General features: G+C 63.6%; 53 protein-coding genes and 1 other RNA gene (2 of these 54 running past the window's edge). 35 read left to right on the top strand and 19 right to left on the bottom strand.

The features are described from left to right. The 6 genes from IHE39_RS22045 to IHE39_RS22020 all read right to left on the bottom strand — a co-directional run. Positions 1–885: the 5' portion of an ArnT family glycosyltransferase gene (locus IHE39_RS22045; RefSeq protein ID WP_192567961.1), read on the bottom strand. The gene continues 804 nt to the left of window position 1, outside the view; the window shows 885 of its 1,689 coding nt (coding positions 1–885); the start codon lies at positions 883–885; the stop codon falls past the left edge of the window. A gap of 8 nt (positions 886–893) precedes the next feature. Beyond that, positions 894–1,223 (bottom strand): lipid-A-disaccharide synthase N-terminal domain-containing protein, encoded by a 330-nt coding sequence (locus IHE39_RS22040; RefSeq protein ID WP_184767097.1) that lies wholly within the window; start codon positions 1,221–1,223, stop codon positions 894–896. Continuing rightward, a complete protein-coding gene (locus tag IHE39_RS22035) occupies positions 1,220–1,936 on the bottom strand; it encodes a glycosyltransferase family 2 protein (RefSeq protein ID WP_192567960.1) in 717 nt (238 codons plus the stop codon). The genes IHE39_RS22040 and IHE39_RS22035 overlap by 4 nt, the downstream gene beginning before the upstream one ends. A 307-nt stretch (positions 1,937–2,243) precedes the next feature. Beyond that, the gene (locus tag IHE39_RS22030) at positions 2,244–3,896 is read right to left on the bottom strand and encodes a thiamine pyrophosphate-binding protein (protein ID WP_192567959.1); all 1,653 of its coding nucleotides are present in this window, start codon (positions 3,894–3,896) and stop codon (positions 2,244–2,246) included. Beyond that, the gene (locus IHE39_RS22025; RefSeq protein ID WP_192567958.1) at positions 3,893–5,068 is read right to left on the bottom strand and encodes a CaiB/BaiF CoA transferase family protein; all 1,176 of its coding nucleotides are present in this window, start codon (positions 5,066–5,068) and stop codon (positions 3,893–3,895) included. Before IHE39_RS22025 ends, IHE39_RS22030 begins: the two co-directional genes overlap by 4 nt. Positions 5,069–5,164: 96 nt before the next feature. Beyond that, entirely contained in the window at positions 5,165–6,097 is a 933-nt protein-coding gene (locus tag IHE39_RS22020) for an alpha/beta fold hydrolase (protein WP_192567957.1), read from the bottom strand. 211 nt (positions 6,098–6,308) lie between these two features. Here IHE39_RS22020 and IHE39_RS22015 point away from each other — a divergent pair, with 211 nt between their 5' ends. Beyond that, the gene (locus IHE39_RS22015) at positions 6,309–7,235 is read left to right on the top strand and encodes an ABC transporter ATP-binding protein (RefSeq protein WP_192567956.1); all 927 of its coding nucleotides are present in this window, start codon (positions 6,309–6,311) and stop codon (positions 7,233–7,235) included. Continuing rightward, positions 7,232–7,993 (top strand): ABC transporter permease, encoded by a 762-nt coding sequence (locus IHE39_RS22010; RefSeq protein WP_115731392.1) that lies wholly within the window; start codon positions 7,232–7,234, stop codon positions 7,991–7,993. The genes IHE39_RS22015 and IHE39_RS22010 overlap by 4 nt, the downstream gene beginning before the upstream one ends. 71 nt (positions 7,994–8,064) lie before the next feature. Here the strand turns inward: IHE39_RS22010 and IHE39_RS22005 are convergent, their stop codons facing one another. After that, positions 8,065–8,982, bottom strand: coding sequence for a cation diffusion facilitator family transporter (locus IHE39_RS22005; protein WP_192567955.1), 918 nt, complete (start codon positions 8,980–8,982; stop codon positions 8,065–8,067). Between the two features lie 62 nt (positions 8,983–9,044). Next, positions 9,045–10,334, bottom strand: coding sequence for a tlde1 domain-containing protein (locus tag IHE39_RS22000; RefSeq protein WP_246485597.1), 1,290 nt, complete (start codon positions 10,332–10,334; stop codon positions 9,045–9,047). A gap of 345 nt (positions 10,335–10,679) precedes the next feature. On the opposite strand from IHE39_RS22000, the gene ettA reads away from it, so the two are divergent. From ettA to IHE39_RS21980, 4 genes are all read left to right on the top strand, one after another. Then, positions 10,680–12,329 carry an energy-dependent translational throttle protein EttA gene (gene ettA / locus IHE39_RS21995; protein ID WP_184767105.1) on the top strand — a complete coding sequence of 550 codons (1,650 nt, stop codon included), beginning with the start codon at positions 10,680–10,682 and terminating at the stop codon, positions 12,327–12,329. A gap of 106 nt (positions 12,330–12,435) precedes the next feature. Beyond that, a complete protein-coding gene (tam, locus tag IHE39_RS21990; RefSeq protein ID WP_192567953.1) occupies positions 12,436–13,203 on the top strand; it encodes a trans-aconitate 2-methyltransferase in 768 nt (255 codons plus the stop codon). 203 nt (positions 13,204–13,406) lie between these two features. After that, positions 13,407–14,528 carry a beta-ketoacyl-ACP synthase III gene (locus IHE39_RS21985; protein WP_192567952.1) on the top strand — a complete coding sequence of 374 codons (1,122 nt, stop codon included), beginning with the start codon at positions 13,407–13,409 and terminating at the stop codon, positions 14,526–14,528. 110 nt (positions 14,529–14,638) lie between these two features. Next, entirely contained in the window at positions 14,639–15,256 is a 618-nt protein-coding gene (locus tag IHE39_RS21980; protein ID WP_184767108.1) for an MOSC domain-containing protein, read from the top strand. A gap of 17 nt (positions 15,257–15,273) precedes the next feature. Here IHE39_RS21980 and IHE39_RS21975 read toward each other — a convergent pair whose 3' ends face one another. The 4 genes from IHE39_RS21975 to tsaA all read right to left on the bottom strand — a co-directional run bounded on the left by IHE39_RS21975 (position 15,274) and on the right by tsaA (position 17,686). Continuing rightward, the gene (locus IHE39_RS21975) at positions 15,274–16,221 is read right to left on the bottom strand and encodes an aminotransferase class IV (RefSeq protein WP_192567951.1); all 948 of its coding nucleotides are present in this window, start codon (positions 16,219–16,221) and stop codon (positions 15,274–15,276) included. A gap of 162 nt (positions 16,222–16,383) precedes the next feature. Next, positions 16,384–16,869 carry an Lrp/AsnC family transcriptional regulator gene (locus IHE39_RS21970; protein ID WP_246485596.1) on the bottom strand — a complete coding sequence of 162 codons (486 nt, stop codon included), beginning with the start codon at positions 16,867–16,869 and terminating at the stop codon, positions 16,384–16,386. Further along, positions 16,866–17,180, bottom strand: a complete 315-nt coding sequence (locus IHE39_RS21965; protein ID WP_192567950.1) for a DUF2293 domain-containing protein — start codon at positions 17,178–17,180, stop codon at positions 16,866–16,868. The genes IHE39_RS21970 and IHE39_RS21965 overlap by 4 nt, the downstream gene beginning before the upstream one ends. A 2-nt stretch (positions 17,181–17,182) precedes the next feature. After that, complete coding sequence (tsaA, locus tag IHE39_RS21960; protein ID WP_192567983.1) at positions 17,183–17,686, bottom strand: tRNA (N6-threonylcarbamoyladenosine(37)-N6)-methyltransferase TrmO; 504 nt, start codon at positions 17,684–17,686, stop codon at positions 17,183–17,185. A gap of 119 nt (positions 17,687–17,805) precedes the next feature. On the opposite strand from tsaA, the gene IHE39_RS21955 reads away from it, so the two are divergent. Further along, a complete protein-coding gene (locus IHE39_RS21955) occupies positions 17,806–18,813 on the top strand; it encodes an ArsR/SmtB family transcription factor (RefSeq protein ID WP_192567949.1) in 1,008 nt (335 codons plus the stop codon). Beyond that, positions 18,813–19,727 carry a methylenetetrahydrofolate reductase [NAD(P)H] gene (gene metF / locus IHE39_RS21950; RefSeq protein ID WP_184767113.1) on the top strand — a complete coding sequence of 305 codons (915 nt, stop codon included), beginning with the start codon at positions 18,813–18,815 and terminating at the stop codon, positions 19,725–19,727. Before IHE39_RS21955 ends, metF begins: the two co-directional genes overlap by 1 nt. Positions 19,728–20,206: 479 nt before the next feature. Here the strand turns inward: metF and IHE39_RS21945 are convergent, their stop codons facing one another. Further along, entirely contained in the window at positions 20,207–21,103 is an 897-nt protein-coding gene (locus IHE39_RS21945; RefSeq protein WP_184767114.1) for a DMT family transporter, read from the bottom strand. Between the two features lie 162 nt (positions 21,104–21,265). Between IHE39_RS21945 and IHE39_RS21940 the strand changes: the two genes are divergently transcribed. Then, positions 21,266–22,489 carry an alanine racemase gene (locus IHE39_RS21940; RefSeq protein WP_192567948.1) on the top strand — a complete coding sequence of 408 codons (1,224 nt, stop codon included), beginning with the start codon at positions 21,266–21,268 and terminating at the stop codon, positions 22,487–22,489. Positions 22,490–22,601: 112 nt separating this feature from the next. After that, positions 22,602–23,471, top strand: coding sequence for an NAD-dependent epimerase/dehydratase family protein (locus tag IHE39_RS21935; RefSeq protein WP_192567947.1), 870 nt, complete (start codon positions 22,602–22,604; stop codon positions 23,469–23,471). Positions 23,472–23,528: 57 nt separating this feature from the next. Here IHE39_RS21935 and IHE39_RS21930 read toward each other — a convergent pair whose 3' ends face one another. Both IHE39_RS21930 and IHE39_RS21925 read right to left on the bottom strand, forming a co-directional pair. Next, the gene (locus IHE39_RS21930) at positions 23,529–24,749 is read right to left on the bottom strand and encodes a lytic murein transglycosylase (RefSeq protein WP_192567946.1); all 1,221 of its coding nucleotides are present in this window, start codon (positions 24,747–24,749) and stop codon (positions 23,529–23,531) included. A gap of 166 nt (positions 24,750–24,915) precedes the next feature. Then, on the bottom strand, positions 24,916–25,719 hold the full coding sequence (locus tag IHE39_RS21925; protein WP_184767118.1) for a glycoside hydrolase family 25 protein: 804 nt from the start codon (positions 25,717–25,719) through the stop codon (positions 24,916–24,918). A gap of 233 nt (positions 25,720–25,952) precedes the next feature. Here IHE39_RS21925 and IHE39_RS21920 point away from each other — a divergent pair, with 233 nt between their 5' ends. Together IHE39_RS21920 and IHE39_RS31280 are read left to right on the top strand one after the other, a co-directional pair. After that, a complete protein-coding gene (locus IHE39_RS21920) occupies positions 25,953–27,341 on the top strand; it encodes a serine hydrolase domain-containing protein (RefSeq protein WP_192567945.1) in 1,389 nt (462 codons plus the stop codon). 35 nt (positions 27,342–27,376) lie between these two features. Further along, a complete protein-coding gene (locus IHE39_RS31280) occupies positions 27,377–27,640 on the top strand; it encodes a hypothetical protein (protein ID WP_491844518.1) in 264 nt (87 codons plus the stop codon). Between the two features lie 16 nt (positions 27,641–27,656). Here IHE39_RS31280 and IHE39_RS21915 read toward each other — a convergent pair whose 3' ends face one another. Together IHE39_RS21915 and IHE39_RS21910 are read right to left on the bottom strand one after the other, a co-directional pair. Then, entirely contained in the window at positions 27,657–28,319 is a 663-nt protein-coding gene (locus IHE39_RS21915; protein ID WP_192567944.1) for a class I SAM-dependent methyltransferase, read from the bottom strand. Then, positions 28,319–29,563 carry a BtaA family protein gene (locus IHE39_RS21910; protein ID WP_192567943.1) on the bottom strand — a complete coding sequence of 415 codons (1,245 nt, stop codon included), beginning with the start codon at positions 29,561–29,563 and terminating at the stop codon, positions 28,319–28,321. The genes IHE39_RS21915 and IHE39_RS21910 overlap by 1 nt, the downstream gene beginning before the upstream one ends. A gap of 197 nt (positions 29,564–29,760) precedes the next feature. On the opposite strand from IHE39_RS21910, the gene IHE39_RS21905 reads away from it, so the two are divergent. Then, on the top strand, positions 29,761–30,048 hold the full coding sequence (locus IHE39_RS21905; protein ID WP_192567985.1) for a hypothetical protein: 288 nt from the start codon (positions 29,761–29,763) through the stop codon (positions 30,046–30,048). A 57-nt stretch (positions 30,049–30,105) separates the two neighbouring features. Here IHE39_RS21905 and IHE39_RS21900 read toward each other — a convergent pair whose 3' ends face one another. Further along, entirely contained in the window at positions 30,106–31,029 is a 924-nt protein-coding gene (locus IHE39_RS21900) for a DMT family transporter (protein WP_343070120.1), read from the bottom strand. 127 nt (positions 31,030–31,156) lie between these two features. Between IHE39_RS21900 and IHE39_RS21895 the strand changes: the two genes are divergently transcribed. The 4 genes from IHE39_RS21895 (at position 31,157) to rnpB (ending at position 34,079) form a co-directional block, all read left to right on the top strand. Continuing rightward, the gene (locus tag IHE39_RS21895) at positions 31,157–31,876 is read left to right on the top strand and encodes a J domain-containing protein (protein WP_192567942.1); all 720 of its coding nucleotides are present in this window, start codon (positions 31,157–31,159) and stop codon (positions 31,874–31,876) included. Beyond that, on the top strand, positions 31,873–32,637 hold the full coding sequence (locus tag IHE39_RS21890) for a peptidoglycan recognition protein family protein (protein WP_192567941.1): 765 nt from the start codon (positions 31,873–31,875) through the stop codon (positions 32,635–32,637). The genes IHE39_RS21895 and IHE39_RS21890 overlap by 4 nt, the downstream gene beginning before the upstream one ends. Before the next feature lie 152 nt (positions 32,638–32,789). Then, a complete protein-coding gene (locus IHE39_RS21885; protein ID WP_246485595.1) occupies positions 32,790–33,500 on the top strand; it encodes a lytic transglycosylase domain-containing protein in 711 nt (236 codons plus the stop codon). Positions 33,501–33,682: 182 nt separating this feature from the next. Then, positions 33,683–34,079: RNase P RNA component class A (gene rnpB / locus IHE39_RS21880), an RNA gene on the top strand. 117 nt (positions 34,080–34,196) lie between these two features. Here the strand turns inward: rnpB and IHE39_RS21875 are convergent. After that, a complete protein-coding gene (locus tag IHE39_RS21875; RefSeq protein WP_184767129.1) occupies positions 34,197–35,312 on the bottom strand; it encodes a cystathionine gamma-lyase in 1,116 nt (371 codons plus the stop codon). Between the two features lie 402 nt (positions 35,313–35,714). On the opposite strand from IHE39_RS21875, the gene mraZ reads away from it, so the two are divergent. From mraZ to IHE39_RS21785, 18 genes are all read left to right on the top strand, one after another. Then, positions 35,715–36,173 carry a division/cell wall cluster transcriptional repressor MraZ gene (gene mraZ, locus IHE39_RS21870; protein ID WP_055969736.1) on the top strand — a complete coding sequence of 153 codons (459 nt, stop codon included), beginning with the start codon at positions 35,715–35,717 and terminating at the stop codon, positions 36,171–36,173. Then, positions 36,170–37,186, top strand: a complete 1,017-nt coding sequence (gene rsmH, locus IHE39_RS21865) for a 16S rRNA (cytosine(1402)-N(4))-methyltransferase RsmH (RefSeq protein ID WP_192567940.1) — start codon at positions 36,170–36,172, stop codon at positions 37,184–37,186. The genes mraZ and rsmH overlap by 4 nt, the downstream gene beginning before the upstream one ends. A 3-nt stretch (positions 37,187–37,189) precedes the next feature. Next, positions 37,190–37,564, top strand: coding sequence for a cell division protein FtsL (gene ftsL / locus IHE39_RS21860; protein WP_184767131.1), 375 nt, complete (start codon positions 37,190–37,192; stop codon positions 37,562–37,564). Then, on the top strand, positions 37,561–39,279 hold the full coding sequence (locus tag IHE39_RS21855) for a peptidoglycan D,D-transpeptidase FtsI family protein (RefSeq protein WP_192567939.1): 1,719 nt from the start codon (positions 37,561–37,563) through the stop codon (positions 39,277–39,279). The genes ftsL and IHE39_RS21855 overlap by 4 nt, the downstream gene beginning before the upstream one ends. 52 nt (positions 39,280–39,331) lie before the next feature. Beyond that, positions 39,332–40,786 (top strand): UDP-N-acetylmuramoyl-L-alanyl-D-glutamate--2,6-diaminopimelate ligase, encoded by a 1,455-nt coding sequence (locus tag IHE39_RS21850; RefSeq protein ID WP_192567938.1) that lies wholly within the window; start codon positions 39,332–39,334, stop codon positions 40,784–40,786. Beyond that, positions 40,783–42,216 (top strand): UDP-N-acetylmuramoylalanyl-D-glutamyl-2,6-diaminopimelate--D-alanyl-D-alanine ligase, encoded by a 1,434-nt coding sequence (locus tag IHE39_RS21845; protein WP_184767134.1) that lies wholly within the window; start codon positions 40,783–40,785, stop codon positions 42,214–42,216. The genes IHE39_RS21850 and IHE39_RS21845 overlap by 4 nt, the downstream gene beginning before the upstream one ends. A gap of 24 nt (positions 42,217–42,240) precedes the next feature. Next, entirely contained in the window at positions 42,241–43,323 is a 1,083-nt protein-coding gene (gene mraY / locus IHE39_RS21840) for a phospho-N-acetylmuramoyl-pentapeptide-transferase (RefSeq protein WP_184767135.1), read from the top strand. A gap of 7 nt (positions 43,324–43,330) precedes the next feature. Next, complete coding sequence (gene murD / locus IHE39_RS21835; protein ID WP_192567937.1) at positions 43,331–44,731, top strand: UDP-N-acetylmuramoyl-L-alanine--D-glutamate ligase; 1,401 nt, start codon at positions 43,331–43,333, stop codon at positions 44,729–44,731. After that, entirely contained in the window at positions 44,731–45,885 is a 1,155-nt protein-coding gene (gene ftsW, locus IHE39_RS21830; RefSeq protein ID WP_184767137.1) for a putative lipid II flippase FtsW, read from the top strand. The genes murD and ftsW overlap by 1 nt, the downstream gene beginning before the upstream one ends. A 1-nt stretch (position 45,886) precedes the next feature. Next, complete coding sequence (murG, locus tag IHE39_RS21825) at positions 45,887–47,014, top strand: undecaprenyldiphospho-muramoylpentapeptide beta-N-acetylglucosaminyltransferase (RefSeq protein WP_192567936.1); 1,128 nt, start codon at positions 45,887–45,889, stop codon at positions 47,012–47,014. Continuing rightward, positions 47,011–48,417, top strand: a complete 1,407-nt coding sequence (gene murC / locus IHE39_RS21820) for a UDP-N-acetylmuramate--L-alanine ligase (RefSeq protein WP_184767139.1) — start codon at positions 47,011–47,013, stop codon at positions 48,415–48,417. Before murG ends, murC begins: the two co-directional genes overlap by 4 nt. Then, positions 48,414–49,379, top strand: coding sequence for a UDP-N-acetylmuramate dehydrogenase (murB, locus tag IHE39_RS21815; RefSeq protein ID WP_184767140.1), 966 nt, complete (start codon positions 48,414–48,416; stop codon positions 49,377–49,379). Before murC ends, murB begins: the two co-directional genes overlap by 4 nt. Positions 49,380–49,727: 348 nt before the next feature. Beyond that, entirely contained in the window at positions 49,728–50,654 is a 927-nt protein-coding gene (locus IHE39_RS21810) for a D-alanine--D-alanine ligase (protein WP_184767141.1), read from the top strand. Then, on the top strand, positions 50,642–51,583 hold the full coding sequence (locus IHE39_RS21805; RefSeq protein ID WP_312880708.1) for a cell division protein FtsQ/DivIB: 942 nt from the start codon (positions 50,642–50,644) through the stop codon (positions 51,581–51,583). Before IHE39_RS21810 ends, IHE39_RS21805 begins: the two co-directional genes overlap by 13 nt. Next, the gene (gene ftsA, locus IHE39_RS21800) at positions 51,580–52,890 is read left to right on the top strand and encodes a cell division protein FtsA (RefSeq protein WP_192567935.1); all 1,311 of its coding nucleotides are present in this window, start codon (positions 51,580–51,582) and stop codon (positions 52,888–52,890) included. The genes IHE39_RS21805 and ftsA overlap by 4 nt, the downstream gene beginning before the upstream one ends. Before the next feature lie 70 nt (positions 52,891–52,960). Then, positions 52,961–54,652 (top strand): cell division protein FtsZ, encoded by a 1,692-nt coding sequence (gene ftsZ, locus IHE39_RS21795; protein ID WP_184767143.1) that lies wholly within the window; start codon positions 52,961–52,963, stop codon positions 54,650–54,652. A 276-nt stretch (positions 54,653–54,928) separates the two neighbouring features. Further along, positions 54,929–55,864, top strand: coding sequence for a UDP-3-O-acyl-N-acetylglucosamine deacetylase (gene lpxC / locus IHE39_RS21790; RefSeq protein ID WP_184767144.1), 936 nt, complete (start codon positions 54,929–54,931; stop codon positions 55,862–55,864). Positions 55,865–56,047: 183 nt separating this feature from the next. After that, positions 56,048–56,665, top strand: the 5' portion of a protein-coding gene (locus IHE39_RS21785; RefSeq protein WP_184767145.1) for an outer membrane protein assembly factor BamD. The gene runs 252 nt beyond the window's last position; 618 of the gene's 870 nt are visible here — the first part of the coding sequence; its start codon is at positions 56,048–56,050; the stop codon falls past the right edge of the window.

The following is a 56,665-nucleotide window of genomic DNA, read 5'->3' as shown; positions in this document are numbered from 1 at the left end:
CGCGACAAGCGCGAAGGGCCACATGAACAGCGAATAGGTCAGGAAATAATAACCGGGCGGGAAGCCGTGCGACTCCTGACCGGAGCCAACCTTGCTCAACAGGTCCTTGCCGACCGATTCCTGCCAGAATGCGCTGCCGGTCTTGAGCGTGATCAGGATCAGCCAGGGGGCGGCGACCAGAAGCGTGAGCAGGATGCCTGGGAGGGGCTTCAGCTTGCGCAGCCACGAGCGGTCGCGGTCGAAGATGGCGATGGCCGCAATGGTCAGCACGCTCATGAAGGGGATGACCGGTCCCTTGATCAGGATCGACAGGCCCTGGGCTACCCAGAACCACCAATGGGCACGACCCTGCTGCCTGCCGGCCTTGTGGCCGAGATAGATGGTGGCAAGCGCGGCCTGGGCAAGCAGTGCGGTGGCGAGCAAGGTCGCGTCGGTCTTGGCGATGCGGGCTTCGACGCCGAGCATCAGGATGCCCATCATGCCGAGGCCTGATATGACGCCAGCGGTTCGGCCGAACATGCGGTCGCCGACGAAGGCAAGCGCCAGCACCGAGAAGGTGCCGGCGAGCACCGAGATCAGCCGGTAGACCCAGATCGGGGCATCACTATCCTGGCCGCTCAGCAGCACTGCGGTCGACTGCAGCCAGTAGATGCCGGCGGGCTTCTTGTAGCGCGGCACGTCCTGGAAACGGATGTCGACATAGTCGCCGCTCTCGACCATCTGCTTGGTTGCCTGAACGAAGCGCGACTCGTCGCGATCGGTCGGCGGCAGGGTGGAAGTGCCCGGCGCGAAGGCAAACAGCGCGAGCAGCGCCAGCAGAAGATAAGTCAGCGGCGACAACGTCTTGCGGGACGTTGCGGAGGTTTTGATTCCGGAAGTCGACATGCCCGTGATCAGTCCGTCTTGGACATGGCCAGACGCCGCTCATTGGCGATCAGCCAGAGATTGCGGATGTAGATGAACAGGCCGAGCCCCTGGCCGGCGATGAACACCGGGTCCTGGCGCTTGATGGCGTAGATCAAAAGCAGGGCGCCGCCGCCGAGCGAGAAGAACCAGAAGGCGATCGGCACGACCGAGCGCTTGGCACGCTCGGAGGCGAGCCACTGCACGACGAAGCGCATGGTGAAGAAGCCCTGGGCAACGAAGCCGAGCAGGATCCAGCCGTCGAACTGGGCGATGAAGACGTCGTGCAGCCAGGTGCCGAGGTCCGAGATCAGGTTCATTGGCCAAGCTCCGTGACTGATGGCACGACCTTGCGGCGGCGGCGCAGCCACCACACGCCGAAGAGATCGAGAATGCCGCGCAGGCCGCGATCGAGAATGCCGTAGTTGGATTTGCCGTGGATGCGCGAGCGGTCGACGACGTCGACATGGACGACGCCACGGCCTTCGCGCAGGGCGAGTGCCGGCAAATAGCGATGCCAGCCGTCGAAGAATGGCAGCTGGCGGAACAGCTCGGTGTGCAAGGCCTTGAGGCCGCAGCCCGAGTCGCGGGTGCCGTCGTGCAGAATCATCTCGCGCAGGCCGTTGGCAAAGCGCGAGGACAACTGCTTGAGCTTGGTGTCGGTGCGCTTGAGGCGCTGGCCGGCGGCGATGCCGACGGCGGGGCCGGCAGCAACGAGTGCGTCGGCGAGCTTGGGCAGGTAGGCCGGATCGTTCTGGCCATCGCCGTCCATGGTCACGACGATGTCGCCCTTGGCGGCGAAAACGCCCGAGCGGACGGCCGCACTCTGGCCAGCGGAACGGTCGTGCCTGACATGGCGCAGGCGGCCGGCGCTGCGTGCGAGTTCGGCCAGAACCTCTGGCGTGCGGTCTGTTGAACCATCGTCGACGACGATGATCTCGTAGTCGCGGCCGGTCATCGCGGCATGGACCTCGCCGACCAGGATCGGCAGGTTCTCAGCCTCGTTCTTGCACGGAATGACGATTGAAATCATCAGTTTGCCTGGGGAAGGTTACGACAGGATGGCGAAATTCGCGGCTTCAATAGCACCAAAGCCACCCATTTGCCACGATGGTTGCGCCTTTCCTCGGGGCAAGTCGCACTTGTCCCCTGGGGCAAGTCGCACTTGTCCCCTGGGGCAAGTCGCACTTGTCCCCTGGGGCAAGTTCCACTTGTCCCTTGGCAAGTTCGACTTGTTCCCCGGCGGCAAGTCTCACTTGTCGCCTTGGGCAAGTCCACTTGTCGGAGGCAAGCCTTTTCTCCGCGTACGGGGCAAGGTTTGCCTAGCCCCGCTGCAATACTCAGCGCCTGTCCCTGATGTCGCTCAGCGTGCGTGTCGGCGTGATCGCTTCGGGATCGAGCTTGATCTCGATGATCGATGGCTTGCCGCTGGCGCGTGCGCGTTCGAAGGCGGGCGCGAATTCGTCTGTCTCGCGCACCGTTTCGCCATGTCCGCCATAGGCACGCGCAAGGGCTGCGAAGTCAGGGTTCTTGAGGTCTGTCGCCTCGACGCGGCCGGGATATTCGCGCTCCTGGTGCATGCGGATGGTGCCGTAGATGCCGTTGTTGACGACGATCACGATGATCGGCAAGCCGTATTGCACGGCGGTGGCGAATTCCTGGCCGTTCATCATGAAGCAGCCGTCGCCGGCGAAGGCGATGACCTCGCGGTCGGGAAACAGGCCCTTGGCAGCGACTGCTGCCGGCGTGCCGTAGCCCATCGAGCCGGACGTCGGCGCCGCCTGCGTGGCGTAACGGCGGAAGCGATGGAAACGATGCACCCAGGTGGCGTAGTTGCCGGCGCCATTGGTCAGGATCGCGTCTTCGGGCAGGATCTTTTCCAGCCAGTTCATGATCGGACCCATCTGGACGGGGCCGGGGCCGGTGAGCGGCGGGGTCGACCAGGCGAGGTAGTCGGCATGCGCCTTCTTTGTCTCCTCGGCCCAGCCTGGTGCCGCCGGGCCCTTGCGCCTGGCGAAGGCCCGCACGAAGGTCGCCGGCGAGGCGTTGATGGCGATCGTCGGCCGATAGACGCGGCCGAGTTCGTCAGGGTCGGCATGGACATGCACCAGTTGCTGGTCGGGATAGGGGCTCTTGAGCAGGGTGTAGTCGGACGAAGGCATTTCGCCGAAGCGGCCGCCGATCAAAAGGACAAGGTCGGCGTCCTTGATGCGCGCGCCGAGTTTTGGGTTGATGCCGATGCCGACGTCGCCGGCATAGTTGGGGTGTAGGTGATCGAACAGCATCTGGCGCCGGAACGAGACGCCGACCGGCAGCGACCAGCTCTCGGCGATCGCCTGGATGTCATTGAATGCAAGACGGTGATCCCAGCGCGTGCCGCCGAGAATGACGAACGGCCGCTTGGCCGCGTTGAGCAACGCTTCGACCCGGTCCAGTTCGGCCTCGCCCGGGTGGGTTTCCACCGCTACGGCGGGCAGGACTGCAGGAGCCTCGACCTCGCTGGTCAGCATGTCCTCAGGCAGCGAGATGACCACCGGGCCCGGACGGCCCGAGGTCGCCACCGAAAAGGCGCGGGTGAGCAGCTCGGGAATGCGCGCGGCATCGTCGATCTCAACGACCCATTTGGCGATATCGCCGAAGAAGCGGCGGTAATTGACCTCCTGGAAGGCCTCGCGCTCCTTGGCGTGGCTCGCCACCTGGCCGATGAACAGGATCATCGGGATCGAATCCTGCATGGCGATGTGGACGCCGGCGGAGGCATTAGTGGCGCCGGGGCCGCGGGTGACGAAGCAGATGCCCGGCTTCCCGGTCAGGCGGCCATGGCAGTCGGCCATCATCGCAGCACCGCCTTCCTGGCGACAAACGACGCTCTGGATTTTGGAGTCATGAAGCGCATCGAGCACGGCCAGGTAGGATTCGCCCGGCACGCAATAGATGCGGTCGACGCCATTGGCTTCGAGCGCGTCGACGATCAGTTTTCCGCCGGTCTTCATTTCGCACGCTTCTCCAGTTCGGCAAGGATCTCTGCAGTGTGTTGCCCGAGGCGGGGCGATGGGCGGTCATAGGCGAGCGGGGTTTCGGACATGACCATCGGGGCGCGCACCGACGGCAGTTTGTTGCCGTGGCCGTCGTCGAGGTCCATGCGCATGCCGCGCGCGATCGCCTGCGGGTCGGCGAAGGCCTGGCCGATGGTGTTGATCGGGCTTGCAGGCACACCTGACGCTTCGAGCTTTGCCAGCAACTCCTCGCGGCCGAAGCCGGCCAAGGCTGCGACGATCTTTTCGCGCAGGGCGACACGATTGGCGACGCGGGCTGAATTGGTGGCGAAAAGCGGGTCGGTGGCGATGGCTTCGAGGCCGACGATGGCGCAGAACTTCTGGAACTGGCCGTCATTGCCGACGGCAAGGATGAAATGCCCGTCACGCACCGGCAGTACCTCGTAGGGCGAGATGTTGGGGTGGGCGTTGCCCATCTGCACCGGCGAATTGCCCGAGACCAGGTAATTCAGGTTCTGGTTGGCGAGCACCGACATCTGGGCGTCGAACAAGGCCATGTCGACATGCTGGCCCTGGCCGGTGGCCTCGGCGTGGCGCAGCGCTGCCTGGATGGCGATGACCGAATAGAGTCCGGTGAAGATGTCGGTGACGGCGACGCCGACCTTCTGCGGCTCGCCGCCGGCCGGGCCGGTGATCGACATCAGGCCCGACATGCCCTGGACGATGAAATCGTAGCCGGCGCGGGCGGCATAAGGCCCGTCCTGGCCGAAGCCGGTGATCGAGCAATAGACGAGCTTCGGATTGATCTTCTTCAGGCTGTCATAGTCGAGGCCGTATTTCTTGAGGCCGCCGAGTTTGAAGTTCTCGATTACAACATCGGCGTCGGCGACAAGCTTGCGCACGATCTCGGCGCCTTCAGGCGTCGAGAAATCGACCGCGATCGAGCGCTTGCCGCGGTTGCATGAGTGATAATAGGCCGCCGAGAGGTTTTCACCGTCATGGGAGGTAACGAAGGGCGGGCCCCATTTGCGGGTGTCGTCGCCGCCGTCGGGGTTCTCGACCTTGATGACGTCTGCGCCTAGATCAGCCAGCAATTGCCCGGCCCAAGGCCCGGCGAGGATGCGGGCAAGTTCGATGACGCGGACACCGTGAAGAGGCGGATTATTCATGAGGCACCAGAGGTCATTTCAGCAGATTGTACACAATTGGCTCTAACAGGAGTCCCGATTTGCCGCCACAGCGTTGCACTGGGCCAGCCCAGCCGCTCACCGGGGAAGCGTCCGGTCAAGCCAGGCGCCGAAATCGGCCATCACGGCGTCGCGGTTGATCTCGTTCAGGCTTTCGTGGCGGGTCTCGGCGTAAACCTTTGAAACGAGATTCGAAAAGCCCATCCGGCGCATGCGTGCCGCCAGCGCCTCGACGGCCTTGCCGCCATCGGTTGCGGGGTCGCGCTGGCCGCCGACGAGATTGAACGGCAAATCCTTGCGCACCTTGGCGAAGTTACCGTCATTGGCACCGGCGAAGACGAGGTCGAAGACATTGATCCACATCGACACTGAAGCATCCCAGCCACAGAGCGGGTCGGCGACATAGGCGTCGACCTCTGAGACATCGCGCGATAGCCAGTCGAATTCGGTGCGTCGGTTGGGGATCTTCTTGGCCCAATCGCCGAAGGTCAGCTTCGGCAGCATGCGGGAGGGCACGTCCGAGCCGAGCCGGAAGCGCTCGAAGGCGAGGATAGCCTGGGCCAGCCGACCGAGGATGCCGGCGGAAAAATTGGCGTTCCAGATGGCGGCGGCGGCAACGCGCTCGGAGTGACGCAAGACGAAGTTGAGCGCCATCAGCCCGCCCATCGAATGACCGAAGATGATCACCGGCAGGCCAGGATGCTGTTCGGCGATGTGGTCATGTATCGCGGCGATATCGGCGACCACGATTTCCAGGCCGTTCTTGCCGGCGAAACGGCCCCTGGGCGCATCGGCGGCCGTGGTCGCGCCATGGCCGCGATGGTCGTGTGCATATACATGACAGCCCCGCGCGGCCAGGAAATCGGCGAAACGGGCGTAGCGCGCACCATGCTCGGCGAGGCCGTGATTGATCTGGACAACGGCGCGGGCAGGGGCGTCGGCGCGCCTGAAGTAGAGATTGAGTTTTGCCCCGGTCGGAGAGGCAAGCGTGGTTGTGGTGTCGAACGGCATTGCAGTCTCCCCCTGGGCGGACTGTTGGGGAAGTGCGGTGCGCCCGTCAAGGCCGGCTGACGGCGGTGCACAGGGACAATGTCAGGAGGTGTCACCACGACCCTTGTTCGACGGGTGTCAGCCCATATATTCCGCTAACCTCAGAACCGGCCGCCCCCGCCGGCATTTTTTGCGTCTTTCCTTCTCATTCCCAGCTGAAGTGATGATCGTCATGCAGCCGATTATTTCCGTTTCCAATCTTTCCAAGACCTATGCGTCGGGCTTTTCGGCGCTGAAGGACATCAACCTGGATATTCGCCGCGGCGAGATCTTTGCGCTGCTCGGGCCCAACGGGGCCGGCAAGACGACGCTGATCAGCGTCATCTGCGGCATCGTCAATCCGACCTCTGGCACAGTGCTTGCCGATGGCCACGACATCGTTCGCGACTATCGCGCGGCGCGCACCCTGATCGGCCTGGTGCCGCAGGAGCTGACCACCGACGCCTTCGAGACGGTGTGGGCGACTGTCAGCTTCAGCCGCGGCCTGTTCGGCAAGCCGGCCAATCCGGCCCACATCGAAAAGATCCTCAAGGACCTGTCGCTGTGGGACAAGAAGGACAGCAAGATCATCACGCTGTCGGGCGGCATGAAGCGCCGGGTGATGATCGCCAAGGCGCTGTCGCACGAACCGCAGATCCTGTTCCTCGACGAGCCGACAGCCGGCGTCGATGTCGAGCTGAGGCGTGACATGTGGGAGGTGGTGCGTCTGCTGCGCGAAACCGGCGTCACCATCATACTGACCACGCACTACATCGAGGAAGCCGAGCAGATGGCCGACCGCGTCGGCGTCATCAGCCATGGCGAGATCATCCTGGTCGAGGACAAGGCCGAGCTGATGCGCAAGCTTGGCCGCAAGCAGCTGACGCTGCAGCTGCAGCAGCCGCTGGAGCAGGTGCCGCAGGCACTCTCAAGCCATGGGCTCGAACTGTCCGAAGACGGCAACGAGCTCGTCTACACCTACGACACCCAAGGCGAGCGGACTGGCATCACGGCACTGCTCAAGGACCTCAACGACGCCGGAATCCGCTTCCGCGACCTGCAGACCAAGCAGAGCTCGCTTGAAGAGATTTTCGTCAATCTGGTGAGTGAACGGCGATGAATTTTTACGCGATCCGCGCAATCTATCTGTTTGAAATGGCGCGCACCTGGCGCACGCTGCTGCAAAGCATCGTTTCGCCCGTCATCTCGACCTCGCTCTATTTTGTCGTCTTTGGCGCTGCCATCGGCTCGCGCATCAGCGAGATCAACGGCATCAGCTACGGCGCCTTCATCGTGCCCGGCCTGGTCATGCTGTCGCTTCTGACCCAGAGCATCTCCAACGCCTCGTTCGGCATCTATTTCCCGAAATTCGTCGGCACCATCTACGAGCTTTTGTCAGCACCGGTGTCGTATCTGGAGATCGTCATCGCCTATGTCGGGGCGGCGGCGTCCAAGTCGATCATCCTCGGGTTGATCATCCTGGCGACCGCGGCGCTGTTCGTGCCGCTGCAGGTCCAGCATCCAGTCTGGATGCTGCTGTTTTTGGTGCTGACGGCAGTGACCTTCAGCCTGTTCGGCTTCATTATCGGCATCTGGGCGCGCAGTTTCGAGCAGCTGCAGCTGGTGCCGCTGCTGATCATCACCCCGCTGACCTTCCTGGGTGGCAGCTTCTACTCCATCGACATGCTGCCGCCGTTCTGGCGCACGGTGTCGCTGTTCAACCCGGTGGTCTACCTGGTCAGCGGCTTCCGCTGGAGCTTCTTCGGCGTATCGGACGTCAATGTAGGTATCAGCCTGGGCATGACGTTGGTGTTCCTGGCCGCCTGCCTTGCAGCCGTGTGGTGGATCTTCAGGACCGGCTGGCGTATCAAGGTGTAGCGGTGGAGCCTCGTTGTTGGAACATGATCTTTTCCGAAAACCGGTTTCCACTTTTCGGGATCATGCTCTAGCTACTCCGCCCATTCCTGGTCGGCGGTGAAGGCGATCGTCAGCCAGCGGTCGGGACCTTCATCGCCAAGCGCGTCGCCGATCTCGTTGCGCAAGGCATCCCATTCCTCGATGGTCTTGGCAGGCAGGCCGGGCGGCACGATGAAATACAGCTCGACCTGCATCAGGCGCCCAACCTTGGCGACATAGGCGCGATAGGAAACGAAGCCGTGTTTCTTCACGGTTGCCCGCGCAACCTCGTCGACATGCGCCTTCAGCGTTTCCGGTGTGATCAACAAAATGTCGGAGAAGGCCTGGCGGACCGTGCCGATGGGCATCGGGATGATCACCATGCAGACAAGCGCCAGCACGGCGGGGTCGACATACGGTGCCGTCCAGGCAAGTTCGGTGCCTTCGACCAGCCAGCCGCCGATGAAGGCAACCAGCAGTGCCGCGGTGATGCCACCCGACATCATCCAGGCGGTCACATCGAGGCGCACGAAGTCGGACTGAATGGTCCGGTTGGCGCGGCTGCCGATGAAGGCCATGGTCAGGCAGGCCGCAAGGGTCACGGCCGCGTAGATGATGGCGTAGTCGAATTCGAGGTGGTGTCCGCCGGCGAGCAGATTGGCCACGGCGTTGATCAGCGCATAGCAGGACACGCTGATCAGGACGATGCCGTTCAGGCCGAGCACGATCGGCTCAAGGTGCCAGAAGCCGAAGGAAAAGCGCTTGTGCAGCCGGCGGTTGTGATTGGCGTTGCTGGTGATCAGGCGAGCGACGATCAGCGCCAGGATGGTCATCGTCGCATCGGCGAGCGAATAGGCACCGTCGAAGGCGATCGAGAACGAGCCGCTGAGGACGCCGAAGACGATGCCGAACAGCGCGACGACAAACGTCACGGCGATCGACATCCGAAGCAGGTTGGTTTCGGTTTTCATGGCCTTAGCTATGAAATAGCCGTGCGGTCATGTCCACCAGCGGCATTGAGGGCGGATTTGTCTCAGAGCGCCTTGCCGTTCGAAGCTAGGCGGAAGCTTTCGCGTCCGCCGCTCGGCACGACGATGATCTGCTTGACCTTGCCCTGCTTGAAGGCGGTAAGGAAGCGCTTGTAGTCGGCGAAGGCGACGCAGCCATGTGACTCCTCGCGACCGCCGCGCAGCAGGTAGCTGTGGGTCAGGAAGCCGTCGCGGCCGAACTTGTTCTTGCCGTCGACCGGCAGCATGCGGATAGCCTCGACGCCATGGAAGCGCTTTTCACGCATCCTGAGATTGTATGTGTGCGGCGGCGTCGGTCCGTTCATCTTGACATGGGTGTAGCGCGGGTTGTCGGCCATGTGGCCGATGCCGGAATGTGCCTCGAGCACGCTGCCATCGGGCATGTAGACCTTGGCGGCACTGATGTCATAGACGGCAACGCCGTTGCCAGCCTTGGTCTTGCCGCCAAACAGGCTGCGCAGCGAGCGCCCAAGCGTGCTGCCCGGCTTGTCCTCGGGAATTTCCGGACGCGCATAGGCAAGTTTTTGCGGCTTTTGCGGTTCGGGTTTTTCGGCCGTCCGTGGCGCATCGGGCTCTGGCGCGCTGGTGTCCGCCTTGCCGGCGTCGGTTGGCCTGACGGCTGCCGCTTGCGGGCGCAGCTCCGGACGGGGACCGGCAGACGGGGTGTCGGCATAGTCGGGCAGGGCGGCGGCTTCCGCTTCAGCCTGCGCCGCAGCGAGTTCCTCTTCGGAAGGGCCGGTCAGCAAGGTCGACAGCGCCGTGTCGGCGGCTCCGCCCGGCGACGGATCGGCATAAGCCAGAATGGTCGGGCGTGCTGCGACCGAAGCGGGCAATACCGGCTGGTCGGCGTCGGCGTCCGCTGTGGCAGCGGCAAGCTGTTGCAGTTCGATGGAGCTGGCCGAGAACAGGCTGGCGAGTTTGTTCGAGCTGAGATCGGCCTGGCTGGCTATGGTATCGAAGCGGGCGGCATGGCCGTTTGCTGATGTGGCAGCCGCGACGGTGGCATGACGGGCGGATTTGCCCAGGCTGCCGGTCAGGCTGGCCGTGACGGCGGGGCTGGCACCACTGGCGGAAATTTGCGGCTTGGCCGCGGCGACGAGCCGCGACGCCTTGTCGGTGCTGACATAGGCCGACAGGCGTGCCTGCTTGACGGTCACCGCCTGCACCTGTGGCTTCGGCGCAAAATGGACCGGGTCGAAGGCACTGACATTGCCCATCGCGACCATGCCGGCCATCGACCACGCGGCCATGCCGGCAAAAGCCGTGCCGGCACAGGCGATGACAAACGGGCGCAACAGACGGCGCAAGGATTGTGGACGAACGACTTTACTCAAACGCATAGCAGACCAGTTGTCGCGCAAACGTCTTCCGGCCGGCAAACGGCCGCAGTGCGAGATTTCCAGAATGTCCCCAACTCGACAGAACGATGGAGAAAGGATGGACAAATATGGTTAAATTTTGCTTTGCGGAAACGGAGATCATTTCGACGCCGAAAACGGAAGGCTCGGCATGGGAGCGAAACGCCCTGTCGCCTAAGGCTGTATGCGGCGCACCATCAGCCCCAAAAGCATTTGCCGTTTGGGGTAGGATGGCCTACATAGCGCGCAAATCTCCGTTCACCTGAAGCAGGATACGCGCGCGTGGCACGCCAGTTCATCTATCACATGTCGGGACTGACCAAGTCCTACGGTACCAAGAAGGTGCTGGAGAATCTCAATCTGTCGTTTTACCCAGATGCCAAGATCGGCATCCTCGGCCCCAACGGTGCCGGCAAGTCGACAGTGCTCAAGATCATGGCCGGCCTCGACAAGGAATGGTCAGGCGAAGCCTGGCTGGCCGACGGCGCGACCGTCGGCTACCTTGCGCAGGAGCCGCATCTCGACCCGGCCAAGACTGTGTTTGAGAACGTCATGGACGGCGTTTCCAAGAAGACCGCCATCATCGAGCGCTACAACGAGCTGATGATGAACTACTCGGACGAGACCGCCGACGAGGGCGCCAAGCTGCAGGACGAGATGGACCGTCTCAACCTGTGGGACCTGGAACAGCAGGTCGAGATGGCGATGGACGCGCTGCAGTGCCCGCCCGGCGATTCCGAAGTGACCCAGCTGTCGGGTGGCGAACGCCGCCGCATCGCGCTGTGCCGCCTGCTGCTCGAACAGCCCGACCTTCTGCTGCTCGACGAACCGACCAACCATCTCGACGCCGAGACCACGGCATGGCTTGAAAAGCACCTGCGCGACTATCCGGGCTCGGTGCTGATCATCACCCACGATCGCTACTTCCTCGACAACGTCACTGGCTGGATCCTCGAACTCGATCGCGGCCGCGGCATCCCCTATGAGGGCAACTACACCAAGTATCTCGACGCCAAGGCAAAGCGCCTGATCCAGGAAGGCCGCGAAGACGATTCGCGCCAGAAGGCGATCTGGCGCGAGCGCGAGTGGATTGCGTCCTCGCCCAAGGCACGCCAGACCAAGTCCAAGGCGCGTATCAAGGCCTATGAGGAACTGGTGGAGAAGGCGGATCAGCGCCGTCCGACCGACACGCAGATCGTCATCCCGGCCGGCGAACGCCTTGGCAATGTGGTGATCGAGGTCGATAGCGTGAACAAGGGCTACGGCGACGAACTGCTGATCGAAAACCTGAACTTCAAGCTGCCGCCCGGCGGCATCGTCGGCGTCATCGGACCGAACGGCGCTGGCAAGACCACGCTGTTCAGGATGATCACCGGCCAGGAAACGCCCGATAGCGGTTCGATCCGCGTCGGCGAAACCGTCAAGCTCGGCTATGTCGACCAGAGCCGCGATGCGCTCGACCCGACCAAGACGGTCTGGGAAGAGATCTCCGGCGGTGCCGAAGTCATCAAGCTCGGCAAGCACGAAGTGAACAGCCGCGCCTATTGCTCGTCGTTCAACTTCCGCGGCGGCGACCAGCAGCAGCGCGTCGGCAACCTGTCGGGCGGTCAGCGCAACCGCGTCCACCTTGCCAAGATGCTGAAGAACGGCGGCAACGTCCTGCTCCTCGACGAACCGACCAACGATCTCGACACCGAAACGCTGGGCGCGCTCGAAGACGCACTCGAAGCCTATGCCGGTTGCGCCGTCATCATCTCCCACGATCGTATGTTCCTCGATCGCATGGCTACCCACATGCTCGCCTATGAAGGCGACGCGCATGTCGAGTGGTTCGAAGGCAACTTCGAGGAATACGAGAAGGACAAGATCCGCCGCCTTGGCGCCGATGCGGCCAACCCGCACCGGATGAGCCACAAGCGCCTGACGCGCTGATCGACTTCATGAACGCCCCGCCCGAAACGGGGCGTTTTTGTTTTCGCACTCATTGTGCGCAATCCCGGATGGAAAACCGCTGCGCAACTGCTTCTGGAGTTTCGGCATGAAGGACTGGTCCGCAGCGCAGTATCTCAAGTTCGAGGACGAGCGGACGCGGCCGGCGCGCGACCTGCTGGCGCAGATTGGACTGGAGCGGCCGCGGCATGTGATCGACATCGGCTGCGGCCCGGGCAATTCGACCGAGTTGCTGATCGAACGCTGGCCCGACGCCCGCATATCGGGTTTCGATACGTCGCCCGACATGATCGAGCAGGCGCGGCAGCGGTTGCCCGGCGTCGACTTCCAGCTTGCCAATGCCCGCGACTGGACACCCGATGAACCGGTGGACGTGATCTTCGCCAACGCCGTGTTCCAGTGGCTGCCGGACCATCAGGCCGTGCTGGCGCGGCTGATGGGGCTGCTGGCGCCTGGCGGCTTCCTTGCGGTGCAGATGCCCGACAACATTGGCGAGCCGTCGCATGTGGCGATGCGCGAGACGGCTGCCGCGGTGCCGTTCGCCGCCAAGATAGCGGGAGCCACGCGGGCAAAACTGCCATCGGTCGCCTCCTACTACGACCTGCTCATGCCGCTGTCGGTGCGGGTCGACATCTGGCACACGGTCTACAACCACCCGCTGGCCGATGTGGCGGCTATCGTTGAATGGGTGAAGGGGACAGGGCTCAAGCCGTTTGTCGATCCGCTCGATGCGGCCGAGCGCGAGGCCTATCTCGTGGCGTACACGGCGCGGATCGCCGCTGCCTATCCGCCCGTCGCCAACGGCAAGGTGCTGCTGCGCTTCCCCCGGCTGTTCATGGTCGCGCAGCGAGGATAGGGCGGAATATCAGGGCATGTGGCGCACGGGGGCGTATTCGAACGGCTCCATGTGACGTAAACTGCCAGGTGGCGAGTCCGGTGAGGCGGGGACAGGACGCGTCGGGGCCTCAAACCTCCATTTTTATCGCTGGGGCATGGATTTTTCCGAAAGCGTAACTGCTGTCGGGCATGCTTCGGAAATTCATGCATCGGACGGGTAGTATGCATCGCGTTATCATCAGTGGCATCGGCGTTGAAATCCCCGCGGCCTCGATCAGCAACGACGAACTGGTCGAAAGCTTCAATGCCTGGGCCGACATCGAAAATGTCAGGCGCGAGGCGGCAGGGCACGAGCCGATCAAGAAATCGGACAGCGAATTCATCGTCTATGCCTCGGGTGTGAAGAACCGGCATGTCCACACGCTCGACGGTATCCTCGATCCTGAACGCATGACCCCGCGCATCGCCCCGCGCGCCGACGACGACTTGTCGGTCGAGGCCGAATTCGGCGTTGCCTCGGCGCGCAAGGCGCTCGACCATGCCGGGCTTGTCGGCGCCGACATCGACATGGTGATCTGCGCTGCCTCGCACCAGCAGCGGCCTTATCCGGCGATCTCGATCGAGATCCAGAAAGAGCTTGGCATCGAGGGCGCGGCCTTCGACATGAGCCTCGGCTGCTCGTCGGCGGCGGCTGCCCTGCATGTCGCCTACAACCTCGTGCGCTCGGGCGGGCAGAAGCGCGTGCTGATCGTCACGCCCGAGATCATCACCGGGCACCTCAATTTCCGCGACCGGCAAACACATTTCATCTTCGGTGATGCCTCAGTGGCGATGGTGGTTGAGGCGCTGGCACCGAAGGAGACCCGTCCGGGTCGCTTCGAGATACTCGACACACGCAACTGGACGCAGTTCTCCAACAACATCCGCACCAATTTCGGCTTCCTGCTGCGTGCCGGCCAGGAAAACACCTCCGTCGTCGAGATGGAGGGCAACATGATCAAGCAGGTCGGCAACAAGGTGTTCAAGGAGGTGACGCATGCGGCGCACCGCTTCATCACCGCCTTCCTTGCCGACCACGGCATGACGCCGTCCGATGTCAGGCGCTACTGGTTGCACCAGGCCAATGCACGGATGAACGCGATGATCCTGAAGCTGGCGCTCGGCCACGACGCGGACCAGGACAAGGCGCCGATGGTGCTGGAGCGGCTGGGCAACACGGCAGCGGCAGGTGCTGTCATTGCGCTCAAGGAAAATCACGAGGACATGAAGGCGGGCGACCACGGGCTGATCTGCGCCTTCGGTGCCGGCTACTCCATCGGCGGCGCGCTGGTCCGGATGATGTGAGCGGTCGTTGCGCGACCAATCACTTCGGATGATCATAGGGATCAGGCATTTTGTCTGGATTTCGCCTGGCATGCCGTTCAAAGCAGCAGTCCGAAACCGAAAGGCCAAAGATGCTCGATCCGATCATGCACCGCGAGGGCGAACCTGAAATCCTGGCCGGCCGGAAGCTTGCTGCGCGCGTTGCCGGCGTCTACATCGCGCCGGAGGACCATTTCGTCACCCAGGCGGTTGAAACGCTGCCGCTGGGTTTCGAAGGCATCGCCGGCGACGTCCATGCCGGCTACACGAGGCGCTCGGGCGGGCGCGAGCCGTGGTATCCGCGTGGCACCGAGATGCGCAACGAGCGGCAATTGTCGATTATCGCGCCCGACGAGATGGCGATCGTCGCCGAACGCATGGGGCTGGCCGAGATCAAGCCGGAATGGATCGGCGCCAACCTTACGCTCGATGGCGTGCCGATGCTGTCGATGCTGCCGGCTGGCACCATGCTGTTCTTCAAGGGCGGCGTGACGATCAAGATCGATGGCCAGAACGCGCCCTGCCGGGTCGCCGGCCGCTCGATCGCCGAGCATGCCGGCATGACCGACCACGATGCCGGCTCGCTGCTGTTTCCCAAGGTGTCGCGCCGCCTGCGCGGGCTTGTCGGCTGGGTCGAGAAGCCGGGCGTGATTGCAGCCGGCGAAGAAGTGTCGGTGCGTGTGCCCGAGCAGTGGATTTACCGGGCGTAGAGCCTCACCTTGGCGGCTCAGGGATAAGCGACCGGCATCGTCCAGGCGGGGTCGTCGTGCTTGGCCCAGTAGGCATCCTTCAGCTTGGTTGTGATCGGGCCGACCTTGCCGTTGCCCACGGCCTTGCTGTCGATCTTCGTCACGGGCATGATGCCGCCGGCGGTCGAGGTGATGAACACCTCGTCGGCGCCCAGTAGCGCTTCGACGCTGACATCAAGGGCTTCGGCGACAAGGCCGGCCTCGGCACAGAGGTCGAAAACGCTACGGCGGGTAATGCCTGGCAGGACGCCGGTGGCCGGCGTCGAAAGACGCCCGTCCTTTGCGGCGAAGACATTGAAGCCCGGCCCTTCCGCGACGTTGCCGTTGAAGTCGAGCAACAGGGCGGTTTCGGCATTGTTGTCATAGGCGTCGTAAAGGCCGCGCACGAGATCGAGCCAGTGGTAGTTCTTGACGGCGGGATCGATCGAGACCGGAGGGATGCGCATGCGCTGGCTTATCGAAACGTGCAGGCCGCGCTCGAGCTGTTCGGGGTTGGCGACCGAACCGAACTGCACTGCAAACGCCATGAAGCGGTTGATGGCGTCGCGTGGGTCGCGGCTGAAGGTCGGCGAAGCGCCGCGGGTACACAGCATCTCGACATAGGCCGCGCGATGACCCGAAAGTGCTACGCAGTTGTGCAGGACCTGGGTGACGCCTGCCCGGTCGAAGGGGATCGACATGCGCAGCCGCTCAAGCCCGCCAAAGAAGCGCTCTATGTGCAGGTCGAGGCGGAAGAAGGCGCCGTTCCAGACATGGACGGTGTCGTAAGTCGCGTCGGAATGCAGGAAGCCCCAGTCGAGCACCGAAATCTTCGCCTCCGACATCGGCACATATTGGCCGTCGAGGAAGGCAACACCTGAGGGATAGGAATGCGGGTCGACGTGGCGGCTTGCGAGTGCAGGCAATTGTTTTGGTGCGAGATCCATGGTTCCTCTCCGCTTTCCGGACTTTCGGGGAGAATTTGCCCGCTAGCGATGCGCCATTTCAGTCAAAATGCCGGGCCAGATGAGGCGAACCGATCAAAATTCGGGCTTCGGTGAAGCAACTGCTTTCTCTCCGACAGCGACCACCGTGCGACAGGCTCGGAGCTAGACCGCGACGCGCGGTTCGAACTTGACGCGGTCGAGCATGATCATCGAGCGGAACTTGCGCAGGTTCGGATTGGCGTAGAGCCATTTCTGCGTGAAGGCCTCGAAAGCCGTGATGTCCTCGACGGTCACGACGACGACGAAATCGGCCTCGCCCGTGACCATGTAGCACTGGGTGACTTCGGGCGCGTCACGCATCTGCCGCTTGAACGCGTCGACGAGGTCGCGCCGCTCGGCTTCCAGTTCGATGTTGATCACCGCCGTCAGCGATTTGCCGACGGCCCTGGGGTCGACGAGAGTGATGTCGGCAAGGATGACGCCGGCATCGCGCAGCCGCTTGACCCGGCGCACGCAGGAGGCTGCCGACGATCCGACCCGCTCGGCCAGATCGGCAAAGGACAGCCGGTTGTCTTGCTGCATCACGGCCAGGATGCGGCGGTCGAGATCGTCCAGCGGCTGGGCGGTGCTGCGCGGCTTGTCCATCATCCCTCCTCGTCGTCGGGATCGAGCAGGCGGGTGGCGCGCCAGCGGGTCAGAGTGGTGTTGGTCTGGTCGATAACGAAGAAACGCGCGGAGTCGCGGTCATAACCTTCGGACAGGAGCTTGTCGTAGTCGGTATGGGCATGGCGGACATGGGCGACGGTCGCCAGCCACACCGCGATCGATGGCGGCAGCGTTTTCATATGCACGGCCAGCGCTTCGGTCCTGATCGTCTCGATGTCGGCGTAGGGCGCCAGCGGCAGCAGCGCGGTCAGCGCCTTGGCGACGGCACGGCGGCGGCCGGTGGGGGCAACCATGCTCAGGCGTCCTTGCCCGGACGGCTGGCATCAGGAAAGGCGTCGACCGAGGCGAAGTAGGGCTTGAGGTCGATGACCGGCGTGCCGTCGAGCGCGTCGATGGCATCCAGCTCGATGCGCCCGGCCTCGAAATCGAGCGACACGATGCCCGCGACATGCAGCCCGATCGGGTTCGGCCGGGCAGGCGAGCGCAGGGCAAAAACACCTTTTGCGTCAGAGGCATGGCGCGGCTTCTGGACAATCAGATTCCGCGGCGCCTGTTCGAACCAGGAGAGCACGACGACATGGCTGAAGCCGGCGAGACCGGCAAGGCCTGGCCGGTAAGGTGCGTCGACAATAACGAACGCGCCGCCGCCACGCTCACGCGCGGCATTCATGTTTTTGGGGCAGTCCTCGCGCAGCTTCCAGGGCGAAGCGATGCGGCCGATATAGGCGAGGCCGGCGTCGGACGACTGCGCTGCTGGATCGCCTGCCAGCGCTATCTCGCCCTCGCGCTGTTCGAACATCTGCATCGGCACCTCCCACGGTCGCGCCATTTTCTTGCCCGCATGCGACATTGGGCGTTGCAATCCTCAGCTTCGTCACATAAAGATATGTTTATGTCTTTTGGCGAGAACCAAAGCCGATGCATGTGACGCTCGACACCATGGTAGATACCTTGAAGGCGGCAGCCGAATCCAGCCGCCTTCGCATCCTGACGCTGCTTTCGCGCGGCGACCTGACCGTATCGGATCTGACCGACATCCTCGGCCAGTCGCAGCCGCGCGTGTCGCGCCATCTCAAGCTGTTGCTCGAGGCCGGCCTGATCGACCGCTACCAGGAAGGCTCGTGGGCCTTTTTCCGCCTCTCCGATGCCGATCAGGCGCGCGGCTTCGTGCAGGGGCTGGTGTCAAGCATCGATACCTCCGACAGCCAGGTGGTGCGCGATTTCGAGCGTCTCGGCGACGTCAAGCACAAGCGTCAGGAGCGCGCGGCCCGCTATTTCAGCGCCAATGCCGCGAGCTGGGACGAGTTGCGTTCGCTGCACGCGCCCGATCGCGCCGTTGAGGCAGCACTGGTCAAGCTCGTTGGCAAGCGGTCGTTCCAGTCGATGCTCGACCTCGGCACCGGCACCGGCCGCCTGCTTGAGATCTTTGCCCCGCTCTATCGTCGCGGTGTCGGCATCGACCAGTCGCGCGAGATGCTGGCGGTCGCCCGCGCCAATCTCGACAAGGCCGGTGTCGCCAACGCCCAGGTGCGCCAGGGCGACATTTTTTCGCCGCCGGTCGAGCGCGACGCCTTCGACCTCGTCACCATCCATCAGGTTCTGCACTATCTCGACGATCCGGCCCGCGCCATCCAGGAGGCTGCGCGCCTGCTGCGTCCGGCGGGGCGGATTGTGATCGTCGACTTCGCCCCGCACGGGCTCGACTTCCTGCGCTCCGAGCATGCGCATGCGCGCCTTGGCTTCTCCGACCGGCAGATCGAGGACTGGCTGTCCGAGGCCGGGCTGGAACTCGAGGAGACCCAGGAATTCGAACCGCGCTCGTCGACCAAGGCAAGCCTCACGGTCAAGCTGTGGCTTGCGCGTGACAAGCGCCTGCTGGTCGCTGATCCCAATCCTGAATTGCAAGCCCAAAGGGAAACTGCCTGATGAACCAATTTCCGCTCTCCAGGCGTTCCGACATCGGCAACAAGATCCGTGTTTCCTTCGAGTTCTTCCCGCCCAAGAACGACGATATGGAAGCGCGCCTCTGGGAAACCGTGACCAGGCTCGAGCCGCTTCGCCCGCAATTCGTCTCGGTGACCTACGGTGCTGGCGGCTCGACGCGCGAGCGCACCGCCCGTACCGTCAAGCGCATCCTGCAGGAATCGACGCTGACGCCCGCCGCGCACATGACCTGCGTCGATGCGACCCGCGAGGAGGTCGACCAGGTGATCGCCGAGTTCGCCGCCATGGGTGTGAAGCGCTTCGTGGCGCTGCGCGGCGACCCCAAGGAAGGCGTGGGCGCGGCCTACCAGCCGCATCCCGGCGGCTATGCCAATGGTGCTGAGCTCGTCGGTGCGCTGAAGGCGCAGGGCGATTTCGACATCTCGGTCTCGGCCTACCCTGAAAAGCACCCGGAAAGCCCTGATTTCGCAACGGATTTCGACATGCTGAAGCGCAAGGTCGACCAGGGCGCGACGCGGGCCGTGACCCAGTTCTTCTTCGACAACGATCTCTACGAGCGCTACGTCGAGCGCGCCCGCAAGGCCGGCATCTATATTCCGATCGTGCCGGGTATCCTGCCGATCCACAGTTTTGGCCAGGTCGCCAATTTCGCCTCGCGCTGCGGCGCCCATGTGCCGGGCTGGCTGGCAGAGCGTTTCGAGGGCCTCGACAAGGACCCGCAGACGCATGCGCTGGTGGCGTCTGCCGTGGCGGTCGAACAGGTGCTCGACCTCGTCGAGCGCGGTGTCGGTGATTTCCACTTTTACACGATGAACCGCGCCGACCTGGTGGTTGCGGTATGCCACATGATCGGCATCCGGCCGCAGCCGCTGGTGCAGGGGGCGGCCGCAGCCTGAGCGCGCCATAGCCTACTCTGAAAAACCAAAAAGGCCGGGAGGGTGATCCCGGCCTTTTCGAAGCTTTCCACCTTAGAGGTGCTATCGTCTTCCGCCGTCTTAGCGGCCTTTTATGGAAGAACTCCAACGATGAGCGCGCCGATGAATGCAAACGCGGCGCAAATCATGAGTGCATTGATTGACCTAGTCAGTCCCATGCATAGCCTCCTCTGCGCAAGCCACAGGCCGGAATCTAGGGTCATTTCGGTCACACACAAGCGAAAAATGTGCTGCATTGCGACAAGATTGTGGAAAATGCGACGCATTCTCCGATCTTAGTCTTTGGAATTACTCGCCAAAAGCGGTCGTCACGGTTGTGGAGAAATTGTGGCTAATCGATTAGCCGCGACAGCGCCACGCGGCTCGCTGGGCGGGCAACTGGGCAGTGCAGCAATCCCGACTTATGCATCACCACTCCGACCACAGGTCTGGTTTCGCGGTCACGCTCCCGCCGGCTGGCGCCGCCTGAACAGGCGTCCGTCGATGGTGACAAGCCCGAGCGCGATGAGCGCCATGCCGCCGAGTTCGAACGCTTCGAGTCGCTCGCCAAGGAAACTCACCGACAAAAGCATCGCGCTCGCCGGCACGATCAGGGTGACCAGCGAGGTGTTGGTGGCGCCGGCCGATGCCACCAGCTTGAAAAACAGGATGTAGGCGAAAGCGGTGGCGATGAGCGCCAGCGCGAAGGTGGCGAGCCAGGCATTGGCGCTGGCCGCAAACAGGCCAGACGTGCCGTATACCGCCAGTACGATCGGCACCATGATGATGCTGGAGGCCGTCAGCTGGCCGGTGGCGATGATCGCCGGCGGCACGCCCCTGAGGCGTCGCGCCACCATCAGCGCGAAGGCATAGGACAGCGAGGCGCCGACAAGCGCGAACTTTGCCCAGACCGGACCGCCGAGACCGGCGACGATGCCGGGGCCGACCATGATGGCGGTGCCCGCGATGCCGAGTGCCGTGCCGGCGAGCTTGTTCCAGTTCAGCTTTTCGTCGCTGGTCAGCACGTTGGCGACGATCAGCGTCCAGAACGGCGTGGTGGCGTTGAGCACGGAGGCGAGGCCGGCGCCGATCTCGGTCTGGCCAAGGCAGATCAGTGTAAACGGGATGACGTTGTTCAGCACCGCAAGGCCAAACAGGATGCCGGCATGGGGCAAAGCGAGGCGGAAGGAGGGGCCTCGCAACAGCAAAAACAGGTGCAGTGCCACGCCGGCGATCAGCACCCTAAACAGGACGAGCTTGAGCGGCGCGATCTCGGCGACGGCGATATGAACGCAAAAGAACGATCCGCCCCAGATGAGGCCCAGAAGCAGCAGCCTTGCCCAATCGCGTGCACTCATGTCCGCTTCCTTCTTCGCTTTGTCACATTCGACAGCTACGCGCGATTCTCGGGTAGGGCCACCCGATTCCATTGGGTGACGCAACGCTCCTGCTGCCAAACGCGCTCGGGTTGCATCGCTGTCCGCTTGGTTTAGATTTCGGCCGGCAAACGAGGAGCTTCCATGCAGCGATTCGAAAATGCACGCGAGGCCGCTCTCGCTCTTCGCCCCGATGCCCCGGTCTACTGCTTCCGGCCGGAAGTGCTGAAGACCGACGCCCGTGCCTTCATGGAGATGTTTCCCGGCAGGACCGCCTATGCGGTCAAGACCAATGGCGAACTGATCGTGCTCAAGGCGCTTGTCGAGGCCGGCGTGACCATGTTCGACGTGGCTTCGCCCGGCGAGTTCGCGGCGGTCAGGGAGGTCTCCGCCGAAGCCGAGATGATCTACATGCATCCGGTCAAGGCGCAGTCGGACATCCGGCTGGCACTGGAGACCTACGGCATCAGGGTGATCGCGGTCGACCACGAGGACGAGATCAACAAGCTGACCCGTGTCGTGCGCGCGCTCGACATCGACCCGGGCGCGATCACTGTGTTCGTGCGCGTCCAGACCAAGGGCTCGGCTGCGTATGAGCTGTCAAAGAAGTTCGGCGCGGGGCCTGCCAATGCGGTCGAGCTTTGCGAGCGGCTCAACCGCTACGGCTACAAGGTCGGCCTGTGCTTCCATGTCGGCTCCCAGATCGAAGACCCCGACACCTATGAGCGGGCATTGGCTTCGGTCGACTGGGTGCGCAATCGCGTCAGCTTCGATCTCGCCGGGCTCGACGTTGGTGGTGGCTTTCCGGCCGAATACGGCCACGACCCCAACTCCAAGAAGCCGGTTATGCCTTCGATCGGCCAGATCATGTCGCGCTTTCGCGGCGACCTGAAGGAATACAATTTCGACGAAATGCCGCTCGTCGCCGAACCGGGGCGTGTGATCGTGGCGCGCTGCCTGTCGCTGATCGTGCGGGTGCTGCTGCGCAAGGGCAGGCGGCTCTATATCAACGACGGCATCTGGGCGTCGCTGTCGGATTCATGGACCGGCAAGATCACCTTGCCGGCGCGCTTCATCCCGGATCCGGCGATCCGTACCCGCAACGGCGATGCCGACAAGATCGTGCCGTTCAAGGTCTGTGGCGCGACCTGCGATTCCGTCGACATCCTCTCCAGGCCGTTCTGGCTGCCCGAGACCATCGACACCGGCGACTGGATCGAGATCGGCCATATCGGGGCGTATTCGCTGTCGCTCAGGACCCGCTTCAACGGCTTTTATCCCGACACCTTTGTCGAGGTGACCACGCCGTTCGACGAGGGCGACGCGCCACAGGGGTTTGCGAGCCTCGAGACGATGGCGGCGGAGTGATGAACGAAGCTAATAGCGAATAGCGAGCAGGAAATAGTGAGGAAACGCGGCTTGAATCGCGGCGTGAGGACTCCGATCTACCTGTTACTCACTACTCACCTAAGGCCTTCCCATGCACGTCTTCCTCCTCGGTGGCACCGGTTTCATCGGTCGCCATGTCCTGCAGCGTTTGATCGAGGGGGGGCATGAGGTGACCGGCCTCGCGCGTTCACAAGCGTCGGCTGAACGTATCGAGGCGGCAGGCGCGATGCCGCTGCTCGGCGATCTGCGCAAGCCTACGGAATGGGTCGGCAAGCTAACGCCCGTTGACGCCGTGATCCACGCCGCCGCCGATTTCGGCGACGACATGGGTGAGGTCGAGGCGGCACTGCTCGATGCGCTGCTGCCGGTGCTCGGCGCGATGCCGAAGCAGCCTCGCTTCGTCTACACCGGCGGCTGCTGGCTGTTCGGGGCAACAGGAGAGCAGGTGGCCACCGAAGAAAGCCCCTTCGCCCCGCTGCCGGCCTTCGGCTGGATGATCGACAACATGCAACGCGTGCTGGACGCGCCGGAAGTCGAAGGCGTCGTCATCCACCCCGCGATGGTTTATTCCAGCGAGGGCGGCGTGTTTTCGTCGTTCATGGATGCACTGCGCGACGGTCGTGGTGTCGATGTCATCGGCTCGCCCGAGGTCGTCTGGCCCCTGGTCCATGCCGCCGACCTGGCGGACCTGTATCTGCGGGCCATGGAACAAGCGCGGCCTGGTTCGGCATACAACGGCTCGGCCATACCAGGCATGACCGTCGGCGCAATCATATCAGGCGTGGCGGATTACCTTGGTGCGGACCGTCCCGAACTGCGTACCGCCAGCGTCGACGAGGCTGCGGAACGGCTCGGTGAATGGGCGCGCGGCTACGCCATCAGCCAGCGGCTGAGCGGCGAGAAGGCGCGCAGCGAACTTGGCTGGAAGCCGGCCCATCACGACGCGGCATCGTTGTTTTAGAGAGCGAATAGGGAGTGGCGAATAGGGAAGCAGGTGAAATGCCTACTCGCTACTCCCTCACAGGTTCGCCAGCAACTCGTCGGTCGGCCAGCCGTCGACGGGTAGCTTGAGCCGCATCTGTTCCTGGCGGATGGCTTCGCGGGTGTTGGTGCCTAGAATGCCGTCGATGCCGCCGACGTCGTAGCCCTTGTCGTGAAGCTTCTGCTGCAGGGCCTTCATCGCGTCGCCTGTCAGGCCGGCGTCGGGATTGCCGCGGTCGAAGGCCGGCTGGCCGGCGAGACGGGCAGCAAGGTGTGCCGCGGTCAGCGTGTAGGTCGCCGACTGGTTCCACTCGAGATAGACGTCGTAGTTGTCGTAGGTCAGGAAGGCCGGGCCCTTGCGGCCCATCGGCAGCACGATGCCGGCCTTGAGGCCATTGTCCTTGATCGGGGTTCCGTCGCGCATGGTGACGCCCATCGCCGCCCATCTGGCGAGCGGCTGCTTGTTGGTGCGGCCGGTTTCTTCCCAGGCCATTTCGGCTGGCACGCGAACCTCTTCGATCCATGGCTCGCCACGCTTCCAGCCGCGCGACTGGATCTTCTTGCCGGTGGTCAGGATGACGTCGGCCGGGGTATTGCGCAGGTCGACGATGCCGTCGCCGTCGCCATCGACGCCGCGCGCCAGGTAATCCGACGGCAGGATCTGGGTCTGGCCGATTTCGCCGGCCCAGGCACCCTGGACGTCGGCGGGCAGGACGTTACGGTCGATCAGGGTCAGCAGCGGGATCACCTGCGGCCGGAACAGATCGGGCCGTCGGCAATCATGCGCCAGCGTGACGAGTGCGTTGAGCGAGTTGAATTTGCCCTGCACCGCGCCGAAATCGGTTTCCAGCGCCCAGAAGGCGGCAATCACCGGACCGGGCACGCCGTAGTCCTGCTCAGCGATGGTGAAGTACTGGCCGTATTTCTGCAGGTTGGCTGCACCGTGCTTCAGCCGGTAATCGCTGATCATGCGCTCGGAGAATTGTGTAAAGGTCTGGGCGAACACGCCCTGGGCGCGGTCGCGCTCCAACACCTTGGGATCGAGGCCGGCGTTTGCCAGAGCCGAGAGGCCCTTTTCGCCGACGCCTGTGGTGCGCGCCTCATTGGCGAGGTTCTGCTTCCAGGTGGCGAAATCGTCGCCGCATTCCGAGGTGACTACCGGAGCGCCTTGCGGCACCGCAGCGGTATCCTGGGCAATTGCCGGCATTGCGGCGGTGGCGAAAAGGGCGGCGACCAGCGCCTTGCTCAGCAGTTTCATGGGCAGCTCTCCTGCTTGGCCTGTCAGGCTTTCGCGGAACGGCGAAAACAGGCAGACGGCCAGCTCAATGTCTTGCCGCGCCTTCTACAGAACCGGGGCGAGGGCCGCACCCCCTCTTCTTGTCGCATCTGCCATGCGAATATGCAGCCCGGTGGTGCAGTCCGGGCTATCTGGTGTTGGCAGCGAGCCACTTCTTCCAGCTGGCTTCGCTGCCGTTGAAGACGTTGATGTCGGCGTCGCCCCTGATGCCGGGCACGACACCTGTGCCAGTGTATTGCCAGAAGGTGAAAGGGTGGCTGCCATATCGCGACGTCGGGTGGCCGGCGACCGAACGCAGCCAGTAGGGATAGCCGCGGAAGGTCGACAGGTTGTTGTCGTCGAAGAAGTCGATCGAGGTGTAAATGATCGGCTTCTTGCCATAGTGCTTCTCGACCATTTCGAGGAAGATCTTCATCTCGCTGCGCACCGTGGCGGCAGGCGGACGAAGCTTGCAGCTCGGCGACTGCGGGTTCCATTCCATGTCGAGGATCGGCGGCAGGGCCGAGCCTTCTCTCGGTACATTGTCGATGTACCAGCGCGCCTGCTCGGCGGCGGGGCGGCAGAAATAGTAGAAATGATAGGCGCCGCGCGGCACGCCGGCGGACTTGGTCTCGCGCCAGTGCTCGGCGAAATAGTCGTCGACACGGTCGCCGCCCTCGGTCGCCTTGATGAAGGCGAAGGAAATGCCACTGCCCTTGGCCTGCTGCCAGTCGATCGAGGTCTGGTACTTCGAAACATCGGTGCCGTGCACGGCATAGGTCCAGGGCGCGCCGCTTTCCCACTGGTGCGGGTCGCTGTCGCTGAAACGCGGATTCTTGACCGAAACGGAGGCCATGCTGCCCGGCTTGCCGACGGGGCCAAGCGACAGGGTATCTGAGGTCGAGCAGGCGCCGAGGAAGGCGAGCAGCACAAGAGCCGAAACGCGGCGCATTACTTCTCCTTGCGGCCGGCAGGAACCGGCCAGAGCACATCGTTATGGGGCAGGCCCTGCGGCCCGGATACTATTCCGATGGATCAGCGGTTTCCCCGAGACGCCGCATATCCCCCTCTGTGATCGCCGATCATGGTTGATAAACCGTTGATCGCGCTCGACAGCCTCAAAGATTTGGCGGAGGAATGACGGCAATTCCATGGCGGAAGCATGATGTCGGGGCGGGGACAGCAATGCGTATCATCGGCAAGATCGTGAAATGGCTGGTTGCCCTTGTTGTGCTTGTTGTCGCCGGCATGTCGGGCTGGCTCTATTTCGCCCCGCCGGCGCTGATCAGGGTGGGCTCGGGTTATGCCGCCAAGATCGTCTGTTCCAACGTCTTCATGGCTGGCCGCGATGCCAATCAGGTGCTGGCCGACGACGTCCAGGCGCCGGGCCATCCGCTTCTCAGGCTGATGTCTGTCAGCGTCGACGACAGTGCAGGCACCGTCCGCGCCGGCCTGTTCGGCATCTTCGGCAGGGGGCTCGCGGTTGTTCATGACGGTGCTGGCTGCAGCAACGTGCCGGACGGAGACATCGCTGCAGCGGCGCTCGGCGCGGTTCCGGCAGCGCCCGTGGCCAATGCGGAAGCGCTGTGGCCCGAGGGCGAGAAGGTCGATGCTTCACAGAACCCGGCGATCTCAGCGGTGCTTGACGATGCGGCCCTTGCTGGTCCGGGCATGCGGGCCATCGTCGTCGTGCAGAACGGCCGCATCGTTGGCGAACGTTATGCCGAGGGTTTCAGCGCCGCAACGCCGCTGCTCGGCTGGTCGATGACCAAGACGGTGACGGCTGCGATCATCGGTACCCTTGTCGGCGAGGGCAAGATGGCGGTCGACAAGACGGCGCTGTTTGAGCCGTGGAAGGCCGACGGGCGCGCCGCAATCAGCCTTGCCGACCTGATGGCGATGTCGAGCGGTCTCGAATTCAACGAGGACTACGGCGACGTCACCGACGTCACGCAGATGCTGTATCTCGAGCCTGACATGTCAAGCTTCGCCGCGGCCAAGCCATTGGCGGCGGATGTCGGCAAGAAATTCTCCTATTCCAGCGGCACGACGCTGATCCTGTCGCGGCTGTGGCAAGATGCAGTCGGCGATCCGGCCAAGGCATTGTCGTGGCCGCGCGAAAAGCTGTTTGGGCCGCTCGGCATGACCAGTGCCGTGCTGGAGGCCGATGCGCGTGGCACCTTCGCCGGCTCGTCCTATCTCTACGCCACGGCGCATGACTGGGCGCGTTTCGGCCAGTTCCTGCTGCAGGACGGGGCCTGGAACGGCGCGCGCATCCTGCCCGAGGGCTATGTCGCCTGGATGCGCGAGAAGGCGCCGGCTGCCACGCATGGCGAGTATGGCCGCGGGCAACTGTGGCTGCAGGGACCGGAGGGTGGCACGCCGGAAGGCGAGGACCCCGATGTCGGCTTCGACCTGCCCGACGACGCCTTCTGGATGCAGGGCCATGACGGCCAGACGGTGGCAATGGTGCCATCGGCCAATCTGGTCGTCGTCCGGCTCGGCCTGACGCCGTCCAAACTGCGCTACAAGCCGCAGGCGATGCTGTCGGCATTGGTCAACGCGGTGCGCTGAGGTCACGGCAAAAGTCGCAACCAGGTGATCGTCGAATGCGGATTGGTGAATTCCGCATTCGACGTCGCAGCTGGACTATTCCTGGCGCGCCTGCCGCTTTTTTGCGCCAGGGCGCGTCGGCCTGCCAGTCGCCGGCGGTCCTGAAGGTCTGTCGCGAACGCAGTTCACTCAGCGCCGCCGGCCGCGAATTGTTCGCGCAGTCACGCAAGCTGAAGACCAGCGGTAACGATGCCGACAGGCTACGCAAATATCTCATGCGCTTCGGCTTGAGCTTCGAGGCCGTAGCCCCAAGACGCTGATCAGCAGCGACGCAAGCTATGCCTTGATCCCGCCGACGACGACGAGCCAGGCATAACCTCGGTAAAGCGAGGTGAAGCTTGTACTTTTGCCGGCGGCGCGGGCCTGGGCGGCGATTTCGGCAGCCAAGGTCTCGCGTGGCGTGACATGGAAACGTGCGAGCCAGCCGCGCAGCAGGTTGCGGAACCAGGCCGGTAGCCGTTCCTGCTGGCCGAAGTCGACGATGTGGACCGAGCCTACTGAGGCTGCCAGTGCCGCCGACACCGAGCGCTCCCAACCGGGGATCATCGACAAGGCGTAGGAGATGAAGACGCGGTCGAAGCCGGCGCGCCCGAACAGGGCGGCGGCGTCGAACGAGGTGGCGTCGGCCTGCGCCAGAGATATGCGATCCGACAGGCCGGCCCGGGCGATCGATGCCCTGGCCGTCGCCAGCATCTCTGCTGATATGTCGAGGCCATAGAAATGGGCGTTCGGAAAACGTCTGGCAGCGAGAATCAGGTTGCGCCCGGTGCCGCAGCCGAGTTCGAGCACGGTGCCACCCGTGGGCGGGGCGAGCTCCGAGACCATGCGGTCGCGGCCGAGCAGGTAATATTTGCGCGTCAGGTCGTAGATGTGGCGCTGATGCCGGTAGACGCTGTCCATCAGCCCGGAATGGCCGGCCGAAAGCTCGGGCGCGCTCATCAGGATTTCTTCACATAGAGGTGGAAGCCGCCATAGATCGCCGAGCGGTCGCGGGCGGTGTAGTCGCGCGATGCCTGCTCCTCATAGGCCCACTGGTCGAGCAATGCCGGCGACAGTCGGCCGGGCAACAGGCTGGGTTCGGCCGCGGTGCGGAAGATGACCCGGGCGCCGGATGCGGCGGTGCGGGTGATTTCGGTCCACAGTGCATTGAGCTGGTCGTCGCTCATCCAGTCCTGGGCATCGAGCAGCACGTAGCGGTCGACCGAACCGGCATCCTTGCCGGCCAGCAGTTCGGTAAAGTTGGCGTGATGGATGGAAACGCGATCGATGTTGGCGCGGATCGTCGCGTAATTGTCCTGCTCGAGATAGGCGGGCAGAGCGGCTTCGCCCGGCTTCGGATAGCGGCGGGCGAAGGCCTGCCAGGCGAAGTAGTTGTTTTCGAGGGGGAAGTCGCAGGCCAGCTTCTCGAGCCTGGCTTTGAGCACGCCGGCCATCGAGCCGTCGCCCGAGGTTAGCAGCGAGTCATATTGCGCCGGCGGGATGCCGAGGCCGAACAATGAGGATTTGCGTGCGGTGATGAAGCGCAGCATGCGGCGCTCGAACACCGGCGCGATCCGTTCATCGAAGAAGCGGCGCTGTTCGGCCTGGCTGCCGGTTGCCATGATTGCGGCCGGGTCGACGCCGTAAAGCTTGGCGACACGGTGGCCGGCGGCGATGAACAGGCCGAGCAGGCCGGTCTTGTAGAAATTGCCGTCGAAGGTGGCGATGCGGCGCTTGCCGCGCCAGTTGCGGCTTTCCCAATAGGCACGGCTCGAGGCATCGAGATGGGGCGCGATGAAGCGATCATAGGCATGCGAGTTGTGCTCGACATCGGCCTCGCCGAAGAAGCGGAACAGGTCGCCTTGCGTCGGCAGGTGGCGTACCGCAGCCAACTTCATCCGGTTCAGTGCGATATGGGCGCCATTGAGATCGACGGCGTCGATCCTGGCTGGCGAGCGGGTGAGATAGGCAAGGATATTGCAGCCGCCCGAGGCGATGGTGACGACCTTGTGGCCCTCGCCAAGCTGCATCGCTTCCATGTCGACGTCGGGGTCTTCCCAGATCTGCGGATAGACGAGGCCCGAAAACAGCAGCGCAAAGAGCCGCTCGGACAGCCCTTCCTTGGAAAGGGCGCGGTTCTGGTAGACCGCCTTTCCAACTTTCTTGCCGCGACGAAAGACAAGTTCTCCGGAAACGTCGGTCATGGAAATGCGATTCCCCGCTTCGTTGGTTGGGCGCAGCGGGTAGCCTACCGGCGTGACAGCGCGGTGACGGTGCGATGACGGCGGCACGACAGGGCCTATGTGACAGGCCGACTCCGAACGTTACGAAACTACGCGGGGGACCTGCGCATTTCATCTCCGACGCCCGCTGGACGGGCCGTTGTCGAAAGGAGATTGTTATGAAGAAGCTCATTCTCGCGTCGGTTTCTGCCATTGCGCTGTTTGGCGTTGCCGCCTGTAGCGACAATACCGACAGCACCACCACCGAAAGCGTGAACCCACCTGCGACCGAGCAGCCGGCACCGATGACGCCTGCGCCCGCGACGCCTGAGGCCACGCCGCCGGCGACCGACAACACCACGACCAAGAGCATCACGCCGGCGCCGGAAAGCGGCACGAGCGGCGAGATGCAGAACAACGACGCCATGCAGCCCAAGCCAGTAGAGCCGGCTGCACCCGCACAGTAATTTTGCGGGAGGAGGCAAGCCCGGGGCATTCGCTCCGGGCTTTTCTTTTGTGCCGAGTTAGCGCGTCACCCGGGCGCGACGGCCGAGCGCGACAATGGCGATGACGGCGAGCGCGAACACCAAGGTTCTCACGCCGACAAGTTCGCCAAGCAGGAAGGCGGAGATGGCGAGGGTGACGAAGGACTGCAACAGCTGAACCTGGCTGACGCGGGCAATGCCGCCCATGCCGAGTCCGACGTTCCAGGCAAAGAAGCCAAGGAACATCGAGCCGAAGCACAGATAGAAGAAGGCAAATGTCTGCGCCGACGAGGCGGCTGCGAACTCGGGATGCCAGCTCAACAGCGCTCCGGGGATCGAGATCGGCGCGGTCAGGATCAATGACCAGCAGATGACCTCCCAGCCGGGCATGTGGCGCGACAGCTTGCCCGACACGACATAGCCCAGGCTCGCCGACAGTGCTGCAAGGAACAGGAACAAGTCACCTGATGAAAGCTGCATGCCGCTGTCGCTGATGGCGAAGGTGACAACGAGGGCAGCGCCTGCGACACCGCAGATCCAGAAGAAGGCCGATGGGCGCTCGCCGCCGATGATCGCGGCAAAGATGCTGGTGGTCAGTGGGAGCACGCCGAGTACCACCCCGCCATGCGAGGCTGGCACCGTCTGCATGGCGATGGACGAGAAGATCGGGAAGCCGAAGACCAGCAGCAGACCTGCAAGGAACAATGCTGGCGCATCGCTTCTCGGAAACCGCTTGCGCAGGACCAGCAGCAGCAAGGCTGCAGCAAGCGACGCCATGGCAGCGCGGCCGTGGGTCACGAACCACGGCGAAAAGGTTGCCAGTGCAACACGCGTCGCCGGCAAGGTGCCGCCGAAGATGACGACGCCGAGCGTGCCAAGGGCAAGTCCGATCGTCTCGCGGGAGAATGCATGTGCCGGCTGGGTGGTGTTGCGCGCGTCCATGGCGCAGATCGATACCGACACTTGGCTTTTGCGTCGTGAAAATTCCATTGGTCCAGAATCTTGGTCCAGAGCGGACTGTTGCCGACAAAGTTATGCCTCGCGCGCAAAGTCATCTCGCATTTGCGAATGTTTCATCCTAAGAAGCGCCATGTCGATTTGGGACCGTCTCGGCGACTTCATCGCACGTATCTCTGCGTCGGCGGCAAATGGCGTCGCTGACGTCGTGGAGGCTGTGCGCACCGTCTTCTCAGGAGACGCCGAAACCCGTCGCCGCGTGGCGTTCTCGGTTGCGATGATCGCGCTGTCGGCCAAGATGGCCAAGGCCGATGGCGTCGTGTCGCAGGACGAGGTTCGCGCCTTTTACGAAATATTCGCCGTACCTCCCGAACATGCGCGCGACGTGGCGCGGCTCTACCATTTCGCGCAGCAGGACGTTGCCGGCTTCGAATACTATGCCGAGCGCATGGCAAAGCTGTGCGGTTCGGGGCACACCAATTGCAGGATGCTGGAAGACATTCTCGACGGCCTCTTCCACATTGCCAAGGCGGACGGGATCATGCACCAGTGCGAGGGCAGTTTCCTGCATCGCGTGTCCGAGATCTTCCATATCGAAGAGGCGCACTACCAGACCATCGTGGCGCGGCATCTCGATCTTGGCGACACCGATCCCTACCGCGTGCTCGGCATCGAGCGTGGCAAGCCGTTCGAGGATGTGCGCAAGCACTATCGCAAGCTTGTCGCCAGCAATCATCCCGATAAGCTGATTGCGCGCGGCCTGCCCGAAGAGTTCATCAGGATCGCCACGACGCGCATCGCCGCGATCAATGCGGCCTACGAGATGATCGAAAGGGGACTCCGGCACGCATGAGCGGTTTTCAACCCGACCAACCGCATGCCGAGGTACGGCTTTCGCCCAATTTCGGGCAGCGGCGCGACGAGATGAAGCCCGATATGATCGTGTTGCACTACACCGGCATGGAAACCGGTGACGGGGCCGAGGCTTGGCTTTGCAATCCGGCAAGCGAAGTGTCGTCGCACTACCTGGTCCACGAGGATGGGCGCATCGTTCAGATGGTGCGCGAAAGCGACCGCGCCTGGCATGCCGGAAAGAGTTCCTGGCGCGGTGACACCGACATCAATTCCTGCTCGGTCGGCATCGAGATCGTCAACCCCGGCCACGCGCTGGGCTACAGCTCGTTTCCCAAACGCCAGATGGACGCGTTGATCGAGCTGTGCCTCGGCATCGTCGAGCGTCACAATGTGGCGCCGGAGCGCGTTTTGGCGCACTCCGACGTTGCCTTGGGACGCAAGGTTGACCCAGGCGAGAAGTTTTCCTGGCGGATGTTGGCGCAAGCCGGTGTAGGTCATTGGGTCGCACCTTCGCCGCGCAACGGGCACGCAATGCTGCAACCGGGCGACGCCGGCGCGGCAGTCGAGGAACTGCAATCGATGCTGGCACTCTATGGCTACGGCGTCGAGATCACCGGGCGCTTCGATGCGCAGACAGCGGTAACTGTTCAAGCATTTCAACGACATTTCCGCACGAGGTGCGTGGATGGCGTCGTCGATTCTTCGACTCTTTCGACGCTGCGGCGGCTGCTCGCCGCGCTTCCAGGCGGGCTTGACTAGCCTAGGGTTGGTGATTCGCCAGATTACAACCTGTCACGTATTGTGACTTGTCCGGCCATTTTTCCCGCCAGTTCCCCCGTCACATGCATTCCCGTGCAAGGCGCCGGCTAATCCTGCATGCCCCAGAAGAGGGCCCCGGCGTTTAGGAAGGGATGCTGCGCGATGGCTTTCGGCTGTCGCTCGGCCTGTTCGAGAACAAGGATAACATGAAGAATTTGACCGTTTTAGCGGTGGCATTTGCCGCCGGCCTGACCTCTTTTGCCGCTCACGCCCAGGACGGCGCTGTCAGGGCCTCGAAGGCGATAATTGAGACCAACAAAAAAGCCAACGCAAACAAGTCAAACAAGACCACTGACGATTGCCCCTATCTGTTCGGCTGCAGTGCCAAGAAGGAAGCTGCGATCGACAACTTCAAGACCGCGTCAATCGGTGCCAAGGGCGCCAAGACGGTGAAGGAGCAGGCTGGCAAGACGGCCAAGGCGGCCAAGGCGAATGCGCCCTATGGTGAAATCGTTGCCCGCTATGCTTCGTCCTACGGCGTGCCGGTGTCGCTGGCCCATGCCGTGATCAGCGTCGAAAGCAACTATCGTCCGAATGCACGTGGCAGCGCCGGTGAAATCGGCCTGATGCAGATCAAGCCGGCAACGGCACGCATGATGGGCTATTCGGGTTCGGCCAAGGGCCTGTTCAATCCCGAAACCAACATCAAGTTCGGCCTCAAGTACCTTGCCAAGGCGCATGAGCTTTCCGGCGGTACGACCTGCGGCACGATCCTCAGGTACAATGCCGGCCATGGCGCTAAGCGCATGAACCCGATTTCCGCTGCCTATTGCAAGAAAGTCCAGGCCCGCATCGGCGGTTAACGGCTGACGGAATGGATGGTTGCCGGCCGCATCGGTCGGAAAATCGGTCTCGATGTTCGAAAGGCCCGAAGCGCAGGTTCAGTGAACAAGAGCATGCTTTGTGCGTCCAATCGGACGCACGGCGCTCTTGAGGCGAATGTTTTCATTTGCCTTTTGCCGAGCGAACCATTCTATACGCCTTGCCAGCTGGCCGGGCGGCCGCACCTGCAATTGCCGAAAGGCAGCGGGTGAGGAAAGTCCGGGCTCCATGGATACACGGTGCCGGTTAATGGCCGGCGGGGGCGACCCCAGGGAAAGTGCCACAGAAAGCAAACCGCCGCGGTTTCCGCGGTAAGGGTGAAAGGGTGGGGTAAGAGCCCACCGCGCGACTGGCAACAGGAGCGGCAAGGTAAACCCCACCGGGAGCAAAACCGAATAGGGGTGGTGCGAGGGGAAACCCTCAGGGCTGTCTCCGGCTCACCGCCCGGGTAGGTTGCGTGAGGCGCATGGCAACATGCGTCCAAGAAGAATGGTCGCCACGTTCCCGTGCCGCAAGGTGCGGGGGCCATACAGAACCCGGCTTACAGGCCAGCTGGCGCTTGCCTCTTTGCCCATGCCGTCAATGCGTTGCGCCGATTTCCGCGCGTGTTGATTCAGGCGCGGATGACAGGTGGTTATGGTGCTCAGCGAAGCAGCCTGCCGCTGACCTTTGAGCGCTCAGCCGGCAATCCGATCCAGCGATGCCTTCATCGCGGCCCACAGTTCTTCCACTGGTTCGCAGCCGACCGATAGCCTGATGAAGCCAGGTGTGACCGCGTCGCCGCGGCGGAGCCGGCGTTCGGCAACTGTGTGCACGCCACCGAATGAGGTGGCAGAATGCATCAGTTCGCAGCCATTGATGAAGTTTTCCGCCCGTTCCTCGGAGCCGAGGTCGAAGCTGATCAGGAAGCCGAAGCGGTCCATCTGGACGCGGGCGAGGTTGTGCGAGGGGTCGCCTTCCAGGCCAGGATAGCGCAGGGCGCTGACCGCCGGGTGGGCTTTGAGGCGCGGTGCGATGGTTTCCGCCGACGAGCACATGCGGTCGAAGCGCAGTTCGAGCGTTTCCAGGCCACGATGCACCAGCCAGGCCTCGAACGGGCCGGGGATGCCGCCGGCGTTCTGCCGCCATTCGGTGACGGCGGCTATGACATCAGGGTTGCGGCTCGCGACATGGCCGAACAGCACGTCGGAATGGCCATTGGGCGCCTTGGTGTCGGCGGCAACGACGATGTCGGCGCCGAAGTCGAGTGGGCGCTGGCCGAAGGGTGTCATCGTGGTGTTGTCGACGATGAGCAGTCCGCCGGCCGCATGTACCGCCTCGGCGACGGCCGTGATGTCGCAGATGTCGAGCGTCGGGTTGGAAGGGCTTTCGACGAAGATCAGGCGATAGCCGTCGAAGCCGCCATCAAGGAAGCTTGCCGTTGGTCGCACGTCCGTTTTGACGCCGAAGGCGCCGAGGAAGCGGTCGGCCAGGATGCGCGTCGTGTGATAGCCGTCGGAGGCGACAAGGATGCGGTCGCCGGTCTTTAGCAGGGCAAAGAAGGCGGCCGAAATAGCGCCCATTCCGGACGGAAATGCCACGCACTGTGCGCCTTCGAGGTGACCGAGCATGTCTTCGGTGGCCGACCAGTTGGCGTTGCTGAAGCGGCCATACTGGTTGTGGCCCGTCGCGTCGCCGGGCGCGTGATAGATCGAGGCCATGGTCAGCGGCATCGGGATCGGGTCGCCGAGCGCGAGCTGCGAGCGGCGCAGATGGGCGAGGGTGGCGGCGCGGCCCTTCATGGTCTCGGACATGGTCTGCGGTTCTCCCTGGCATGCACACGGCACGTCAACGCTAGGGGCTAGGCCCTTGCGCGGCAAGACGGAAAGCGGCCGCTGCATTGGGCCACGTAAGACTTCGTTAGCCTTAAGGGATCATAAAAATCGGGAAGCCGCGAAAGGGTCCGAAAGGGCCGTTGTGGTCGCCAAGTGTACCCAGTTCCCGTTGACGCCCATATCACCCCATGTTATCCCAAATCGGTAACCATGATTTCGTTCCAGTAAAGGGTAAGGCGTTCGCCGATCCGGCAGTCGCGGCGGCTGCAGGTCGGAGCGCATTTGCCCTGCGACGGAGGCATTTTGGGATTGAGCCGGGCCATCGGGGCACGGACGGCATGACAATGAGGGGCGCGGCCGCGGAAGTGGCCGGATCAGTCGATGGATCGGTTTCTGTCAAATGCGGTGAACAGGATCGATGCGAAGGGACGGGTCTCCGTTCCGGCGCATTTCCGTGCCGTATTGCAGAAGCGCGGTTATGCCGAGCTCTACGCGCTGCGGGCGCTCGACGTGCCGGCGCTGGATGTCGGCGGGCTCGACCTGCTCGACCGCTACGAGCAGCGCATCGCCCAAGAAGATCCGTTCCTGCAGACGGCGGACGACATGTCCTTTTTCATCCATGGCGACAGCACTTTCCTGAAGCTCGATCAGGACGGACGCATTTCTGTTTCGGATTTCCTGCGCGAGCATACCGGCATCACTACGGACGTGGCCTTTGTCGGGCGGGGACAGTTTTTTCAGATGTGGGAGCCGGAGCGGCTGCGCAGCCATGGCGCGGACGTGCGTGCCCGGCTGCTGAAGCTTCGGCAGGGGACGAAGCCTGGGGAGCGACCGGAATGACGGCTGGCCACGGCGATGACCATCTTGCTGTCGGCGGACCGGCCCGCCACATTCCGGTCCTCCTCGCCGAAGTCTTGAAGGCGCTGCACCCGCAGCCGGACGACGTTGTCGTTGACGGCACGTTCGGGGCCGGCGGCTACACCAAGGCCATCCTGGCGACGGGCGCTTCGGTCGTGGCGATCGATCGCGATCCCGACGCCATTGCTGCCGGGCGCGAACTCGAAGCGCGATCGAACGGCAAGCTCCGCCTCGTCCAGGCACCGTTCTCCAGCCTCGACGAGCATGTCGAGCTTGTCGACGGCGTGGTGCTCGACATCGGTGTGTCCTCGATGCAGCTCGACCAGGCGCAGCGCGGCTTCTCGTTCCGCGCCGACGGTCCGCTCGACATGCGCATGGCCCAGGCCGGTGCCAGTGCCGCAGACGTGGTCAATCGCTTCAAGGCCGGCGATCTCGCACGCATCTTCGGCTTCCTCGGTGAGGAGCGGCATGCCGGGCGTATTGCCCGGATGATCGAAAGCCGTCGCGAAAGGAAGCCGTTCGAGCGCACACTCGATCTGGCCGACGCCATTGAAACCCATGTCGGACGGGCGCCGAAGGATAAGATCCATCCGGCGACGCGCGTGTTCCAGGCGCTGCGCATCTATGTCAACGACGAACTCGGCGAATTGGCGCGCGCGCTATTCGCCGCCGAACGCGCGCTCAAGCCCGGCGGGCGGCTGGTCGTCGTCACCTTCCACTCGCTCGAAGACCGCATCGTCAAGCGCTTCATCACCGATCGTTCGTCCAGCCCATCGCGTTCGCGCTACATGCCGGAGCTCGAAACCATCGTCACGACCTTCGACAAGGCCGGCGGTGCGGTCGGTCCGAGCGACGCCGAGACGGCGATCAATCCGCGTTCACGTTCGGCCAAGCTGCGCGCCGCAGTTCGCACCGCAGCCGTGCCGCGTGCCAAAGACTTTTCCATTTTCGGACTTCCGAAGCTTCCCGACGTCGGTCAATCGGGAGAAAGGTGAGCCATGTTCCGCACCAGTGACATCGTGCTGATCGCCGTCATGGTTGGCGCTGCGGCCTTCACCTACAAGACCAAGGACGAGGCCGAGAACCAGCTCAAGGCCGTCAATAAGATCGAGGCGCAGATCCGTTTCGAGGAAGACACGATCGACTTGCTGAAGGCCGACTGGAGCCTGCTTACCCAGCCTTCGCGCCTGCAGAAGCTGTCGCAGGTCTACGAGACCGAGCTCAAGCTCCAGCCGGTGGATGCGCGCCAGATCGTTGGTCTCAACGACCTGCCGGTCCGGCCCCTGACCATTGAAGACATCACAGCGGAGCGTTTCGGCGGCGTTGCCGAAGCCGTACCCGACCAGACCGTGACCGGAGGGATTGCCCGATGATCGGCTTGCTTGGCAGGAAGCGCGGCAAGGGCGAAGGCAAGGCCTCGATCGTCGTCGACAGCGCGCGCAAGGCGACGGGCGGACGCACGCGCAACCGCGTCGTCATGACCATGGCTGTGTTCTTCGGCATCTATGCCACAATTGCCGGACGCCTTGTTTATCTCGGCATGCAGGACCCCGAGACGTCGTCGGGACCGGAATCGCGCGTCACCGCCTCGCGCCCCGACATCGTCGACCGCAATGGCGAAGTGCTCGCCACCGACATCAAGACCGCATCGCTGTTTGCCGAGCCGCGCCGCATCGTCGATGCCGACGAGGCGATCGAGAAGCTGTCGACCGTTCTGCCCGACCTCGAGGTCGAGCAAACCTATCTCAAACTCAAGAGCGGCACCGGTTTCGTCTGGCTGAAACGCCAGCTGACGCCCAAGCAGCAAGCCGAGATCATGCAGCTCGGCATTCCAGGCATCGGCTTCCGCACTGAAAAACGCCGCTTCTATCCCGGCGGCGAGACGGCCTCGCACATCGTTGGCCTGACCAACATCGACAACAAGGGCATTTCCGGCCTCGAGAAGTACATCGACGACCAGGGTCTCGCCGACCTGCAGGCGTCTGGCCTGGCGATCGCCAAGGACCTCAAGCCGGTCAAGCTTTCCATCGACCTGCGCGTCCAGCACATCGTGCGCGACGAGCTCGTCTCCGCGCTGGAGAAGTACAAGGCGATCGCCGCCGGAGCCGTCGTGCTCGACGTCAAGACAGGCGAAGTGCTGGCCATGGGCTCGGTGCCGGATTTCGACCCCAACAACCCGTTCAATGCCCAGGACAAGGATCGCCTGAATCGCATGTCGGCCGGCCTGTTCGAGATGGGTTCGACGATCAAGAGCTTCACCACCGCGATGGCGCTCGATTCCGGCAAGGTAACGATGGACAGCACCTTCGACGCCCGCCGGCCCATCACCATCGGACGCCAGACCATCCGCGACTTCCACGGCAAGGGCAGGGTGCTGACGGTGCCCGAGGTGTTCATCTATTCGTCCAACATCGGTTCGGCGCGTGAAGCCGACGTCGTCGGCATCGAAGGCCACCGCGAGTTCCTGAAGCGCATGGGCCTGCTCGATCGCATGCAGACGGAGCTGCCCGAGGTAGCCCGTCCGACCGAGCCAAAGGTCTGGAAGAAGGTGCATTCGATCACGATCTCCTTCGGTCACGGCATGTCGACGACGCCGTTGCAGACAGCGGTTGGCGCCGCCGCCCTGATGAATGGCGGCAAGCTGATACCGCCGACGTTCCTGACGCGTACCGAAGCTGAAGCCGATGCGCTTGCGACGCAGGTCATCAAGCCGCAGACCAGCGAGGAGATGAAGTACCTCTACAAGCTCAACGCGACCAAGGGGTCGGGCGGTTCGGGCGCACGGGCGCAGGTCGAGGGTTACCGCGTCGGTGGCAAGACCGGCACCGCCGAAAAGGTCGTCAACGGCCGCTATTCCTCCGACGTCCGTTTCAACGCCTTTCTCGCGGCATTTCCGATGGACAATCCGAAATACGTCGTGTTGACCATCGTCGACGAACCCAAGCGCGAACATCCGGGCGTGGGCGCAACGGCCGGCTTCAATGCGGCCCCCATGGTCGCCAACATTATCCGCCGTTCGGCCTCTCTGCTTGGCGTGAAGCCAGAATTCGGCCAAGAAGGTGGTGCAACTCTGGCTTCTTATCCCTGATTCTGCAGGCGCGCCGGCGGCGCGCCGCTTTGTATGTAGCGAACGGAACTCGATGAAACTGATAGACCTTGCCGGTATCCTGCCCGTCGATGGGGTTGTTCCCAGAGATGTCGAGGTGAGTGGAGTTTCGTCGGATTCGCGTCAGGTGACGCCGGGAACGCTGTTCTTCGCCGTCTCAGGAAGCAAGGCCGATGGCGCGGCCTACGCCGGCGACGCGGCCAAGCGCGGCGCGGTCGCTGTTGTCGCGGCCAAGGGCGCCGATCTGGCCTCGGCCGGCATTCCGGTCATCCCGGTCGACGATCCGCGCCTGGCATTGGCGCTTTCTGCGGCCAAATTCTACGGCCGTCAGCCTGAAACGATGGTCGCGGTCACCGGCACCAGTGGCAAGACCTCGGTCGCCGCCTTCACCCGCCAGATATGGAAGCATGCCGGCTTTGCCGCGGCCAGCATCGGCACCACAGGTGTCGTAGCCCCTGGGCGCGTCGAGTATGGCCAGCTGACCACGCCCGATCCGGTGGCGCTGCACCAGCTGCTCGCCGAACTCGCCGACAGCGGCGTGACTCATGCCTCGATGGAGGCGTCCAGCCACGGGCTCGACCAGCGTCGCCTCGACGGCGTGCACCTCGCAGCTGCGGGCTTCACCAATCTTGGCCGCGACCACATGGATTACCATCCGACGGTCGAGGATTATCACCGCGCCAAGCTGCGCCTGTTCGACACGCTTTTGCCCAAGGGCGCGCCGGCCATCGTCTTCGCCGACGATCTTTGGTCCGAGCCCACCGTCAAGGCAGCGCGTGCCGCCGGCCTCGACGTCTTGACCGTAGGCCGCAACGGCCGGTTCCTCGCGCTCAAGCGCGTCGAGCACGAACGCCACCGCCAGCGTGCCGAAATCGAATGCGGTGGCACCATCTACGAGATCGACCTGCCGCTTGCTGGCGACTTCCAGGTGTCCAATTCGCTCGTTGCCGCCGGCCTTGCCATTGCCACCGGCACCGACGTCGCCAAGGCTTTGGTCGCACTTGAACATCTTGAAGGCGCGCCGGGCCGCCTCGACCTGGTTGGCACCACGACGAATGGTGCGCCCGTCTACGTCGATTACGCCCACAAGCCGGACGCGCTTGAAAACGTACTCGCTGCAGTGCGGCCGTTCACCACCGGCCGCGTCGTCGTCGTGTTCGGCTGCGGCGGCGACCGCGACCGCGGCAAGCGTCCGATCATGGGCGAGATCGCAACGCGGCTTGCGGATGTCACCATCGTCACCGACGACAATCCCCGTTCCGAAGTACCAGCCAGCATCCGCGCGGCGATCATGGAAGCAGCACCGGGCGCCATAGAGATCGCCGACCGCCGCCAGGCGATCCACGACGCCGTTGGTATGCTGCATGCCGGCGACACGCTGATCGTGGCCGGCAAGGGCCACGAGGAAGGCCAGACCATCGGCTCCGAGACGCTGCATTTCTCGGACCATGAGGAAGTCCGCAAGGCACTTGCCGGAGCTGCGGCATGAGCCTTTTGTGGACCTCCGGCGCGCTCGTTGAGGCAACAGGTGGCCGCCCACTCGGTCAGATGCCCGAAGGCATCACTGGCATTTCCATCGACAGCCGCAGCCTGAAGCCAGGCGAAGCCTTTTTCGCCATCAAGGGCGATGCGATGGACGGCCACGACTTCGCCACCGCCGCGATCAAGGCGGGTGCTGGGCTGCTTGTCGTCGCCGAAGGCAAGTTGCCGGCGCTCGGCCGGCTGACGGCGCCGATGATCGTCGTGCCCGACGTGCTCGCAGCACTCGAAAAGGTCGGCATCGCGGCGCGGGCCCGTTCGCGGGCCCGGATTGTCGCGGTCACCGGTTCGGTCGGCAAGACCTCGACGAAGGAAGCGCTGCGCCATGCGTTGTCGTCCGTCGGCAAGGTGCATGCCTCGGCCGCATCGTTCAACAATCACTGGGGCGTGCCGCTGACGCTCGCCCGCATGCCCGAGGATTGCGACTACGCGGTCTTTGAGATCGGCATGAACCATCCCGGCGAGATCAGCCCGCTGGTGCGCATGGTGCGCCCGCACATCGCCATCGTCACCCTGATCGCAGCTGCCCATCTCGGCTTCTTCCGCAATCTCGACGAGATCGCCAAGGCCAAGGCCGAGATATTCGAAGGCGTCGAGCCCGGCGGTGCCGTGCTGCTCAACCGCGACGACGGCCGCTTCAAGCTTCTGGAAAAGTTCGCCCGCGCTGCCGGAATCGACAATGTCATGAGCTATGGCGAAAACGCCCGCGCCAACTTCCGCCTGCTGAAATGCACGCTGGAAGCCGATCACTCGATGATCGTGGCGCGCATCGGCGGTCGCGACGTACCCGCCCGCATCGGCGCGCCCGGACGCCATATCGTCCAGAATGCGCTTGCCGTGCTGGGTGCGGCCCATCTCTGCGGCGCCGACGTACCAACAGTTGCCACCGCGCTCGCCTCGATGACCGCCGAGAGCGGACGCGGCCAGCGGCATATCCTGCAGCTGCCGAACGGGCCGATCACGCTGATCGACGAGAGCTACAACGCCAATCCCGCGTCGATGAAGGCGGCGATCGAGTTGCTCGACGCCACGCCAATCCATGGTGCCGGCCGACGCATCGCCGTGCTTGGCGACATGCTCGAGCTCGGCAGCCATTCGGCCAAGCTGCATCAGGCACTTGCCGAGCTGATCGGCTCCACCAGGACCGACATGGTGCTGATGGCCGGGCCGGAGATGAAAGCACTTGCCGATACGCTGCCCGAGGGGTTCAGGGCCGAATATCGCAGCGGTGTCGAGGAACTGAAATCCGTGCTGCTGACAACGCTGCAGCCCGGCGACGCGGTCATGATCAAGTCGTCGAAAGGCATTGGCTTCAACAGGCTGGTTGAAGCACTCATCAAGACATTCCCGGCACAGGCCGGCAACACCACACCGACCTGACGAGGTCTCGGGGGACCGATACGCATGCTAACTTTGCTTGTCGACTTTGCGGACAAGGTGTCGTTCTTCAACGTCTTCCGCTACATCACCTTCCGCACCGGCGGCGCGCTGATCACCTCGGCGCTGATCGTCTTCATCTTCGGGCCGGCGATCATCAACGCCCTGCGCCTCAGGCAAGGCAAAGGCCAGCCGATCCGCGCAGATGGTCCGCAGACCCATTTCAAGAAGGCCGGCACGCCGACCATGGGCGGGCTGATGATCCTGTGCGGTATCGTCGGTTCGACGCTGTTGTGGGCCAACATCACCTCTGTCTATGTCTGGGTGGTGCTGTTCGTCACACTCGGCTTCGGCGCCATCGGCTTTTATGACGACTATCTCAAGGTTACCAAGCAGTCGCATCTCGGCCTGTCCGGCAAGGCGCGCCTCGGCATCGAGTTCGTGATCGCCGGCATTGCCGCGTGGATCATCATGCGCAATGGCCAGGCACCGTTCTCGTCGTCGCTGACCTTCCCCTTCATCAAGGATTTCCTGCTCAATCTGGGCTGGTTCTTCATTCCCTTCGCCTGCTTCGTCATCGTCGGCGCCGGCAATGCGGTGAACCTGACCGACGGTCTAGACGGTCTGGCGATCGTGCCGATCATGATCGCCGCCGCTTCCTTCGGCGTTATCGCCTATCTCTCGGGTAACGCGGTCTTCGCCGAATACCTGCAGATCCACTTCGTGCCCGGCACCGGCGAACTCGCGGTCATCCTGGGCGCCGTCATTGGTGCTGGTCTCGGCTTCCTGTGGTTCAATGCACCGCCCGCCGCCATCTTCATGGGCGACACCGGGTCGCTGGCGCTCGGCGGTCTGATCGGCACTGTCGCTGTCGCCACCAAGCACGAGATCGTCATGGCCATCGTCGGCGGCTTGTTCGTCATGGAGGCCCTGTCGGTCATCATCCAGGTCGGTTTCTTCAAGATGACCGGCAAGCGGGTATTCCTGATGGCCCCGATCCACCACCATTTCGAAAAGCTTGGCTGGACCGAGAGCCAGGTCGTCATACGCTTCTGGATCATCGCCGTTATCCTGGCGCTGATCGGTCTTTCCACCCTCAAGCTGCGCTGAGGCCTCGATGATCCCCGCGACGTCATTTCAGGGAAAGCGAGTGGCGCTCTTCGGCCTCGGCGGCTCGGGGATCGCGACCGCGCGTGCACTCGCGGAAGGCGGGGCGGACGTGCTTGCCTGGGATGACAATCCCGAAAGCGTGGCCCGCGCAGCCGGCGAGGGGATCGCGACGGGGGATCTGCGCGGTACGGACTGGGCAGGCATCTCGTCCTTCGTGCTGTCGCCGGGCGTGCCGCTGACGCACCCAAAGCCGCACTGGACGGTGGAACTGGCGCGGGGCGCCGGCGTCGAGGTCATCGGCGACATCGAGCTGTTCGCGCGCGAGCGCATCGCAACCGCGCCGACGGCACCGTTCATCGCCATCACCGGTACCAACGGCAAGTCGACGACGACGGCGCTGACCGCGCATATCCTGCAATCGGCGGGGCGCGACACACAGATGGGTGGCAATATCGGCCGCGCCGTGATGACGCTCGATGCGCCGCAGCCTGACCGCCACTATGTCGTAGAGTGCTCGTCCTACCAGATCGACCTCGCACCCTCGGTCAACCCGACCGCCGGCGTGCTGCTCAACCTGACGCCCGACCATCTCGACCGTCACGGCACCATGCAGCACTACGCTTCGATCAAGGAGCGCCTGGTCGCCGGCAGCGAAACCGCCATCATCGGCGTCGACGACATCTATTGCGCCCAGATTGCCGACAGGCTCGAGCGCGTCGGCAAGGAGGTGGTGCGCATTTCCAAGCGACTGCCCCTGACAGACGGCTATTTCGCCGACGGCTCCGACCTGATGGAGGCGATCGACGGCCGCTACAGCCGCATCGCTTTCCTGGAGGGCATCGGTTCGCTGCGCGGCCAGCACAACGCCCAGAACGCGCTCGCGGCGGTGGCTGCCTGCCTCAAGGTCGGGCTCGACCTCGGCGAGATTCAGGCCGGACTCGAAAGCTTCCCCGGCCTTGCCCATCGCATGGAACAGGTCGGCCGCAAGGGGCATGTGCTGTTCATCAACGATTCCAAGGCGACCAATGCCGACGCCGCAGCGCCGGCGCTGTCGAGCTTCCCGCGTATCTACTGGATCGCTGGCGGCCTGCCCAAGGAAGGCGGCATCGAGCCGTTGCGCAGCCTGTTTCCGCGTATCGCCCGGGCCTATCTGATCGGCGAGGCCGCTCCGGCGTTCTCCGCCACCCTGGGCGAGGCTGTGCCCTACGAGATTTCGGGCACGCTGGCCGCAGCGGTCGAGCATGCAGCCGAGGACGCAGCCCGGGACGATACGAGCGAAGCCGTGGTTCTTCTGTCGCCGGCCTGCGCCAGCTTCGACCAGTTCAAGAATTTCGAGATTCGCGGCGAAGCCTTCAGGCAAGCTGTGAATGCTATTGATGGCGTCAGCGCTATCGGAGGGGCAAGATAATGGCCAGCCGTCTCGACAGAAGTCCCGTCGCCCTGTGGTGGTGGACGGTCGATCGCTGGTTCCTCGCGGCATTCCTGTCGCTGATGGGACTGGGCATCGTGCTTTCATTCGCCGCAAGCCCGGCAGTCGCCGAGCGCATTGGCCTCGGCAGTTTCCATTTCGCCACGCGCCAGATCATCTTCACCATCCCCGCACTGGCGGTGATGATCGCTGTGTCGTTCCTCGAAGTGCGCCAGATCAGGCGCACGGCGCTGGTGATGCTATGCATCATGCTGGTGATGATGGTGGCGGTGCTGTTCATCGGCGTCGAGGTCAAGGGCGCGCGGCGCTGGCTGTCGCTGGCCGGGGTCTCGATCCAGCCGTCGGAGTTCCTCAAGCCGGCTTTTGTCGTGATCTGCGCCTGGCTGTTTGCCGAACATGACCGCCAGCCCGAAATTCCGGGCAACCTGTTCGCCATGATCCTGCTTGGCCTCGTCGTTGCTTTGCTCGTGGCGCAGCCCGACCTTGGCCAGACGATGCTGGTGCTGGGCACCTGGGGCGTGATGTTTTTCATGGCCGGCATGTCGTGGTTCTGGATCATCGCGCTCGGTTGTACCGCCGTGGGTGGCCTGTTTGCCGCCTACACCATCTTCCCGCACGTTGCCGGCCGCATCGACCGCTTCATGACCGGCGAGGGCGACACGTTCCAGGTCGACATGGGCCGCGACGCCATCATCAATGGCGGCTGGTTCGGCGTCGGACCGGGTGAGGGCGTCGTGAAGCGCATCATTCCGGATAGCCACGCCGACTTCATCTTCTCGGTCGCGGGCGAAGAGTTCGGCATCATCCTGTGCCTGGCCATCATGGCGATCTTCGCCTTCATCGTGCTGCGCGGCCTGCGCACCGCGCTCAAGGAACATGACGATTTTACCCGCTACGCCGTGGCCGGCCTTGTCGTCGTGTTCGGCTTCCAGTCGGTCATCAACATGGGTGTGAACCTGCAGCTGATGCCGGCCAAGGGCATGACGCTGCCCTTCATCTCCTATGGCGGCTCGTCGCTGATCGCGATCGCGATTTCGATGGGCATGGTGCTGGCACTGACGCGCAAGAAGCCGGAAAAACTCAGGCCGGGCGGTTTCTCGGCCATGCCGCGCCACGCGGTTCCGGCCGAATAACATGGCCAAGGGAACTATCATGCTTGCCGCCGGCGGGACCGGCGGCCATCTTTTTCCGGCCGAGGCGCTGGCGCATGAGCTGACGGCACGCGGCTGGCAGGTGCATCTCGCCACCGACGACCGCGCCGAACGTTTCGCCGGCAAGTTTCCAGCCACGGCCATCCATTCGATCTCCTCATCCACCATCGGTTCGAAGAACCCGGTTGCGCTGCTGCGCGCCTTCTGGAGCATCTGGCGCGGCGTACGCCAGGCCTCGCAGGTGATCGTCAAGGTCAAGCCTTCCGTCGTCATCGGCTTTGGCGGCTACCCGACGCTGCCGCCGCTCTATGCCGCGACGCGCCGTGGCGTGCCGTCGATGGTGCATGAGCAGAACGCTGTCATGGGCCGCGCCAACAAGGCGCTGGCGGCAAGGGTCGATGCGGTCGCCGGCGGCTTCCTGCCCGAAAATGCGGGCGCCAACAGCGCCAAGGTCGTGGTGACGGGCAATCCGGTGCGGCCGGCGGTCATCGAGGCGGCGAAGACGGCATATGCGGCGTCGACCGGTTCGGAGGCCTTCAACCTTCTGGTCTTCGGCGGCAGCCAGGGCGCGCAGTTCTTTTCCGATGCGGTTCCAGGCGCGATTGCGCTGCTGAGCGAAGTGCAGCGCAATCGCCTGCGCGTTACCCAGCAGGCGCGCGCCGAGGATGCCGACAAGGTCAAGTCGGCATATGCCAAGCTCGGCATCGCGGCCGACGTTTCGCCGTTCTTCACCGACATGGCGCAGCGTATGGCGGCAGCACATCTGGTGATGTCGCGCTCCGGTGCTTCGACGGTCTCCGAGATCGCCGTGATCGGCCGTCCGGCGTTGCTGGTGCCCTATCCCCATGCGCTCGACCACGACCAGGCCGCCAATGCGGCACGACTGGCTGCGGCCGGCGGCGGCGAAGTACATCCGCAGGCAACGCTTTCACCGGAGCGCATTGCCGAGCTCGTCGGCGGCGCGATGGACGATCCGGAGCGGCTGGAGAAGATGGCGGCTGCCGCCAGGTCAGTCGGCAAAGCAGACGCCACACGGTTGCTCGCCGACCTCGCAGAGGCTATTGCGTCCAAAATACCCGTTGCGGAATTCAAGAAAGGAATGCGCTCATGAAGATGCCGCAGACCATCGGCCTCGTGCATTTCATCGGTATTGGCGGCATCGGCATGAGCGGCATCGCCGAGGTGCTGCACAATCTCGGCTACAAGGTGCAGGGCTCCGACCAGTCCGAGAGCGCCAACGTCCAGCGCCTGCGTGACAAGGGCATCGAGTGCTTCGTCGGCCACAAGGCCGAGAACCTGGGCGACGCCGAGGTCATCGTCGTCTCGACGGCGATCAAGAAGACCAACCCCGAACTCAAGGCCGCGCGCGAAAAATTGCTGCCGGTGGTGCGCCGCGCCGAAATGCTGGCCGAGCTGATGCGCTTCCGCAATGCGGTCGCGATCGGCGGCACCCACGGCAAGACGACAACCACCTCGATGGTGGCGACGCTGCTCGACGCCGGCGGGCTCGACCCGACGGTCATCAATGGCGGCATCATCAATGCCTACGGCACCAACGCCCGCATGGGCGAGGGCGAGTGGATGGTTGTCGAGGCCGACGAGAGCGACGGCACCTTCCTCAAGCTGCCCGCCGACGTTGCCGTGGTCACCAACATCGACCCCGAACATCTCGACCACTACGGCACCTTCGACAAGGTACGCGAGGCGTTTCGCCAGTTCGTCGAGAACGTGCCGTTCTACGGATTTGGCGTGATGTGCACCGACCATCCCGAAGTCCAGGCGCTGGTCAGCCACATCGAGGACCGCCGCGTCATCACCTATGGCGAAAACGCCCAGGCCGACGTGCGCTTCACCAATCACCGCATGGATGGCGCCGTGTCGGTGTTCGATGTCGTCATCCGCAACCGCAAGTCGGCGTCGTCAACCACCATCGAGGGCCTGCGCCTGCCGATGCCTGGCCGCCACAACGTATCCAATGCCACTGCCGCCATTGCAGTCGCGACCGAACTCGGCATCACGCCCGAAGCGGTCAAGCGCGGCCTGCTGTCGTTCGGTGGCGTGAAGCGCCGGTTCACCCACACCGGCACCTGGAACGGCGTCGAGGTGTTTGACGATTACGGCCACCATCCGGTCGAGATCAAGGCGGTGCTCAGTGCCGCGCGCGAGGCCACCAAGGGCCGCGTCATCGCAATTGCCCAGCCGCATCGCTTCACCCGCTTGCGCGACCTGTTCGACGATTTTGCGGCGTGCTTCAACGATGCCGACACGGTCATGATCGCCCCGGTCTACAATGCCGGCGAAGATCCGATCGACGGCATCAACTCGGAGACCCTGACCGCGCGCATCCGCACCGGCGGTCACCGTGACGCCCGCTACATCGACGGCCCTGCCGCTGTCGTGCCGATCGTGCGCGAACTGGCCAAGCCGGGTGACTTCGTCGTTTATCTCGGCGCTGGCAACATCACGCAGTGGGCCTATGCGCTGCCGGGCGAACTCGCCGGAGGCGGATCGTGATCGGAGGCGAGGCGCTCATCGCAAAACTCGGCGATCGCCTGTCCGGCTTGCGCGGGCGCATCACGCCCAGCGCCGAGATGGAAAAGATCACCTGGTTCCGCGCCGGTGGCCTGGCCCAGGCGCTGTTCCAGCCCGCCGACGAGGAAGACCTCGCCGCGTTCCTGAAGGCGGTGCCTGAAGAAATCCCCGTCATGGTCGTCGGCATCGGCTCCAATCTTCTGGTGCGCGAGGGCGGCATCCCAGGCTTTGTCGTTCGCCTGTCGGCAAAAGGATTCGGCGAGGCCGAGGCCATCTCGCCAACCGGCATCAAGGCCGGTGCGGCAACGCCCGACAAGCGCGTGGCGGCACTCGCGCATGATAGCGGCATCGGTGGCTTCCATTTCTACCACGGCATCCCCGGTGCCATTGGCGGGGCGCTGCGCATGAATGCGGGTGCCAACGGCGTCGAGACGCGCGAGCGCGTCGTCGAGGTTCGGGCGCTCGACCGCCAGGGCAATCTGCATGTGCTGTCCAATGCCGACATGGGCTACGCCTATCGCCACTCCGCTGCCGCCGCCGACCTGATCTTCACCTCGGCGACCTTCGAGGGTTATGCCGAAGACAAGGATGCGATCAAGGCGGCGATGGATGCGGTCCAGCATCATCGCGAAACCGTGCAGCCGATCCGCGAGAAAACCGGCGGCTCGACCTTCAAGAATCCCGAGGGCACGTCAGCCTGGAAGGAAATCGACAATGCCGGCTGCCGCGGGCTGATGATCGGCGGTGCGCAGATGTCACCGCTGCATTGCAATTTCATGATCAACACCGGCAATGCCACCGGCTACGACCTGGAGTATCTCGGCGAGACAGTACGCAGCCGGGTGCTGGAAAATTCCGGCATTCGCCTGCACTGGGAAATCAAGCGCATCGGGCACTTCAAGCCCGGCCACGAAGTGCAGGAGTTCCTTGGGCAATTGCTCTAGTTGTGGCAGCTGCGGCGGACCCGCCGGAGCGTATCAAAACCATCTGAATTGACGATTTTCAAAAGGCCTCGGCGCATCCTCGTCGGGGCCTTTTTGCGACCAGAATTCCGCCTTTTCCAACCGTCATCCTGCAGATCATCGGAAAGCGCATTGGTCATGAAATTGCAACGAATTCCAATCGGCTCTTGCCACGGAATCAAGTCTCTGATTCTCTGACCTAAAGTGTTTCCTGATTTGAGTCGCGTGACGCGTAGCCCGCGTTTCCAGCCGGAAGTCCAACTTCCGGGTGCTCTTATTTAGTCTTTGGAAACAAGGTGTTGTGTCCGAGTCGAGAGGGGACCTCAGGGGATGAAGTCAAAGCACGTCGCTGTCCTGATGGGCGGGTTTTCGTCCGAGCGGCCTGTGTCCCTGTCGTCTGGCAATGCCTGTGCCGAAGCGCTCGAGCAGGTGGGCTATCAGGTCACGCGAGTCGACGTCGATCGCGATGTCGGTGCGGTGCTTTCGGCGCTCAAGCCGGATGTCGCATTCAACGCTCTGCATGGTCCTTTCGGCGAGGACGGCACCATCCAGGGCATCCTCGAATATCTCGGCATTCCCTACACCCATTCAGGCGTGCTGGCCTCGGCGTTGGCGATGAACAAGGAGCAGTCGAAGAAGGTGGCCAAGGCTGCCGGCATTCCGATTGCCGAAAGCAGGGTTCTCGACCGTTTCGCCATTGGCAACCAGCACCCGATGAAGCCGCCTTACGTGGTCAAGCCGGTGTCGGAAGGATCGAGCTTCGGCGTGGTCATCGTCAAGGAAGACCAGTCGCATCCACCTCAGGTCATCTCCTCGTCGGAATGGCGTTACGGCGACACCGTGATGGTCGAGCGCTACGTCCATGGCCGCGAACTGACCTGCGCCGTGATGGGCGATGTCGCGCTTGGCGTCTGCGAGATCGTCCCGACGGGTCATGCCTTCTACGATTATGATTCAAAATATGTAGCTGGCGGATCAAAGCACGAATGCCCCGCGAAAGTTTCACCGAATATTTACCAAAAAATACAAACACTGGCGCTCAAGGCTCACCAAGCGATCGGGTGCCGGGGCGTCTCCCGATCTGACTTCCGGTACGACGACCGCCATTCCGAAAATGGAGAGGTCGTCTGGCTGGAGGTTAACACGCAACCCGGCATGACGCCGACGTCGCTGGTGCCTGAGATTGCCGCCCACGCCGGGCATTCGTTTGGTGAGTTGTTGAGTTGGATGGTGGAGGACGCTTCGTGTTTGCGTTGAGATCGGGACAGAACAGAAGGATGGGTGGTGCTGCGCCGCGCGTCTTCGGGCTGTCCTTGTCCGCGGAGCATTTCGTGCTGCCGCGGCTGCTGCGCAAGCCCGTCCGCATGCTGTCACGCTTCGGGCGCGGGGAGTTCACGCCTCCGCCCTATGCCGCGTCGATGCTGACGGCGGCGTTTCTCTGCGCAAGCTCGCTTTACGGCGCTTATCTCGGTGGCCACTTCCCGGCGATGGTTCAGGGCGTGACCGCCCGCAGCGGTTTTGCCGTCGACCAGATCAAGGTGTCGGGCAACCGCGAAACCTCCGAGATCGACATTCTCGACAAGCTAGAGCTCGACGGCTGGACATCGCTCGTTGGCTTCAATCCGGAAGAAGCGCGCGAGCGCATCGTCAGCCTGCCCTGGGTTCGCGATGCCGCGGTGCGCAAGGTCTATCCCGATACCATCGAGGTTCGCATCGACGAGCGCGATGCCTTTGCCATCTGGCAGCATGGCAGCCAGCTCAGCGTCGTCGAAAAGGATGGCAAGATCATTGCCCCGTACGCTGGCGGACGCCAGCTGGCGCTGCCGCTGGTCATCGGCTTTGGCGCCGCCGACCGTGCCGCGGACTTCGTCGCCAGGGTGCAGGCGTTCCCCGAACTGGCAGCGCGCGTGAAGGGCTACATCCGTGTTGGTGAGCGGCGGTGGGATTTGCGCCTCGACAACGGAATCACCGTCAAGCTGCCCGAGAATCAGGTCGATGCAGCGCTCGCCGATTTGGCCGATCTCGACCGCGAGAACGCGCTTTTGACGCGTGACATCTCCGCCGTGGACATGCGCTTCGGCGATCGACTGGTGGTGCAGCTCACGCCGGAAGCGGTTGAGCGTCGTGCCGACGCGCTGAAAACCAAGCCGAAAGCCCTCAAGGCGAAGGCGGAGAAGAGAATATGAGCTGGCTTGGCGGTCAAAAAGATCCGGTTTCGCGTCGCTCGGGCATCCTTACGGTGCTCGATGTCGGTTCGAACAAGGTCTGCTGCGTGGTCGCCAAGCTGAAGCCGGCTGAAGGCAGCCAGTTGCTCAAGGGACGCACCCATCAGGCCCAGGTCATCGGCATCGGCCATCAGAAGTCGCAAGGCGTGAAGTCGGGTGTCGTCGTCGACCTCGACCGCGCCGAACACGCCATCCGTCTCGCCGTCGACGCCGCCGAGCGCATGGCCGGGCTGACCGCCGACTCGCTGATCGTCAATCTGTCGGCTGGCCGTATCAAGAGCGAGTCGTTTTCGGCAATGATCAATCTCGGAGGCCATGAGGTCGACGAATCCGACGTCCAGCGCGTTCTCGCCGCCGGCGCCAAGCAGGCGCTCAGGGCAGAGCGCGACGTCATCCACTCGCTGCCAGTCGCCTTTTCGCTCGACGCAGAGCGCGGCGTGCGCGATCCGCGCCGCATGGTCGGCGACACGCTTGGTGTCGATATGCATGTGCTGACGGGCGATTCGGCGCCTATGCGCAATCTCGAGCTTTGCATCAATCGCTCGCACCTGTCGGTCGAGCACATGGTTGCAACGCCTTACGCCAGCGGCCTCGCAGCACTCGTCGACGACGAACTCGAAATGGGCGCTGCCTGCATCGACATGGGCGGCGGCACGACGACGCTCTCGGTCTTCTCCGAGGGGCGCTTCGTGCATGCCGACGCCATTCCGGTCGGCGGCAACCACGTCACCATGGACATGGCCAAGGGCCTGTCGACACGCCTCGACGATGCCGAGCGGCTCAAGGTCATGCACGGTTCGGCGCTGCCCGGCACCACCGACGACCGCGACCTGATCAGCATCCAGCCGATTGGCGTCGACGATAACGACGTTCCCCTGCAGATCCCGCGCTCAGTGATGACGCGCATCATTCGCGCCCGCATCGACGAGACGCTGGAACTGCTTCGCGACCGGCTCAACAAGTCGGGTTACGGCAATGCGGTTGGCAAGCGCGTCGTTTTGACGGGCGGCGCCAGCCAGCTCGTCGGGCTGCCCGAGGCAGCACGTCGCATTCTCGGCCGCAATGTGCGCATCGGCCGCCCGCTTGGCGTGGCAGGTCTGCCGGAGGCGGCCAAGGGGCCGGCTTTCGCGACCGCCGTCGGGCTCCTCATCTACCCGCAGATGGCTGGCATCGAAAGCCAGTCTGCGAAAGGGATTTCCCGTTACAGGGCAACGGGAACTGGCGGAAAACTGCATCGCATGAGTCAGTGGTTGAGAGACAGTTTTTAGGAATTGACGGGGGCAGCCCCATAAACGGCCGCACGGCGAAGCGGTTCGAAAGGCAAAAAGGACGAGGACTATGACGATCAATCTGCAGAAGCCGGACATCACCGAGCTCAAGCCCCGCATCACCGTCTTCGGTGTTGGCGGTGGCGGCGGCAATGCCGTCAACAACATGATCACTGCTGGTCTGCGCGGCGTCGAGTTCGTCGTAGCCAACACCGATGCTCAGGCACTCACCATGTCGAAGGCCGAGCGTCTCATCCAGCTCGGCGCGCATGTCACCGAGGGCCTTGGCGCTGGTTCGCAGCCGGAAGTCGGCCGCGCCGCCGCTGAAGAGTGCATCGACGAGATCATCGATCACCTGTCGAATACCCACATGTGCTTCGTCACCGCCGGCATGGGCGGCGGAACCGGCACCGGCGCTGCTCCCGTCGTTGCCCGCGCGGCGCGCGAAAAGGGCATCCTGACAGTCGGCGTCGTCACCAAGCCGTTCCACTTCGAAGGCCAGCGCCGCATGAAGACGGCCGACTACGGTATCGAAGAGCTGCAGAAGTGCGTCGACACGCTGATCGTCATCCCGAACCAGAACCTGTTCCGTCTGGCCAATGACAAGACGACCTTCGCGGACGCATTCGCCATGGCCGACCAGGTGCTCTACTCGGGCGTCGCCTGCATCACCGACCTGATGGTCAAGGAAGGCCTGATCAATCTCGACTTTGCCGACGTCCGTTCGGTGATGCGCGAGATGGGCAAGGCGATGATGGGCACCGGCGAAGCTTCGGGCGAGGGCCGTGCGATGGCCGCTGCCGAAGCAGCGATTGCCAACCCGCTGCTCGACGAGACCTCGATGAAGGGCGCCAAGGGCCTGCTGATCTCGATCACTGGCGGCCGCGACCTGACGCTGTTTGAAGTCGACGAAGCTGCGACCCGCATCCGCGAGGAAGTCGACCAGGACGCCAACATCATCTTGGGCGCCACCTTCGACGAAGACCTCGAAGGCGTCATCCGGGTGTCGGTTGTTGCCACCGGCATCGACAAGTCGGCAGCTGACATGGCTGCGGCACCGCTGACAATCCGTCAGGCGCCGAAGCCCGCTCCGCGTGCGGTCGAGCCGGCCCGTCCTGTCCTGCAGGCCGCTCCGGTCGAGCAGCCGCGCATGGAAGTGCGCACCAGCGACCCGGTCGCCGAGGCAATCCGCCTTGCCGAATCCAATGCCGCAGCGATGGCGCAGCCGCGTCCCGCTGCTCCGCAGGGTGAAGAGTTCCGCCCACAGAGCAAGCTGTTTTCGGCTCCGCCTGCCCAGCCGCAGGCCCAGCAGTACCAGCCGCAGCAGTTCCAGCAGCCCGCACCGCAGCCGGTGGCCCAGCCACAGGTGGCACCGCAGCGCGAGATGATGCAGCCGGCACAGGTCCAGCCGCGCATGCCGCGTGTCGAGGACTTCCCGCCGATGGTGAAAGCCGAGGTGGAAGCCAAGGCACAGCCGGCCGAGCACCATGAGGACCGCGGTCCGATGGGCCTGCTCAAGCGCCTGACCAGCGGCCTGACCCGTCGTGAGGAAGAGCCGGCACGCCTGCAGCCCGCGCAGCCGCGCGAGCCCAAGCTGCGCCAGCCGGCACCCGAGCAGCGCCGCATGACCAGCCAGGAATCGCAGCTCTACGCGCCGCGCCGCGGACAGCTCGACGAACATGGCCGCCTGGCACCGCAGGCACGGACTCAGGAAGACGACCAGCTGGAGATTCCGGCGTTCCTTCGCCGGCAAGCCAACTGATCTGTGAACGACCGGTAACACTGTTTGAAAGGCGGGCGTCTCGACGCCCGCCTTTTGATCTGAAAAGATCAGTCAAATCATTGACTTGACGGGGCGAGTCGAAGCGGCCCCGCAGTTACACAGAGTAAGAAACCGTGATTTGGAGTCTCTCACCCGGAAGACTATCTTCGCGCCGACTAAGGTCGCTGACGGGTATTGTGGGGATGAGGTCCCGTCTAGCGAGCATAAGAGCCGTGCGCCGTGGTGTGGCGAAGCGGACGTGGTGAGTACGGGCATATGGGGATCGACTTGCAGGACTATCAGACAACACTCAAATCGCGTGTCACGCTGTCGGGCATTGGCGTTCATAGCGGCAAGCCGGTAGCCATCCATTTCGCGCCGGCAGACGCGGATACGGGCGTGGTGTTTCAGGTTGCTGACCGAGAATTTCGTGCAATTGTGTCAGAAGTGGGTGCGACCGATCTTTGCACCTTGCTCGGCGATCCCGCCGGCCAGCACGTTGCCACGATCGAACACCTGATGGCCGCACTGTTCGGCCTCGGTATCGACAATCTTCTGATCGAAGTCGAAGGCGCCGAAATTCCGATTCTCGACGGTAGTGCCGCGCAGTTCGTCGAGGCCATCGACCTGGCCGGCATCGAAGTTCAGGGCGTCAAGCGCCGCTACATCCGCGTTCTCAAGCCGGTTCGAATCGAAAGCGGTGCCTCGTGGGCCGAGTTCCGCCCCTATGGCGGCACGCGATTCGAGGTCGAGATTGATTTCGAAAGTCCGGCGATCGGCCGCCAGTCCTTCGCATCCGACATCAACGACGATATTTTCCGCCGCGAAATCTCGCGTGCCCGCACATTCGGCTTCATGAAGGATGTCGAGCGCCTGTGGGCCGCCGGTTACGCGCTTGGCTCGTCGCTGGAAAATTCCGTGGTCATCGGTGACGACAACCACATCATCAACATGGAAGGCCTGCGCTTTTCCAATGAGTTCGTGCGTCACAAGACGCTGGACGCGATGGGCGACCTGGCGCTGGCCGGCGCGCGCTTCATCGGCTGCTTCCGCTCCTATCGCGGTGGCCACAGGCTGAACGCTGCCGCCCTGCGCCGCCTGCTTTCCGACCGTTCGGCCTTCGAGGTGGTCGAGACATCGCGCCGCGAGCGCGGCCGTTCGGCCGAACTTATCGCTGTCAGCGCCGCAGTCCACGCGCCCTGGACGCTCTGACGGCACGCAATCGCCGGAAAGATGGTGTGACCTTGTTGCACCACTTGGCCGGCGAAATGGCATGCGTCATTGCGTGCCACAAAATTGCGCGATTGGCGGCTGATAGCGTTGCCCGGCAAAGCCAGTTGTGATCTATGGCCATTGCCTAAAAGCGAAACAGCGCCAAAGGGGCGGAACTCTGTGATGTCATTGATACGAGCCGATCGATCGAAATTGCGCGTGAAGCCTCTGGTTGTGGCGCTTTCGCTCATCGCTCCGACGCTTGCGCTGTCCGGTTGCATGTCCGGCGAAGCCGATGTCGATCTCGCGACCTATGTCGAGCAGACCGAACCGGCCGACGTGCTCTACAATCAAGGCCTCGCCAACCTCAATGCCGGCCGCCTCAAGGAGGCCAGCCGCAAGTTCGAGGCTGTCGACCGCCAGCATCCGTATTCGGAGTTCGCCCGCAAATCGATGGTGATGGGCGCGTTCGCCAGCTATCGTCAAGGCTCCTATGAAGAGGCCATCAACTCGGCCAAGCGCTACCTTGCGCTTTATCCTTCGACCGACGATGCTGCTTACGCCCAGTACATCATTGGCCTGAGCTATTTCCGCCAGATTCGCGACGTGACGCAGGATCAGAAGGAAGCCCGCCGCACCATCGAGGCGATGACCGAAGTGGTTCAGCGCTGGCCCGCGTCGGAATATGTCGACGATGCCAACGCCAAGATCCGTTTCGCCCGCGACCAGCTCGCCGGCAAGGAAATGCAGATCGGCCGCTACTATCTCGAGCGCCGCGAGTTCATTGCCTCGGCCAAGCGC

Source organism: Aminobacter carboxidus (assembly GCF_014863355.1).
Taxonomy (GTDB): domain Bacteria; phylum Pseudomonadota; class Alphaproteobacteria; order Rhizobiales; family Rhizobiaceae; genus Aminobacter; species Aminobacter carboxidus.
This window is presented reverse-complemented; position numbering and strand designations above follow the sequence as displayed.

Coding starts and splice junctions, on each gene's coding strand:
- IHE39_RS21855 (WP_192567939.1), top strand. CDS start 37,561: ATGATCGGCTTGCTTGGCAGGAAGCGCGGCAAGGGCGAAGGCAAGGCC.
- IHE39_RS21875 (WP_184767129.1), bottom strand. CDS start 35,312: ATGTCCGAGACCATGAAGGGCCGCGCCGCCACCCTCGCCCATCTGCGC.
- ftsW (WP_184767137.1), top strand. CDS start 44,731: ATGGCCAGCCGTCTCGACAGAAGTCCCGTCGCCCTGTGGTGGTGGACG.
- IHE39_RS21895 (WP_192567942.1), top strand. CDS start 31,157: ATGTCGATTTGGGACCGTCTCGGCGACTTCATCGCACGTATCTCTGCG.
- mraZ (WP_055969736.1), top strand. CDS start 35,715: ATGGATCGGTTTCTGTCAAATGCGGTGAACAGGATCGATGCGAAGGGA.
- IHE39_RS21845 (WP_184767134.1), top strand. CDS start 40,783: ATGAGCCTTTTGTGGACCTCCGGCGCGCTCGTTGAGGCAACAGGTGGC.
- IHE39_RS21885 (WP_246485595.1), top strand. CDS start 32,790: ATGCTGCGCGATGGCTTTCGGCTGTCGCTCGGCCTGTTCGAGAACAAG.
- IHE39_RS21940 (WP_192567948.1), top strand. CDS start 21,266: ATGCAGCGATTCGAAAATGCACGCGAGGCCGCTCTCGCTCTTCGCCCC.
- IHE39_RS21970 (WP_246485596.1), bottom strand. CDS start 16,869: ATGATGGACAAGCCGCGCAGCACCGCCCAGCCGCTGGACGATCTCGAC.
- IHE39_RS21890 (WP_192567941.1), top strand. CDS start 31,873: ATGAGCGGTTTTCAACCCGACCAACCGCATGCCGAGGTACGGCTTTCG.
- lpxC (WP_184767144.1), top strand. CDS start 54,929: ATGGGGATCGACTTGCAGGACTATCAGACAACACTCAAATCGCGTGTC.
- IHE39_RS22040 (WP_184767097.1), bottom strand. CDS start 1,223: ATGAACCTGATCTCGGACCTCGGCACCTGGCTGCACGACGTCTTCATC.
- metF (WP_184767113.1), top strand. CDS start 18,813: ATGAACCAATTTCCGCTCTCCAGGCGTTCCGACATCGGCAACAAGATC.
- IHE39_RS22005 (WP_192567955.1), bottom strand. CDS start 8,982: ATGAAAACCGAAACCAACCTGCTTCGGATGTCGATCGCCGTGACGTTT.
- IHE39_RS22025 (WP_192567958.1), bottom strand. CDS start 5,068: ATGAATAATCCGCCTCTTCACGGTGTCCGCGTCATCGAACTTGCCCGC.
- IHE39_RS22010 (WP_115731392.1), top strand. CDS start 7,232: ATGAATTTTTACGCGATCCGCGCAATCTATCTGTTTGAAATGGCGCGC.
- IHE39_RS21850 (WP_192567938.1), top strand. CDS start 39,332: ATGAAACTGATAGACCTTGCCGGTATCCTGCCCGTCGATGGGGTTGTT.
- IHE39_RS21910 (WP_192567943.1), bottom strand. CDS start 29,563: ATGACCGACGTTTCCGGAGAACTTGTCTTTCGTCGCGGCAAGAAAGTT.
- murD (WP_192567937.1), top strand. CDS start 43,331: ATGATCCCCGCGACGTCATTTCAGGGAAAGCGAGTGGCGCTCTTCGGC.
- IHE39_RS21985 (WP_192567952.1), top strand. CDS start 13,407: ATGCATCGCGTTATCATCAGTGGCATCGGCGTTGAAATCCCCGCGGCC.
- rsmH (WP_192567940.1), top strand. CDS start 36,170: ATGACGGCTGGCCACGGCGATGACCATCTTGCTGTCGGCGGACCGGCC.
- IHE39_RS21925 (WP_184767118.1), bottom strand. CDS start 25,719: ATGCGCCGCGTTTCGGCTCTTGTGCTGCTCGCCTTCCTCGGCGCCTGC.
- IHE39_RS21930 (WP_192567946.1), bottom strand. CDS start 24,749: ATGAAACTGCTGAGCAAGGCGCTGGTCGCCGCCCTTTTCGCCACCGCC.
- IHE39_RS22020 (WP_192567957.1), bottom strand. CDS start 6,097: ATGCCGTTCGACACCACAACCACGCTTGCCTCTCCGACCGGGGCAAAA.
- IHE39_RS21915 (WP_192567944.1), bottom strand. CDS start 28,319: ATGAGCGCGCCCGAGCTTTCGGCCGGCCATTCCGGGCTGATGGACAGC.
- ftsL (WP_184767131.1), top strand. CDS start 37,190: ATGTTCCGCACCAGTGACATCGTGCTGATCGCCGTCATGGTTGGCGCT.
- tam (WP_192567953.1), top strand. CDS start 12,436: ATGAAGGACTGGTCCGCAGCGCAGTATCTCAAGTTCGAGGACGAGCGG.
- IHE39_RS21920 (WP_192567945.1), top strand. CDS start 25,953: ATGCGTATCATCGGCAAGATCGTGAAATGGCTGGTTGCCCTTGTTGTG.
- mraY (WP_184767135.1), top strand. CDS start 42,241: ATGCTAACTTTGCTTGTCGACTTTGCGGACAAGGTGTCGTTCTTCAAC.
- IHE39_RS22015 (WP_192567956.1), top strand. CDS start 6,309: ATGCAGCCGATTATTTCCGTTTCCAATCTTTCCAAGACCTATGCGTCG.
- IHE39_RS31280 (WP_491844518.1), top strand. CDS start 27,377: ATGCGGATTGGTGAATTCCGCATTCGACGTCGCAGCTGGACTATTCCT.
- IHE39_RS21975 (WP_192567951.1), bottom strand. CDS start 16,221: ATGGATCTCGCACCAAAACAATTGCCTGCACTCGCAAGCCGCCACGTC.
- ftsZ (WP_184767143.1), top strand. CDS start 52,961: ATGACGATCAATCTGCAGAAGCCGGACATCACCGAGCTCAAGCCCCGC.
- IHE39_RS21905 (WP_192567985.1), top strand. CDS start 29,761: ATGAAGAAGCTCATTCTCGCGTCGGTTTCTGCCATTGCGCTGTTTGGC.
- tsaA (WP_192567983.1), bottom strand. CDS start 17,686: ATGTTCGAACAGCGCGAGGGCGAGATAGCGCTGGCAGGCGATCCAGCA.
- IHE39_RS21945 (WP_184767114.1), bottom strand. CDS start 21,103: ATGAGTGCACGCGATTGGGCAAGGCTGCTGCTTCTGGGCCTCATCTGG.
- IHE39_RS21965 (WP_192567950.1), bottom strand. CDS start 17,180: ATGGTTGCCCCCACCGGCCGCCGCCGTGCCGTCGCCAAGGCGCTGACC.
- ftsA (WP_192567935.1), top strand. CDS start 51,580: ATGAGCTGGCTTGGCGGTCAAAAAGATCCGGTTTCGCGTCGCTCGGGC.
- IHE39_RS21810 (WP_184767141.1), top strand. CDS start 49,728: ATGAAGTCAAAGCACGTCGCTGTCCTGATGGGCGGGTTTTCGTCCGAG.
- IHE39_RS21935 (WP_192567947.1), top strand. CDS start 22,602: ATGCACGTCTTCCTCCTCGGTGGCACCGGTTTCATCGGTCGCCATGTC.
- IHE39_RS22030 (WP_192567959.1), bottom strand. CDS start 3,896: ATGAAGACCGGCGGAAAACTGATCGTCGACGCGCTCGAAGCCAATGGC.
- IHE39_RS21980 (WP_184767108.1), top strand. CDS start 14,639: ATGCTCGATCCGATCATGCACCGCGAGGGCGAACCTGAAATCCTGGCC.
- murG (WP_192567936.1), top strand. CDS start 45,887: ATGGCCAAGGGAACTATCATGCTTGCCGCCGGCGGGACCGGCGGCCAT.
- IHE39_RS22035 (WP_192567960.1), bottom strand. CDS start 1,936: ATGATTTCAATCGTCATTCCGTGCAAGAACGAGGCTGAGAACCTGCCG.
- IHE39_RS21955 (WP_192567949.1), top strand. CDS start 17,806: ATGCATGTGACGCTCGACACCATGGTAGATACCTTGAAGGCGGCAGCC.
- murC (WP_184767139.1), top strand. CDS start 47,011: ATGAAGATGCCGCAGACCATCGGCCTCGTGCATTTCATCGGTATTGGC.